This is a genomic window from Pseudomonas cichorii (genome assembly GCF_015471405.1).
Taxonomy (GTDB): Bacteria; Pseudomonadota; Gammaproteobacteria; order Pseudomonadales; family Pseudomonadaceae; genus Aquipseudomonas; species Aquipseudomonas serbiensis.
Genome location: NZ_BLVZ01000007.1, coordinates 1 through 55,514 on the forward strand (window position 1 = coordinate 1; position 55,514 = coordinate 55,514).

The window sequence follows — 55,514 nt, forward strand, 5'->3', positions numbered from 1 at the left end:
AACGCAGGTGGGGGTTTTGTCTTTTATGGATCGAAAAACGCCTTTTCGTTTCTATGCATCCCAGGCTTGCGTGGCTATTATGCGTGCCTCATTGCTAGGCGATATTTACATGATGACCTTGTTAAGGCTTCTTGCTGATGGCGAGTTTCACTCGGGGCAGGTTTTGGGTGATGTGCTCGGAGTCAGCAGAAGCGCCGTCTGGAAGCGGCTTCAACAGCTTGAGGCTGAGTTAGGTGTTGAGGTGCATAAAGTGCGTGGCCGTGGTTACCGGCTCGCCAACCCTATCTCTCTTCTGGACTCGTCTTCCATATCGCAAATGGGGCTTCCTGCTGGCTGGTCTGTTCATGTTGCCGGCTCAATCGACTCTACAAATGCCGAGGCGGTCCGCCTGATTGGTCAGGGAGCGGCTATGCCTATGCTTGTCCTGGCAGAGAGGCAGATAGCTGGAAGAGGGCGGCGTGGTCGTAAATGGGTTAGCCCTTTTGGTGAAAACCTGTATTACAGCCTGGCGTTACGTATTGACGGCGGGATGCGCCAGCTTGAAGGTCTTAGCTTGCTTGTCGGGCTTGCTGTCATGCAGGTCTTGCGTGAGTCAGGGGTCAAGGGGGCGGGGCTTAAATGGCCAAATGATGTTCTTGTAGGTAAGCACAAGATCGCCGGTATTCTTCTTGAACTGATCGGAGATCCCGCGGATGTATGCCATGTGGTAATCGGGATCGGGGTCAATGTGAACATGCAGTCCTCTCCTGATGTGGATCAATCCTGGACATCTTTACGTCTGGAGACTGGTGCGCTTTCCGATCGCAACGGCCTGGCTGTCCGTTTAAGCCAGAAGCTTGATGCTTTGCTCGCATTGCACCGCGAGCAGGGATTTTCAGCGTTTCAGGCTGAGTGGGAGCAGGGGCATTTATGGCAGGGGTGCTCTGTTACGCTGCTCTCTGGTGTCGAGGTGGTCGAGGGTGTTGTCTTGGGTGTCGATGTGCTTGGTGCGTTGCGTCTCGATGTAGGAGGCGTGGAGAAAAGCTTTAGTGGTGGTGAGCTCAGCCTGAGGTTGCGTGATGATACTTGAACTCGACTGTGGGAATAGCTTCATCAAATGGCGTGTAATTGATGTGGGAGGTGTTGCGCGATTTGCTGGTGGTGTCGTGGATTCTGATAGCGCGCTGCTGGAGCACTTGCTTCACCTCCCTGGATTGAAATTGAGTGCCTGTCGCCTTGTCAGCGTTCGTAGTGCTGAAGAGACTGAGAAGCTGGTTTCTGCCCTTGTTCAGGGCTTTTCGATTCAGCCTGTCTGTGCTGCTCCCGCGAAGGAGCTGGCAGGTGTTGTGAATGGCTATGACGATTACGAGCGTTTGGGGCTCGATCGCTGGCTTGCCTTCGTCGGGGCTTATCATATTGTCCGAAAGGCGTGCCTGGTCATTGATCTTGGCACTGCTGTTACCTCCGACTTCGTGGATTCAGGCGGCCAGCACCTGGGCGGCTTCATATGTCCGGGTATGCCGTTGATGCGCAACCAGTTGCGCACTCACACGCGACGTATTCGATACGATGATGCGGCGGCGGAGCGTGCGTTGGTCAGCTTTGTTCCAGGGCGAGCAACCTCTGAGGCGGTGGAGCGGGGCTGCTCCTTGATGTTGCGAGGCTTTGCCCTGACGCAGCTCGATCTGGCGCGGAGCTATTGGGGGGGGGATTTTTGTGTCTTCGTAACTGGCGGCGATTCCGGGCTGGTTGAGGATGTGCTTGCTGATGTTCGAGTGGTGCCAGACCTGGTTTTCGTTGGCCTGGCTCTGGCCTGTCCGTTGCGCTGAGGTTTTTATGCGTTGGCTATTCCTTTTGCTGTTGATGCTGAATGCCTTTTACTACATCTGGCATCAGCAGGAGGCTCCCTTGCGTGCCAAGGAGGTTCTTCCTCTGTCGTTGTACCGTGCTCCCCAGCAGGATATTCGATTGCTCAGTGAGTCTGATCTGGGGCATGCCTCTCGTGAGGCAGAAACCAGCTGTCTTTATCTAGGGGGCTTCCCGCGTCAGGAGGAGGCGCGTGCTGTCGAGCAGCGTCTCAATAGCCTGGATATACAGTCGCAGTTTCAGGTCTTGCCGTCGGCTGGTGTAGCTGGCTATTGGCTCAGGATTTCACCGGAGAGCCGACGTCTGGTCGGTGATGCTGTCGTCAATCAGTTGCTCCAGGATTTCCCGCAATTAAAAAACAAAATAATGTCTTGTGAAGGCATTGCAACTGCAGATTAGTTTGCATAGAATGGCGCCCGCTTCGCAGTGAGGTGCAAACCTCGAAAGTGAAGCAGCAGTAGTCAACGCATGTAACCTCAGGTTTTTAATGAGAAAAAGGTTGACAGAAGGGCAGTAAGCATTGAGAATGCTGCCTCGCTTAGGAGGGGTTCCCGAGCGGCCAAAGGGATCAGACTGTAAATCTGACGTCTACGACTTCGAAGGTTCGAATCCTTCCCCCTCCACCATATTTAGCGCGAGCTGCAAGTTGTGCGGGTATAGTTTAGTGGTAGAACCTCAGCCTTCCAAGCTGATGATGCGGGTTCGATTCCCGCTACCCGCTCCATGTTTGCGGTTCTTGCAAAGTGTTTTGCTCTTGTAGCTCAGTTGGTAGAGCACACCCTTGGTAAGGGTGAGGTCAGCGGTTCAAATCCGCTCAAGAGCTCCATTGCTAAAGGCAGATATGAAAATATCTGCCTTTGTTTTAAGTGGCTTCACTCTTGATGTGTTGCGCTTGAAGCTTTCGGTGTTATCGGCAGTATCTGCTGGTGAGGCTGAATGAAGTGTTGAAAAACTCTTGTCGGGTCCGCATAATGGTCGGCCTGATTTTGCTTTTAGGTCAGTAGCTCAATTGGCAGAGCGACGGTCTCCAAAACCGTAGGTTGGGGGTTCGATTCCCTCCTGACCTGCCAGATTCCCTAGATGTAATCTGGCTTTCTTTTCACAGGATCTCCGTAGATGAATCCCAAGGCTGAAGCATCAGACTCTCGCTTTGACTCGCTGAAATGGCTCTTGGTAGTCGCTTTGGTTGTCGTTGGTGTTGTCGGTAATCAGTATTACTCGTCCGCCCCGATTCTGTATCGTGTTCTTGTGCTTCTGGCAATTGCTGCTGTTGCTGCGTTTGTTGCTCTTCAAACCGGCAAAGGCAAGGCCTTCTTTGTTCTTGCAAAGGAAGCGCGCGCAGAGATCCGTAAAGTCGTATGGCCTACTCGCCAAGAGACCACGCAGACCACTTTGATTGTGGTGGCTGTTGTGTTGGTCATGGCGTTGCTGTTGTGGGGGCTTGACTCCCTGCTCGGCTGGCTTGTTTCCTTGATAGTTGGCTAAGGGTGTCCCGTGGCTAAGCGTTGGTACGTAGTGCATGCTTACTCGGGTTACGAGAAGCATGTAATGCGCTCGTTGATCGAGCGTGTGAAGCTGGCAGGCATGGAAGATGGCTTCGGCGAAATTCTGGTTCCCACTGAAGAAGTGGTTGAGATGCGTAATGGCCAGAAACGCAAAAGCGAGCGTAAATTCTTCCCTGGTTATGTGCTTGTCCAGATGGAAATGAATGAGGGTACTTGGCACTTGGTCAAGGACACTCCTCGCGTCATGGGTTTCATCGGCGGTACTGCTGATAAGCCAGCTCCAATCACCGACAAAGAGGCAGAAGCAATTCTGCGTCGCGTTGCTGATGGCAGCGATAAGCCGAAGCCAAAAACACTGTTCGAGCCAGGTGAAGTTGTTCGCGTCACCGACGGCCCGTTTGCTGATTTTAATGGCACGGTCGAAGAAGTTAACTACGAAAAGAGCCGTATACAAGTGGCGGTGCTCATTTTCGGACGTTCTACTCCGGTAGAACTAGAGTTCAGTCAGGTCGAAAAGGCATAACTGAGCTGGAATCCCATACCCCGCAGCCTAAGGCTGTGGGGTTTTTTCGTCGCTGGGATATACGTGTAAGTAGCCGGGGAGCCTTTATTGGCGTTTGAACCCGTAATTGGAGTGCCTCATGGCCAAGAAGATAACCGCATACATCAAGCTGCAAGTGAAAGCCGCTCAGGCTAACCCTAGCCCGCCAGTTGGTCCTGCTCTGGGTCAGCACGGTGTGAACATCATGGAATTCTGTAAAGCATTCAACGCCCGTACTCAGGGTCTTGAGCCAGGCTTGCCGACTCCAGTGATCATCACTGTATACAGCGACCGTAGCTTCACTTTTGAAACAAAAAGTACCCCTGCCTCTGTTCTGCTGAAGAAAGCTGCAGGCTTGACCAGCGGCTCGGCTCGCCCGAACACCGTTAAAGTTGGCACCGTGACTCGCGCTCAACTGGAAGACATCGCTAAAGCAAAAAGCGCTGATCTGACAGCTGCAGACCTGGAAGCGGCCGTGCGTACCATCGCCGGTTCCGCTCGTAGCATGGGCCTTAACGTGGAGGGTGTGTAATGGCTAAGTTGACCAAACGTCAAAAGGCAATCGCTAGCAAGCTGGAAGCTGGCAAGGTCTACAACTTCGTAGACGCTGCTGCTCTGCTGACCGAGCTGTCTACCGTCAAGTTCAGCGAGTCTGTAGACGTTGCTGTTAACCTGGGCGTTGACCCTCGTAAGTCTGACCAGGTTGTTCGTAGCGCAACCGTTCTGCCGCACGGTACCGGTAAAACCGTACGTGTTGCTGTCTTCACCCAAGGCCCGGCTGCTGAAGCTGCTCTGGCTGCTGGTGCTGACCGCGTTGGTATGGACGATCTGGCTGCCGAAATGAAAGCTGGCGACCTGAACTACGACGTAGTTATTGCTTCTCCTGATGCAATGCGCGTTGTTGGTCAATTGGGTCAGGTTCTGGGTCCACGTGGCCTGATGCCTAACCCGAAAGTCGGTACCGTTACTCCTGACGTCGCTAACGCTGTCAAGAACGCCAAGGCTGGTCAGGTTCGTTATCGCACTGACAAAAACGGCATCATCCACACTTCCGTTGGCAAGGTCGGTTTCGACGCAGTCAAGCTGAAGGAAAACGTTGAAGCCCTGATCGCTGATCTCAAGCGCATCAAGCCAGCTTCCTCGAAAGGCATTTATGTCAAGCGCGTTACCCTGAGCACCACCATGGGCCCAGGTCTAGTCATCGACCAGGGTTCTCTGGACGCGTAAGACAGACGTAACACATTTTTGTGTTACTAAAAATTGGGGTCCCTGCCTGGCGGGGGCTATCCAAGACCGTAGGCGACGCAAGTCTTAAACCACAAGCCTACGCAGATGGTGCTCCCGGTTCCTTACCGAATCAGACACCAAAACGACATCCGGCTCCGGCCAGATGAAACGGTAACAAGCAGGAGTTAAACCCGTGGCAATTAAACTCGAAGACAAGAAGGCCATCGTCGCTGAAGTCAACGAGGCTGCCAAAGTCGCTCTGTCTGCTGTCGTGGCTGATGCCCGTGGCGTGACAGTAGGCGCAATGACCGGACTCCGTAAAGAGGCTCGTGAAGCTGGCGTATACGTACGTGTCGTACGTAACACCCTGCTCAAGCGCGCTGTTGAAGGTACTGATTACAGTGTCCTCAATGACGCGTTCACAGGCCCGACCTTGATCGCATTCTCCAACGAGCATCCAGGCGCTGCTGCGCGTTTGTTCAAAGAGTTTGCGAAAGGTCAGGACAAGTTCGAGATCAAGGCAGCTGCGTTCGAGGGCAAGTTCCTCGCAGCTAATCAGATCGACGTACTGGCAACCTTGCCGACCCGTGACGAAGCAATTTCCCAGCTGATGAGCGTGATTCAGGGCGCTACCAGCAAATTGGCTCGTACTCTGGCGGCTGTTCGCGACCAGAAAGAAGCTGCCGCAGCCTAAGGCTGAGCATTTTCTCTCGCGTATTTTTGTTTATTTCGATGGTCGCGTAGGCCGTCCCCCAATTCAGGAATTAGATTCATGTCTATCTCTCAAGACGATATCCTCAACGCAGTAGCCGAGATGTCCGTTCTGCAGGTTGTTGAGCTGATCAAAGCTTTTGAAGAAAAATTCGGCGTAACTGCTGCCGCTGCTTCGGCTGGTCCAGCTGTTGCTGCTGCTGTTGTTGAAGAGCAAACCGAATTCAACGTCATGCTGGTTGAAGCTGGCGAGAAGAAAGTTAACGTAATTAAAGCTGTTCGTGAACTGACCGGTCTGGGCCTGAAAGAAGCCAAGGCAGTCGTTGACGGCGCTCCAGCCCTGGTTCTGGAAGCAGTAGCAAAAGACGCTGCTGACAAAGCCAAAGCTGCTCTGGAAGAAGCAGGCGCCAAAGTCGAGCTGAAATAAGCATCGATTTTGAACGTCCAGCCCACGCGTTAAGCGAAAGGCTGATGGCTGGTGGCTTTTGCCACCGGCCTTTTTCCGTTACAGACGATTGGCTTTGCCAGCGTCCATAACGTGCAAGTACCACCAAGATGGTGGCGCAAACCAAGGGGTTTGCACGATTTTCTGGCTGCTTCCGTCGGGAGGGAGCCAAACAAGCAGGTGACCAAGCTGGGGAACGCTGATGGCTTACTCATATACTGAGAAAAAACGTATCCGCAAGGACTTTAGCAAGTTGCCGGACGTAATGGATGTGCCGTATCTACTGGCCATCCAGCTGGATTCGTATCGCGAATTCCTGCAGGCGGGAGCGACCAAAGATCAGTTCCGCGACGTCGGTCTGCATGCAGCCTTCAAATCCGTTTTCCCGATCATCAGCTACTCCGGCAATGCTGCGCTGGAGTATGTAGGTTATCGCTTGGGCGAACCGGCATTTGATGTCAAAGAGTGCGTGCTGCGCGGTGTGACTTACGCTGTACCTCTGCGAGTCAAGGTCCGTCTGATCATTTTCGACAAAGAGTCGTCGAACAAAGCGATCAAGGACATCAAAGAGCAAGAAGTCTACATGGGTGAAATCCCCCTGATGACTGAGAACGGTACCTTCGTAATCAACGGTACCGAGCGTGTAATCGTGTCCCAGCTTCACCGTTCGCCAGGCGTATTCTTCGACCACGATCGTGGCAAGACGCATAGCTCCGGCAAGCTGCTGTACTCCGCTCGCATCATTCCTTACCGTGGTTCGTGGCTGGACTTCGAGTTCGATCCGAAAGACTGCGTATTCGTCCGTATCGACCGTCGTCGCAAGCTGCCTGCTTCCGTATTGCTGCGCGCCCTTGGTTATACAACCGAGCAAGTGCTTGATGCGTTCTATACCACCAACGTTTTCCATGTTCGCGGTGAAAGCCTGAGCCTGGAGCTGGTGCCTCAGCGCCTGCGTGGTGAAATTGCTGTCCTCGATATCCAGGATGGCAACGGCAAGGTTATTGTCGAGCAAGGTCGCCGTATTACCGCTCGTCACATCAATCAGCTGGAAAAAGCCGGGATCAAAGAGCTGGAAGTGCCACTGGACTACGTCCTGGGCCGCACTACCGCCAAGGTCATCGTGCATCCTGCGACTGGTGAAATCATCGCTGAATGCAACACCGAACTGAACACCGAAATCCTGGCAAAAATCGCCAAGGCCCAGGTTGTCCGGATCGAGACTCTGTACACGAACGACATCGATTGCGGTCCGTTCATCTCCGACACATTGAAGATCGACTCCACCGGCAACCAACTGGAAGCCCTGGTCGAAATCTATCGCATGATGCGTCCTGGTGAGCCACCAACCAAAGATGCCGCTGAAACACTGTTCAACAACCTGTTCTTCAGCCCAGAACGCTACGATCTGTCTGCTGTAGGTCGCATGAAGTTTAACCGTCGTATCGGTCGCACCGAGATCGAAGGTTCGGGCGTACTGTGCAAAGAAGACATCGTTGCCGTTCTGAAGACTCTCGTCGACATCCGTAACGGTAAAGGCATTGTCGATGACATCGACCACCTCGGTAACCGTCGTGTTCGTTGCGTTGGCGAAATGGCCGAGAACCAGTTCCGTGTCGGTCTGGTCCGCGTAGAGCGTGCTGTCAAAGAACGTCTGTCCATGGCAGAAAGCGAAGGCCTGATGCCTCAGGACCTGATCAACGCCAAGCCTGTCGCAGCGGCAGTCAAGGAGTTCTTCGGTTCCAGCCAGCTTTCCCAGTTCATGGACCAGAACAACCCGCTTTCCGAGATTACCCACAAGCGTCGTGTTTCTGCACTCGGCCCTGGTGGTCTGACTCGTGAGCGCGCCGGCTTTGAAGTTCGTGACGTACACCCGACTCACTATGGTCGCGTATGTCCGATTGAAACACCGGAAGGTCCGAACATCGGCCTGATCAACTCCCTGGCAGCCTATGCCCGTACCAACCAGTATGGTTTCCTTGAGAGCCCGTACCGTGTTGTGAAGGAAGGTCTGGTAACCGACGAAATCGTTTTCCTTTCGGCAATCGAAGAAGCGGACCACGTCATTGCACAGGCTTCGGCCGCAATGAACGACAAGCAGGAACTGATCGACGAGCTGGTAGCCGTTCGTCACCTGAATGAATTCACCGTCAAGGCGCCTGCCGACGTAACCCTGATGGACGTTTCGCCCAAGCAGGTAGTTTCGGTCGCAGCTTCCCTGATTCCGTTCCTCGAGCACGACGACGCCAACCGTGCGTTGATGGGTTCGAACATGCAGCGTCAGGCTGTACCAACCCTGCGTGCCGACAAGCCGCTGGTCGGTACCGGCATGGAGCGCAACGTTGCCCGTGACTCCGGCGTTTGTGTCGTGGCTCGTCGTGGCGGTGTGATCGACTCGGTTGATGCAAGCCGCATCGTTGTGCGTGTTGCCGATGACGAAGTTGAAACGGGCGAGGCGGGTGTAGATATCTACAACCTGACCAAGTACACCCGCTCCAACCAGAACACCTGCATCAACCAGCGTCCGCTGGTGAGCAAGGGTGATCGCGTTCAGCGCAGCGACATCATGGCTGACGGTCCGTCCACCGATATGGGTGAACTGGCTCTGGGTCAGAACATGCGCATCGCGTTCATGGCCTGGAACGGTTTCAACTTCGAGGACTCCATCTGTCTGTCCGAGCGTGTAGTTCAGGAAGATCGTTTCACCACGATCCATATCCAGGAACTGACTTGCGTTGCTCGTGACACCAAGCTTGGCCCAGAGGAAATCACGGCTGACATCCCGAACGTGGGTGAAGCTGCTCTGAACAAGCTGGACGAAGCCGGTATCGTTTATGTCGGTGCTGAAGTAGGCGCTGGCGATATTCTGGTAGGCAAGGTCACCCCTAAAGGTGAAACCCAGCTGACTCCAGAAGAAAAACTGCTGCGCGCCATCTTCGGTGAGAAAGCCAGCGACGTTAAAGACACTTCCCTGCGCGTACCTACCGGTACCAAGGGTACTGTCATCGACGTACAGGTCTTCACCCGTGATGGTGTTGAGCGTGACGCTCGCGCACTGTCCATCGAGAAGTCGCAACTCGACGAGATCCGCAAGGATCTGAACGAAGAGTTCCGTATCGTCGAAGGCGCTACTTTCGAGCGTCTGCGTGCTGCTCTGGTTGGTCGCGTAGTTGAAGGCGGTGCTGGCCTGAAGAAAGGTCAGGAAATCACCGATGAAGTTCTCGACGGTCTTGAGCATGGTCAGTGGTTCAAGCTGCGCATGGCTGAAGATGCTCTGAACGAGCAGCTTGAGAAAGCCCAGGCTTACATCGTTGATCGTCGTCGCCTGCTCGATGACAAGTTTGAAGACAAGAAACGCAAGCTGCAGCAGGGTGATGACCTTGCTCCAGGCGTTCTGAAAATCGTCAAGGTCTACTTGGCAATCCGTCGTCGCATCCAGCCGGGCGACAAGATGGCCGGTCGCCACGGTAACAAGGGTGTGGTCTCCGTGATCATGCCGGTTGAAGATATGCCGCACGATGCCAACGGCACACCTGTGGATATCGTCCTCAACCCGCTGGGCGTACCTTCGCGTATGAACGTTGGTCAGATTCTCGAAACCCACCTGGGCCTTGCGGCCAAAGGTCTGGGCGAGAAGATCAATCGCATGCTCGAAGAACAGCGTAAAGTTGCTGAGTTGCGCAAGTTCCTCAACGAGATCTACAACGAAATCGGCGGTCGCCAGGAAAGTCTGGATGACCTCTCCGACAAGGAAATCCAGGATCTCGCGAAGAACCTTCGCAATGGCGTACCTATGGCTACTCCGGTTTTCGACGGTGCCAAAGAGCGTGAAATCAAGGCAATGCTCAAACTGGCAGACATGCCGGAAAGCGGCCAGATGCAACTGTTTGACGGTCGTACCGGCAACAAGTTTGAGCGCGCTGTAACAGTTGGCTACATGTACATGCTGAAGCTGAACCACTTGGTGGACGACAAGATGCACGCGCGTTCCACTGGTTCTTACAGCCTGGTTACCCAGCAGCCGCTGGGTGGTAAGGCGCAGTTCGGTGGTCAGCGTTTCGGGGAGATGGAAGTGTGGGCGCTGGAAGCATACGGCGCAGCGTACACTCTGCAAGAAATGCTCACAGTGAAGTCGGACGATGTGAACGGTCGTACCAAGATGTACAAAAACATCGTGGACGGCGATCACCGTATGGAGCCGGGCATGCCCGAGTCCTTCAACGTGTTGATCAAAGAAATCCGTTCGCTCGGTATCGATATCGATCTGGAAACCGAATAACACGTGACGCGAATCGGGAGTGGTGCCGTATGGCCCGCTCCCTGCTCCGCCAGGAGGGAAAGCCTTGAAAGACCTACTGAATTTGCTGAAAAACCAGGGTCAAGTCGAAGAGTTTGACGCGATCCGTATCGGGTTGGCGTCGCCTGAGATGATCCGCTCGTGGTCGTTCGGTGAAGTTAAAAAGCCGGAAACCATCAACTACCGTACGTTCAAGCCTGAGCGTGACGGTCTGTTCTGCGCCAAGATCTTTGGCCCGGTCAAGGATTACGAGTGCTTGTGCGGAAAGTACAAGCGCCTGAAGCACCGTGGCGTCATCTGCGAGAAGTGCGGCGTTGAAGTTGCACTGGCAAAAGTTCGTCGTGAGCGTATGGCTCACATCGAGCTGGCTTCGCCGGTTGCCCACATCTGGTTCCTGAAGTCCCTGCCGTCCCGTATCGGCCTGCTGATGGACATGACCCTGCGTGATATCGAGCGCGTTCTCTATTTCGAGAGCTATGTCGTTATCGATCCGGGCATGACTACCCTTGAAAAAGGTCAGTTGCTGAACGACGAGCAGTACTTCGAAGCGCTGGAAGAGTTCGGTGATGATTTCGATGCCCGCATGGGTGCTGAAGCTGTCCGTGAACTGCTGCACGCTATCGATCTGGAGCACGAGATTGGCCGTCTGCGTGAAGAAATTCCGCAAACCAACTCCGAAACCAAAATCAAGAAGCTTTCCAAGCGTCTGAAGCTGATGGAAGCCTTCCAGGGCTCGGGCAACCTGCCTGAGTGGATGGTTCTGACCGTTCTGCCGGTTCTGCCGCCAGATCTGCGTCCATTGGTTCCGCTGGATGGCGGTCGTTTCGCGACTTCCGACCTCAACGATCTGTATCGTCGAGTGATCAACCGTAACAACCGTTTGAAGCGCCTGCTGGATCTGTCTGCTCCGGACATCATCGTGCGCAACGAAAAGCGTATGTTGCAGGAAGCTGTCGATGCGCTGCTCGACAACGGCCGTCGCGGTCGTGCAATCACCGGTTCCAACAAGCGTCCTCTGAAATCCCTGGCTGACATGATCAAGGGTAAGCAGGGTCGTTTCCGTCAGAACTTGCTCGGTAAGCGTGTTGACTACTCTGGTCGTTCGGTAATTACCGTTGGTCCGACCCTGCGTCTGCACCAGTGCGGTCTGCCGAAGAAAATGGCTCTCGAGCTGTTCAAGCCGTTCATTTTCGGCAAGCTGGAAATGCGTGGCCTGGCTACGACCATCAAAGCTGCCAAGAAAATGGTCGAGCGCGAGCTGCCAGAGGTTTGGGACGTTCTCGCTGAAGTGATCCGCGAACACCCGGTCCTGCTCAACCGTGCGCCAACTCTTCACCGTCTGGGTATCCAGGCGTTTGAACCGGTTCTGATCGAAGGTAAGGCTATCCAGCTGCACCCGCTGGTCTGTGCTGCGTACAACGCCGACTTCGACGGCGACCAGATGGCTGTTCACGTACCGCTGACGCTGGAAGCCCAGCTTGAAGCGCGTGCGCTGATGATGTCGACCAACAACATCCTTTCGCCAGCGAACGGTGAGCCAATCATCGTTCCTTCGCAGGACGTTGTATTGGGTCTGTACTACATGACTCGTGAAGCGATCAACGCCAAGGGCGAAGGTCGTGTGTTTGCGGATCTGCAGGAAGTCGACCGCGTATTCCGCGCCGGCGAAGCTGCTCTGCACGCCAAGGTTAAAGTCCGTATCCATGAAACGGTCAATGATCGTGATGGCGGCAGCGTCAAGAACACCCGTATCGTCGACACTACTGTCGGCCGTGCGCTGCTGTTCCAGGTGGTTCCGGCCGGCCTGTCCTATGACGTCGTCAACCAGCCGATGAAGAAAAAGGCGATCTCCAAGCTGATCAACCAGTGCTACCGCGTGGTTGGTCTGAAAGAGACCGTTATTTTCGCTGACCAGCTGATGTATACCGGTTTTGCCTATTCGACCATTTCGGGTGTTTCGATCGGTGTTAACGACTTCGTTATCCCGGATGAAAAAGCTCGCATCATCGATGCTGCTACCGAAGAAGTTAAAGAGATCGAAAGTCAGTACGCCTCGGGCCTGGTAACTCAGGGCGAGAAGTACAACAAGGTGATCGACCTCTGGTCCAAGGCCAACGATGAAGTCTCCAAGGCGATGATGTCGAACCTCTCGAAAGAGAAGGTTGTCGACCGTCACGGTGAGACTGTTGACCAGGAATCGTTCAACTCGATGTACATGATGGCTGACTCCGGTGCCCGGGGTTCCGCTGCTCAGATTCGTCAGCTGGCCGGTATGCGTGGTCTGATGGCCAAGCCTGACGGCTCCATCATCGAGACGCCGATCACTGCGAACTTCCGTGAAGGCTTGAGCGTACTTCAGTACTTCATCTCGACTCACGGTGCTCGTAAAGGTCTTGCGGATACCGCGTTGAAAACCGCGAACTCCGGTTACCTGACTCGTCGTCTGGTGGACGTTGCCCAGGATCTGGTCGTTACCGAAGTTGATTGCGGTACCGAGCACGGCCTGCTGATGACTCCGCACATTGAAGGCGGTGACGTTGTCGAGCCTCTGGGTGAGCGCGTTCTGGGTCGAGTTATCGCCCGTGACGTATTCAAGCCGGGTACCGAAGACGTCATCGTGCCTGCCGGTACGCTGGTAGATGAGAAGTGGGTAGAGTTCATCGAGCTGAACAGCATCGACGAAGTTATCGTTCGTTCGCCAATCAGCTGTGAAACCCGCTACGGCATCTGTGCCAAGTGCTACGGTCGTGACCTGGCTCGTGGTCATCAGGTCAACATCGGTGAAGCTGTCGGCGTAATCGCTGCTCAGTCGATCGGTGAGCCTGGTACCCAGCTGACAATGCGTACGTTCCACATCGGTGGTGCTGCAAGCCGGACCTCCGCTGCTGACAGCGTTCAGGTCAAGAACGGCGGTACTGTTCGCCTGCACAACCTGAAACACGTTGAGCGAGTGGATGGTCACCTGGTTGCCGTGTCGCGTTCCGGTGAGCTGGCCATCGCTGATGACTTCGGTCGTGAGCGTGAGCGTTACAAGCTGCCTTACGGTGCTGTGATTTCGGTGAAGGAAGGCGACAAGGTCGACGCTGGTTCGATCGTGGCCAAGTGGGATCCGCACACCCACCCAATCGTTACCGAAATGAAAGGTACCGTGACCTACGTGGGCATGGAAGAAGGCATCACGATCAAGCGTCAGACAGACGAATTGACCGGTATGACCAACATTGAAGTTCTTGATGCCAAGGACCGTCCAGCTGCCGGTAAAGACATTCGTCCTGCCGTGAAGATGGTTGGTCTGGATGGCAAGGATCTGCTGCTGCCAGGTACGGACGTACCGGCTCAGTACTTCCTGCCAGCCAACGCCCTGGTCGGCGTGGCGGACGGTGCGCAGATCGCGATCGGTGATGTTATCGCTCGTATCCCGCAAGAAACTTCCAAGACCCGTGACATCACCGGTGGTCTGCCGCGTGTTGCCGACTTGTTCGAAGCTCGTCGTCCGAAAGAGGCGTCGATCCTTGCTGAAGTCAGCGGTACCATCGCGTTCGGTAAAGAGACCAAGGGCAAGCGTCGCCTGGTCATCACCCCGAACGACGGTAGCGATCCGTACGAAGAGCTGATCCCGAAATGGCGTCACCTGAACGTCTTCGAGGGTGAGCAGGTCAACCGTGGTGAAGTTATTTCCGACGGTCCTAGCGATCCGCACGACATCCTGCGTCTGTTGGGTGTCAGCGCTCTCGCCAAGTACATCGTCAATGAGATCCAGGACGTTTATCGTCTGCAAGGCGTGAAGATCAACGACAAGCACATCGAGACCATTCTGCGTCAGATGCTGCGTAAAGTTGAGATCGCCGAGTCTGGCGATTCCAGTTTCATCAAGGGCGACCAGATGGAGCTGACTCACGTTCTGGTAGAGAACGAGCGTCTGAGCACGGAAGACAAGTTTGTCTCCAAGTTCACTCGTGTATTGCTGGGTATCACCAAAGCTTCCCTGTCCACCGAGTCGTTCATCTCCGCGGCCTCCTTCCAGGAGACAACCCGCGTACTGACCGAAGCGGCAGTGACCGGCAAGCGTGACTACCTGCGCGGCCTGAAGGAAAACGTAGTCGTGGGTCGTCTGATCCCGGCTGGTACCGGTCTGGCGTACCACAGCGAGCGTAAGCGTCGCCGTGATATCGACAAACCGTTGCGTGTCAGTGCTAGCGAAGTAGAAGCCGCTCTGACTGAAGCGTTGAATTCCAGCGGTAATTAAGAGTAAAGCCTCGGCATTTTTCTCCGGTAACCACAGTATTCAGCTGTGGTCGCTGGAGGAAGAGGTCGGGGCTTTGTCTTGACTGGGGGCAGGATCCTCTTTAGACTCTTGTACCCCTAAATTTGGCGGGGCTTACGCCCTGTCATTTGCTTTTCTTGTAAGACAATAGCGTCGCAAGACAACAGTGGAGCTAGTAGATGGCAACTATCAACCAGCTGGTACGTCAGCCGCGTAAGCGTATCGTCGAGAAATCCGACGTGCCTGCGCTGCAGAACTGCCCGCAACGTCGCGGTGTGTGCACTCGTGTGTATACCACCACGCCGAAAAAACCTAACTCGGCATTGCGTAAAGTCTGCCGTGTGCGCCTGACCAACGGTTTCGAGGTTTCCTCGTACATCGGTGGTGAAGGTCACAACCTGCAAGAGCACAGCGTGGTACTGATCCGTGGCGGTCGTGTAAAAGACTTGCCAGGTGTTCGTTATCACACCGTTCGTGGTTCTTTGGATACTTCCGGCGTTAAAGGTCGTAACCAGGGTCGCTCGAAATACGGTACCAAGAAGCCTAAGTAGTATTTGGCTTCTGTTTGAATTTGCAGATTTCTATTTTTCTGAGTCGATAAGAGTAAGGTCGGACGCATTCCTCTGGGGATGGTGGTTCCGAGCTAACCTGAAGACCGTTTGAGGGCTTATCCATGCCAAGAAGACGCGTAGCAGCCAAGCGCGAAGTGCTTGACGATCCAAAATACGGAAGCCAAATCCTGGCCAAGTTCATGAACCACGTGATGGAAAGCGGCAAGAAAGCCGTTGCCGAGCGTATCGTTTATGGCGCGCTGGACAAGGTTAAAGAACGCAAGAACAGCGACCCCCTGGAAATCTTCGAGAAAGCTCTCGACGCCATCGCTCCGCTGGTCGAAGTGAAGTCGCGCCGTGTAGGCGGTGCTACTTACCAGGTTCCGGTTGAAGTTCGTCCGTCCCGTCGTAATGCATTGGCAATGCGCTGGCTGGTAGACTTCGCGCGCAAGCGTGGCGAAAAGTCTATGGCTCTGCGTTTGGCTGGCGAACTGTTGGACGCCGCCGAGGGTAAAGGTGCTGCAGTTAAGAAGCGTGAAGACGTGCACCGTATGGCTGAAGCTAACAAAGCTTTCTCGCACTACCGCTTCTAATTCCGGCGTCACTAATTTTGCGAGGGCTTTATGGCTCGTACTACTCCGATTAACCGCTACCGTAACATCGGTATCGTTGCTCACGTGGATGCTGGTAAAACCACGACCACCGAGCGCGTCCTTTTTTACACTGGCGTAAACCACAAAATGGGCGAGGTGCATGATGGCGCCGCGACCATGGACTGGATGGTTCAAGAGCAGGAGCGGGGTATTACCATTACTTCCGCTGCAACCACAGCCTTCTGGGCTGGTTCTGCCAAGCAATTCGACAAGTATCGCTTCAACATCATCGATACCCCCGGCCACGTTGACTTCACTATTGAAGTAGAGCGTTCGCTGCGTGTTCTCGACGGTGCTGTCGTGGTTTTCTGCGGTACTTCGGGCGTTGAGCCTCAGTCGGAAACCGTATGGCGTCAAGCCAACAAATACGGCGTTCCGCGTCTTGTTTATGTAAACAAGATGGACCGTGCTGGTGCGAACTTCCTGCGCGTGATCGGTCAGATCAAGCAGCGTCTGGGTCACACTCCAGTGCCAATCCAGTTGGCTATCGGTGCAGAAGACAATTTCCAGGGTCAGATCGATCTGATGACCATGGAAGCTGTTTACTGGGATGATGCTGACAAGGGTATGGCTGCTCGTCGCGAAGCGATCCCTGCTGAACTGCAGGAATTGGCTGAAGAGTGGCGCAGCAACATGGTTGAAGCTGCTGCTGAAGCCAGCGAAGAGCTGATGAACAAGTACCTCGAGGGCGAAGAGCTTTCCATCGAGGAAATCAAGGGCGCACTGCGTCAGCGTACAATCGCTGGTGAAATCGTTCTTGCTGTTTGTGGTTCTTCCTTCAAGAACAAGGGTGTTCCCCTGGTTCTCGACGCCGTTATCGACTACCTGCCAGCACCAGTCGACATTCCTGCCATCAAGGGTTCCGACCCGGATGACGAGACTGTTGAAATGGAGCGTCATGCAGACGACAACGAGCCGTTCTCGGCTCTGGCGTTCAAGATCGCTACCGACCCATTCGTGGGTACCTTGACCTTTGCTCGCGTTTACTCGGGCGTGTTGAGCTCCGGCGACGGCGTTATCAACTCGGTAAAAGGCAAGAAAGAGCGCGTGGGTCGTATGGTGCAAATGCACGCAAACACCCGTGAAGAGATCAAGGAAGTACGCGCTGGCGACATCGCGGCCCTGATCGGCATGAAGGACGTCACCACTGGTGATACCCTCTGCTCCGCTGAAAAGCCAATCATCCTGGTTCGCATGGACTTCCCGGAGCCGGTTATTTCGGTTGCCGTTGAGCCAAAAACCAAGGATGACCAGGAAAAAATGGGTATCGCTCTGGGCAAACTCGCTCAGGAAGACCCGTCTTTCCGCGTCAAGACTGATGAAGAGACTGGTCAAACGATCATCTCTGGCATGGGCGAATTGCACCTGGACATCCTGGTTGACCGGATGCGCCGTGAGTTCAACGTCGAAGCCAACATCGGTAAACCACAGGTTTCCTATCGTGAGAAGATCACGAAGGCTTGTGAGATCGAAGGCAAGTTCGTTCGTCAGTCCGGCGGTCGTGGTCAGTTTGGCCATTGCTGGATCCGTTTTGCCCCTGCTGATGAAGGTCAGGAAGGTCTGCAATTCGTGAACGAAGTGGTTGGTGGTGTTGTTCCTAAGGAATACATCCCTGCTATCCAGAAGGGTATCGAAGAGCAGATGAAGAACGGTGTTGTTGCCGGCTATCCGCTGATCGGCCTGAAGGCTACCGTTTTCGATGGTTCTTACCACGACGTCGACTCCAACGAGATGGCGTTCAAGGTGGCGGCCTCCATGGCGACCAAGCAACTGGCTACCAAAGGTGGCGGTGTTGTTCTTGAGCCGATCATGAAGGTTGAAGTTGTAACACCTGAGGACTACATGGGTGACGTGATGGGTGACCTGAACCGTCGTCGTGGTCTGATCCAGGGTATGGAAGATACGGTTTCCGGCAAGGTTATCCGCGCCGAAGTTCCGTTGGGTGAGATGTTCGGTTATGCAACCGACGTCCGCTCCATGTCTCAGGGTCGCGCGAGCTACTCTATGGAATTCTCCAAATACTCCGAAGCTCCGTCGAATGTCGTCGAAGCTATCGTTAAAAAACAAGGCTGATTCAGCCCCTTTAGGCTAGGAGTTCACTGTCGTGGCTAAAGAAAAATTTGAACGTAACAAACCGCACGTCAACGTTGGCACCATCGGTCACGTTGACCACGGTAAAACCACTCTGACCGCTGCTCTGACTCGCGTTTGCTCCGAAGTTTTCGGTTCCGCAAAGGTTGACTTCGACAAGATCGACAGCGCCCCGGAAGAGAAGGCTCGTGGTATCACCATCAACACCGCTCACGTTGAATACGATTCGTCCGTGCGTCACTACGCACACGTTGACTGCCCAGGTCACGCCGACTACGTAAAAAACATGATCACCGGTGCTGCTCAGATGGACGGCGCTATCCTGGTTTGTTCGGCTGCTGATGGTCCGATGCCACAAACTCGTGAGCACATCCTGCTGTCCCGTCAGGTTGGCGTTCCGTACATCGTTGTCTTCCTGAACAAGGCTGACATGGTTGACGACGCTGAGCTGCTGGAACTGGTTGAGATGGAAGTGCGCGATCTGCTGAGCACTTACGACTTCCCGGGCGACGACACTCCGATCATCATCGGTTCGGCTCTGATGGCTCTGAACGGCCAAGACGACAACGAAATGGGTACTTCGGCTGTCAAGAAGCTGGTTGAGACTCTGGACAGCTACATCCCAGAGCCTGAGCGCGCTATCGACAAGCCGTTCCTGATGCCAATCGAAGACGTATTCTCGATCTCCGGTCGCGGTACTGTTGTAACTGGTCGTGTTGAGCGTGGCATCATCAAGATCCAGGAAGAAGTAGAAATCGTAGGTCTGCGCGACACTACCAAAACTACTTGCACTGGCGTTGAGATGTTCCGCAAGCTGCTGGACGAAGGCCGTGCTGGTGAGAACTGCGGCGTTCTGCTGCGTGGCACCAAGCGTGACGACGTTGAGCGTGGCCAGGTTCTGGTCAAGCCAGGCACCGTCAAGCCGCACACTCAGTTCGAAGCTGAAATCTACGTTCTGAGCAAAGAAGAAGGCGGTCGTCACACTCCGTTCTTCAAAGGCTACCGTCCACAGTTCTACTTCCGTACTACCGACGTAACTGGTAGCTGCGAACTGCCGGAAGGCGTTGAGATGGTAATGCCAGGTGATAACGTGAAAGTTTCCGTTACCCTGATCAAGCCAATCGCAATGGAAGACGGTCTGCGTTTCGCTATCCGTGAAGGCGGTCGTACCGTCGGCGCTGGCGTCGTAGCCAAAATCATCGCTTAAGCGTTGATTCAAGAAAAAGCCTCCGCTTGCGGGGGCTTTTTTATTGGGTTGACACTCTGTTAGCTCGTCTATAGAATTGCGCCTCCTTTTAACGGGCGTATTGCGCTCGGTGGGAACAGCAATCTGGAGTCTGAAATCCAATGCAAAATCAGCAAATCCGTATCAGGTTGAAGGCTTTTGACCATCGCCTGATCGACCAATCAACCCAGGAAATCGTGGAAACCGCGAAACGTACTGGTGCTCAGGTGCGTGGTCCAATTCCACTGCCGACCCGTAAAGAGCGGTTCACCGTTCTGGTTTCCCCGCACGTCAACAAAGACGCGCGCGACCAGTACGAGATCCGCACTCATAAGCGCGTTCTGGACATCGTCCAGCCAACGGATAAAACCGTTGATGCTCTTATGAAGCTTGATCTTGCGGCCGGTGTGGAAGTGCAGATCAGCCTCGGCTAAGACTCGGGTCTTAGTCGTGTAACGCTCTGAAATGGGCGGCCATAGCGGGTGAAAGCCCCGTACACTCATGAGGTTTACAACATGACTATTGGTGTAGTCGGTCGTAAATGCGGTATGACCCGTATTTTCACCGAAGAAGGTGTCTCCATTCCGGTCACGGTCATTGAGATCGAGCCGAATCGCGTCACTCAGTTCAAAACCGAAGAAACCGATGGCTATCGTGCAGTGCAAGTCACTGTCGGCGAGCGTCGCGCTTCGCGTGTTACAGCTGCTCAAGCTGGCCACTTCGCCAAGGCGAATGTAGCTGCTGGTCGCACTGTTCTTGAGTTCCGTCTTGAAGAAGGCGAATACAAGGCTGGCGATCTGATCAACGCTGAAATCTTCGCTGCTGGTCAACTGGTTGATGTAACCGGTCAGTCCAAAGGTAAGGGTTTCCAGGGTACGATCAAGCGCTGGAATTTCCGTGGCCAGGATAACACCCACGGTAACTCCGTATCCCACCGCGTCCCAGGCTCTATCGGCCAGTGCCAGACTCCTGGTCGTGTATTCAAGGGCAAAAAAATGTCCGGTCATATGGGCGCTGAGCGCGTGACCGTGCAGTCCCTCGAAGTAGTGCGCGTGGACGCTGAACGCAATCTGTTGTTGGTCAAGGGCGCTGTTCCTGGCGCTACTGGCGGCAATCTGGTTGTACGTCCAGCAGCCAAGGCTCGCGGTTAAGGGGAAGCTGACATGCAATTAAATGTAAATGACGCTCAAGCAATCGAAGTTTCCGAACTGACATTTGGCGGCGAATTCAACGAGACACTGGTGCACCAGGCAGTCGTAGCCTACATGGCTGGCGGTCGTCAGGGCAGCAAGCAGCAAAAGACCCGTTCCGACGTTTCCGGTGGCGGCAAGCGCCCATGGCGTCAGAAGGGTACTGGTCGCGCTCGTGCCGGTACTATCCGTAGCCCAATCTGGCGTGGCGGCGGTACCACTTTCGCAGCACGTCCTCAGGACCACAGCCAGAAACTCAACAAGAAGATGTATCGCGCTGCTCTGCGTTCCATCCTTGGCGAGCTGGTTCGTACTGAACGTCTGGTCGTGGTTCAGGACTTCGCTGTTGAAGCACCGAAAACCAAAGATCTGCTGAACAAGCTGAATGGCATGGGTCTGACTGATGTTCTGATCGTGTCTGACGCTGTTGATCAGAATCTGTACCTGGCTGCTCGTAACCTGCCTCACGTCGACGTACGTGATGTTCAAGGTTCCGATCCAGTTAGTCTGATCGCATACGACAAAGTGTTGATCACTGTGTCGGCCGTGAAGAAATTCGAGGAGCTGCTGGGATGAACCAGGAACGCGTATTTAAAGTTCTACTTGGCCCGCACGTTTCCGAGAAGGCCACGGTTCTGGCTGACAAGAAAGGCCAGTTCGTTTTCAAGGTTGCTACTGATGCAACCAAGCTGGAAATCAAGAAGGCCGTCGAAAGCCTGTTCAGCGTGAAAGTAGAGCGTGTTACTACCCTGAATGTTCTGGGTAAGAGCAAGCGCACTGCTCGCGGTCTGGGCAAGCGTAATGACTGGAAGAAGGCAGTTATCTCCCTTCAGCCAGGCCAAGATCTCGATTTCAGCAGCAGTGCTGAGTAAGGAAGGGGTGCATCATGGCAATCGTTAAATGCAAACCGACTTCCCCTGGCCGCCGTTTTGTGGTCAAGGTGGTCAATCAGGAGCTGCATAAAGGCGCTCCTCACGCACCGCTGCTCGAGAAAAAATCGAAGTCTGGTGGTCGTAACAACAATGGCCGTATCACTACACGTCACGTGGGTGGTGGTCATAAGCAGCACTATCGTTTGGTTGACTTCCGTCGCAACGACAAAGATGGCATCGCTGCCACTGTCGAGCGTATCGAATACGATCCAAACCGTACTGCTCACATCGCTCTGCTGCTGTACGCAGATGGCGAGCGCCGCTACATCATCGCCCCTAAAGGCGTGAGTGCTGGCGACCAGCTGATTGCTGGTGCTTTGGCTCCAATCAAGCCGGGCAACGCTCTTCAACTGCGCAACATCCCAGTTGGTAGCACCGTACACGGCATCGAACTGAAGCCAGGTAAAGGCGCACAGATCGCTCGTTCCGCTGGTGCTTCTGCACAGCTGATCGCTCGTGAAGGCGTGTACGTTACCCTGCGTCTTCGCTCCGGTGAAATGCGCAAAGTACTGGCTGAATGCCGTGCAACGCTTGGCGAAGTCTCGAACTCCGAGCACAGCCTGCGTTCCCTGGGTAAAGCTGGTGCCAAACGCTGGCGTGGCGTTCGCCCAACCGTTCGTGGTGTTGCCATGAACCCGGTTGACCACCCACATGGTGGTGGTGAAGGTCGTACCTCTGGTGGTCGTCATCCGGTATCGCCGTGGGGCTTCCCGACTAAGGGCGCGAAGACTCGTGGTAATAAGCGTACCGACAAAATGATCGTCCGTCGTCGCAAGTAAATAGAGGGATACGACAGTGCCACGTTCTCTGAAAAAAGGTCCTTTTATTGATCTTCACCTACTGAAGAAGATCGAAGTGGCGGCGGAAAAGAACGATCGCAAACCAGTGAAAACCTGGTCGCGCCGTTCGATGATCCTGCCACAAATGGTCGGTCTGACCATTGCTGTGCATAACGGTCGTCAACATGTTCCAGTTCTCGTGAACGAAGACATGGTCGGCCATAAACTGGGCGAGTTTGCCGGTACCCGCACTTATCGTGGGCACGTGGCAGACAAGAAAGCCAAGCGTTAAGGGGTAAGGAACGATGGAAGTAGCCGCTAAGTTGTCGGGCGCTCGAATCTCCGCCCAGAAAGCCCGCTTGGTCGCCGACCAGATCCGCGGGAAGAAGGTGGGCGAAGCGCTCAACCTGTTGGCTTTCAGCAGTAAGAAAGCCGCCGAGATCCTGAAGAAAGTGCTGGAGTCGGCTGTAGCCAACGCCGAGCATAACGAAGGCGCAGACGTTGATGACCTGAAGGTCTCCACCGTTTTCGTCAACGAAGGGCGTTCGCTGAAGCGCATCATGCCACGTGCCAAAGGCCGTGCTGATCGCATCGTCAAGCGGTCTTGCCATATCACTGTCAAGGTCGCTGACAAGTAACGGAGTCGAAGAGATGGGTCAGAAAGTACATCCCATTGGCATTCGCCTGGGAATCGTCAAGGAGCACACCTCCGTCTGGTACGCAGACGGTCGCACTTACGCAGACTACCTGCTGGCAGATCTGCAGGTGCGTGAGTACCTCCAAGACAAACTAAAAAGCGCGTCCGTAAGCCGTATCGATATCCATCGTCCGGCTCAGACAGCACGCATCACCATCCACACCGCTCGTCCAGGTATCGTTATCGGGAAGAAAGGTGAAGATGTTGAGAAGCTGCGTCAGGACCTGACCAAGCAAATGGGTGTGCCTGTGCACATTAATATCGAAGAGATCCGCAAGCCGGAGCTCGACGGTATGCTGGTTGCGCAGAGCGTAGCTCAGCAGCTGGAGCGCCGCGTAATGTTCCGTCGCGCTATGAAGCGCGCTGTACAGAACGCCATGCGCATTGGTGCCAAAGGCATCAAAATCCAAGTGAGCGGTCGTCTCGGCGGTGCTGAAATCGCACGTACTGAATGGTATCGCGAAGGTCGTGTGCCACTGCACACCCTGCGTGCCGACATCGACTATGCCAACTACGAAGCTCACACCACTTATGGTGTGATCGGTGTAAAGGTTTGGATCTTCAAAGGCGAAGTAATTGGTGGTCGCCAAGAAGAACTGAAACCACAAGCACCAGCGCCTCGTAAAAAAGCTGCTAAGTAAGGGGTACGCCAAATGTTGCAACCAAAGCGTACGAAGTTCCGCAAGCAAATGACTGGCCACAACCGTGGTCTGGCATTGCGCGGTAGCAAAGTCAGCTTCGGCGAGTTCGCGCTGAAGTCTGTTGCTCGTGGTCGTCTCACCGCTCGTCAGATCGAGTCAGCGCGTCGTGCACTGACACGTCACGTTAAACGTGGCGGCAAGATCTGGATCCGTGTATTCCCGGACAAGCCTATTTCCAAAAAGCCCCTCGAAGTTCGTATGGGTAAAGGTAAGGGTAACGTCGAGTACTGGGTTGCCCAGATTCAGCCAGGCAAAGTCCTGTATGAAATCGAGGGTGTTACTGAAGAGCTGGCGCGTGAGGCTTTCGCCCTGGCTGCTGCAAAGCTGCCGCTCGCCACCTCCTTTGTTAAGCGGACGGTGATGTGATGAAAGCGAATGAACTTCGTGAAAAATCAGCACAGCAGCTGAACGAGCAACTGCTCGGCCTGCTGCGCGACCAGTTCAATCTGCGTATGCAGAAAGCAACTGGCCAGTTGGGGCAGTCTCACCTGCTCTCGCAAGTTAAGCGTGACATCGCTCGCGTGAAGACTGTGCTCAACCAGCAGGCAGGTAAGTAATCATGGCTGAAGCCGAAAAAACCGTCCGTACGCTGACTGGCCGTGTTGTCAGCGACAAGATGGACAAGACCATCACCGTTCTGATTGAGCGTCGCGTCAAGCACCCAATCTACGGTAAATACGTTAAGCGTTCGACTAAGCTGCACGCGCACGACGAAACCAATCAGTGCCATATCGGCGACAAGGTCACTATTCGTGAAACTCGTCCGGTAGCCAAGACCAAGTCTTGGGCGTTGGTTGATATCCTCGAACGCGCTGTGGAAGTCTAAGGACTAGGGGTCGGAGAAATTATATGATTCAGACTCAATCCATGCTCGATGTGGCCGATAACAGCGGCGCTCGCCGCGTTATGTGCATCAAGGTGCTGGGTGGCTCCCATCGTCGTTACGCTGGTATCGGTGACATCATCAAAGTGACCGTCAAGGAAGCAATTCCACGCGGTAAGGTGAAAAAAGGCCAAGTGATGACTGCTGTTGTAGTCCGCACTCGCCACGGTGTTCGTCGTGCAGACGGCTCCATCATCCGCTTCGATGGCAACGCTGCTGTTCTGTTGAACAACAAGCAAGAGCCGATCGGTACCCGTATCTTTGGGCCAGTGACCCGTGAACTTCGTACTGAGAAGTTCATGAAGATCGTCTCGCTCGCCCCAGAAGTACTGTAAGGAGATCCGACATGCAAAAGATTCGTCGTGACGACGAGATCATCGTGATCGCCGGCAAAGACAAAGGTAAGCGCGGTAAGGTGCTCAAGGTTCTCGCTGATGACCGTCTGGTCGTTGGTGGGATCAACCTGGTGAAGCGTCATACCAAGCCAAACCCGATGTCGGGCGTACAGGGCGGTATCGTCGAGAAAGAAGCGCCACTGCACGCTTCCAACGTCGCCATTTTCAACGGCGCAACCAACAAGGCTGACCGCGTTGGTTTCAAAGTTGAAGACGGCAAGAAAATTCGTGTCTTCAAGTCGACCCAAAAAGCGGTTGATGCTTGAACACTGCTAGGTAGAAGACCATGGCACGACTAAAAGAGATTTACCGGAAGGAAATCGCTCCGAAGCTTAAGGAAGAACTTAAGCTGGCGAACGTGATGGAAGTTCCGCGCGTTACCAAAATCACCCTGAACATGGGTCTGGGCGAAGCGATCGGCGACAAGAAAGTCATCGAGCACGCTGTTGCTGACCTGGAAAAGATCACCGGTCAAAAAGTTGTTGTGACTTACGCTCGGAAATCCATCGCTGGCTTTAAAGTCCGTGAAGGTTGGCCGATCGGCGTCAAAGTAACTCTGCGCCGCGATCGTATGTACGAATTCCTGGATCGTCTGCTGTCGATCTCCCTGCCTCGGGTTCGCGACTTCCGCGGCCTGAATGCCAAGTCCTTCGATGGTCGTGGTAACTACAGCATGGGCGTTAAAGAGCAGATCATCTTCCCGGAAATCGACTACGACAAGATCGATGCTCTCCGCGGTCTGGACATTACCCTGACCACCACTGCCAAGAACGATGACGAAGGCCGCGCACTGCTGCGTGCTTTCAAATTCCCGTTCCGCAACTGATTGGAGTAGGAAAATGGCCAAGAAGAGCATGAAAAACCGTGAGCTGAAGCGTCAGCTCACTGTTGCCAAGTTCGCCGTAAAGCGTGCAGCGCTCAAAGCAATCATCGTTGATCTGAACGCAAGTCCAGAAGCGCGTTGGGAAGCTACCGTAGCTCTGCAGAAGCAACCACGTGACGCAAGCGCTTCGCGCATGCGTAACCGTTGCCGCATCACCGGTCGTCCACACGGCGTCTATCGCAAGTTCGGCCTTGGCCGTAACAAGCTGCGTGAAGCAGCAATGCGTGGTGACGTTCCAGGTCTGGTTAAAGCCAGCTGGTAAGACGTACCTCTCGCTACCTGTCGTCGGTTTCGCAAGAAATCGACGCCAGGTAAGCCGGGAAATCAAATCAAGCCCCTTTTGGGGCTTGATTCGTTTCTAGTGTAGGTCTAGAATTGCCGGCTCGCCTGAGCCCGTGTTTTTACTTGCCCGGAAAATCTCGGCGACAAGCTGTAGCCGCAAGGCTAATTATTTTGTATTAGGAGCGTCTAGCCCATGAGTATGCAGGACCCGTTAGCGGACATGCTAACTCGTATCCGTAATGCCCAGATGGCTGAAAAGCCCGTCGTGAGCATGCCATCTTCCACGTTGAAGGTTGCTGTAGCCAAAGTCCTGAAAGACGAAGGTTACATTGCGGGTTATCAGATCAGCAGCGAAATCAAACCGTTGCTGTCCATCGAGCTGAAGTACTTCGAAGGCCGTCCAGTCATCGAAGAAGTGAAGCGCGTCAGCCGCCCAGGCTTGCGTCAGTACAAGTCCTCCGATGATCTGCCAAAAGTTCGTGGCGGTCTCGGTGTGTCTATCGTCTCCACCAACAAAGGTGTGATGACGGATCGTGCTGCGCGCGCTGCCGGTGTCGGTGGCGAAGTGCTTTGCACTGTGTTCTAAGGGGGGATAAGCATGTCACGCGTAGCTAAGAACCCCGTTAAGTTGCCATCCGGCGTCGAGATCAAACTCGTCGGCCAGCAGCTTTCGGTGAAGGGTGCCAAGGGTACTCTGGAACTGAACGTCCATTCGTCCGTTGAAATTGTTGAAGAAGCTGGTGAGCTGCGTTTTTCTGCTCGCAATGGCGATCAACAGACTCGCGCAATGGCAGGCACAACTCGTGCACTGGTTAACAACATGGTCCAGGGCGTAAGCCAAGGCTTCGAGCGTAAGCTCCAGCTGGTCGGTGTTGGTTACAAAGCGCAAGCAAAAGGCTCGGTCCTGAACCTGGCACTTGGCTTCTCGCACCCGGTGGATTACGAATTGCCAAATGGCATTACCGCTGAGACCCCCAACCAGACCGATATCCTGATTCGTGGTATCGACAAGCAGTTGGTTGGTCAAGTGGCCGCTGAGATCCGCGACTTCCGCCGTCCTGAGCCGTACAAAGGCAAAGGTGTGCGTTACGCAGACGAAGTCGTCCGCCGTAAAGAAGCCAAGAAGAAGTAGGGCATAGCAAATGACCGTCAAAAAAGTTACCCGACTGCGTCGCGCTCGCAAAGCACGCCTGAAAATGCACGAACTAGAAGTCGTGCGTCTCTGCGTGCACCGCTCTTCGCAGCACATTTATGCCCAGGTCATTTCGGCCGACGGCAGCAAAGTCCTGGCAAGCGCCTCGACTTTGGACAAAGAACTGCGTGATGGCGCCACTGGCAACATCGACGCGGCCACTAAGGTTGGCAAGCTGGTCGCCGAGCGTGCAAAAGCCGCTGGCGTATCGCAAGTGGCTTTCGACCGTTCTGGCTTCAAGTACCACGGCCGTGTCAAAGCGCTGGCTGATGCTGCTCGTGAAGGCGGGCTGGAGTTCTAAGTTATGGCAAATAACGACCAAAAACGCGACGAAGGCTACATCGAGAAGCTGGTTCAAGTTAACCGCGTGGCCAAAACCGTAAAAGGCGGCCGTATCTTCACTTTCACTGCGTTGACCGTAGTGGGTGATGGTAAAGGGCGTGTTGGCTTCGGCCGTGGCAAGTCACGTGAAGTGCCTGCTGCAATCCAGAAAGCGATGGAAGCTGCTCGCCGCAACATGATCCAAGTCGATCTGAACGGCACCACTCTGCAGTACGCAATGAAGTCTGCTCATGGCGCTTCCAAGGTGTACATGCAGCCTGCTTCTGAAGGTACCGGTATCATCGCTGGCGGCGCTATGCGCGCAGTGCTGGAAGTTGCTGGTGTCCAGAACGTATTGGCCAAGTGCTACGGCTCTACTAACCCTGTAAACGTGGTTCACGCCACTTTCAAGGGTCTGAAGGGCATGCAGTCTCCTGAGTCCATTGCTGCCAAGCGTGGCAAGCGTGTTGAGGAGATCATCTGATCATGGCTACCGTTAAAGTAACGCTGATCAAAAGCACCGCCGGCCGTCTCCCTAACCACAAACTGTGCGTTAAGGGTCTGGGTCTGCGTCGCATCGGTCACACTGTAGAAGTCCAGGATACTCCCGAAAATCGCGGGATGATCAACAAGGCTTACTACATGCTGCGAGTCGAGGGTTAATCGATGAAACTCAATGATCTGAGTCCAGCGCCGGGTTCCCGTCGCGAAAAGCATCGTCCGGGCCGTGGTATCGGTAGCGGTTTGGGTAAGACTGGTGGCCGTGGTCACAAAGGTCAGACCTCCCGCTCCGGTGGCACTATTGCTCCGGGCTTTGAAGGCGGCCAACAGCCGCTGCATCGTCGTCTGCCAAAATTCGGTTTCGTTTCCCTGAAAGCCATGGACCGCGCAGAAGTGCGTCTGTCCGAGCTGGCCAAAGTGGAAGGCGACATCGTAACTGTGCAGTCCCTGAAGGATGCCAACGTGATTAACCAGAACGTACAGCGCGTGAAAATCATGCTGTCCGGCGAAGTTACTCGCGCTGTCACCATCAAAGGTATCGCAGCCACCAAAGGTGCGCGTGCGGCTATCGAAGCAGCTGGCGGCAAGTTCGAGGAATAAATGGCTAAGCAAGGTGCTCTCTCTGCGCTCGGCAAAGGCGGTATGTCTGAACTCTGGGCTCGTCTGCGTTTTCTGTTCCTGGCGATTATCGTCTACCGAATAGGCGCACACATCCCGGTTCCAGGTATCAACCCGGAGCGACTCGCGGACCTGTTTCGACAGAATGAGGGGACCATTCTTAGCTTGTTCAACATGTTTTCCGGCGGTGCGCTGGAGCGGATGAGCATCTTTGCACTGGGGATCATGCCGTACATTTCGGCATCGATCATCATGCAGCTGATGACCGCCGTCAGCCCACAGCTGGAGCAGTTGAAGAAGGAAGGTGAAGCTGGCCGTCGCAAGATCAGCCAGTACACCCGCTACGGCACCGTCGTCCTGGCCCTGGTTCAAGCTACCGGCATGTCCGTTGGCCTGGCTGGTCAGGGCGTTGCTTTCTCTGCAGACATCGGCTTCCACTTCGTAGCTGTCACCACCTTTGTGGCTGGTGCAATGTTCATGATGTGGCTGGGCGAGCAGATTACCGAGCGCGGTGTTGGTAACGGTATCTCGATGTTGATTTTCGCAGGTATCGTCGCCGGTCTTCCGAGAGCGATTGGGCAGTCTTTCGAGTCTGCACGTCAGGGTGATATCAATATCTTCGCCTTGGTCGCCATCGGTTTGCTGGCAGTAGCGATCATCGGTTTCGTGGTGTTCATTGAGCGTGGTCAGCGTCGTATTGCTGTTCACTACGCCAAGCGTCAGCAAGGCCGCAAGGTCTTCGCAGCGCAGACCAGCCACTTGCCGCTGAAAGTGAACATGGCTGGTGTTATTCCTGCCATTTTCGCGAGCAGCATCTTGCTGTTCCCGGCTTCGTTGGGGTCCTGGTTCGGTCAGTCTGAAGGTATGGGCTGGTTGCAGGACATCTCGCAGTCGATCGCTCCTGGTCAGCCGTTGAATATTCTGCTGTTTAGTGCAGGGATTATTTTCTTCTGCTTCTTCTATACGGCGTTGATGTTCAATCCGAAAGACGTAGCGGAAAACCTGAAGAAGTCCGGTGCCTTTATTCCGGGCATCCGTCCAGGTGAGCAGTCTGCGCGCTACATTGATGGCGTACTGACTCGCTTGACCATGTTCGGTGCTCTTTATATGACGGCCGTGTGTCTGCTTCCCCAGTTTCTGGTGGTTGCGGCAAACGTACCGTTCTACCTTGGCGGGACCTCGTTGCTGATCGTGGTCGTGGTTGTGATGGACTTTATGTCGCAAGTACAATCTCACCTCGTTTCGCACCAGTATGAATCCCTGATGAAGAAAGCCAACCTGAAGGGTTACGGCAGCGGCGGCGGAATGCTGCGCTGAGGTACCCATAAGGTTCGAGGAGTTGGTGATGAAAGTTCGTGCATCGGTGAAAAAGCTGTGCCGTAACTGCAAGATTATTCGCCGCGAAGGTGTTGTTCGAGTAATTTGCAGCGCGGAACCACGTCATAAACAGCGCCAAGGCTGATTGTGATTTGTGCTTAAGCCCAGCAGCTAGTGCGCTGCTGGGTTGATTATTTGTTACTACAGCGATATTATCTCGCGCCCTATTTCTTGGCTTCCGGGGCGTAGGTAGCTGTCAATTGGAGTCCCACTGAATGGCCCGTATTGCAGGCGTTAACATTCCAGATAACAAGCATACTGTTATCTCGCTGACCTACATCTATGGTGTTGGTCGCACTACTGCACAGAAAATTTGTGCAACCACTGGGGTTAACCCAGCGGCAAAGATCAAAGATCTGAGCGACGAGCAGATTGAACAGCTGCGTGGCGAAGTGGCGAAGTTCACCACTGAAGGTGACCTGCGTCGCGAAATCAACATGAAAATCAAGCGCTTGATGGACTTGGGCTGCTACCGCGGTCTGCGTCATCGTCGTGGTCTTCCAGTACGCGGTCAGCGTACCAAGACCAACGCGCGTACTCGCAAAGGTCCGCGTAAGCCGATCCGCAAGTAATCGCTCCAGCGTATCGACAGGAATTTAGTCATGGCAAAACCTGCTGCTCGTCCTCGTAAAAAAGTTAAAAAGACAGTGGTTGATGGCATCGCCCACATCCACGCGTCGTTTAACAACACAATCGTCACCATTACCGATCGTCAAGGTAACGCTCTTTCCTGGGCTACCTCCGGCGGTTCGGGTTTCCGTGGTTCCCGCAAGTCCACCCCGTTCGCTGCTCAAGTAGCTGCCGAGCGTGCTGGTCAAGCTGCGCTGGAGTACGGTCTGAAGAACCTCGACGTCAATGTCAAGGGTCCAGGCCCAGGTCGTGAATCCGCTGTCCGTGCATTGAACGGCTGTGGCTATAAGATCGCCAGCATCACCGACGTGACGCCAATCCCGCACAACGGGTGCCGTCCGCCGAAGAAGCGCCGCGTGTAATCCAGGAGACTGTAAGAAATGGCTCGTTACATTGGTCCAAAATGCAAACTTGCTCGTCGTGAAGGCACCGATCTCTTTCTGAAGAGCGGCGTTCGCGCTATCGAATCCAAGTGCAACATCGAAGCAGCTCCAGGCATCCACGGTCAACGCCGCGGTCGTCAGTCCGATTACGGTACCCAGCTGCGTGAAAAGCAAAAAGTCCGTCGTATCTACGGCGTTCTCGAGCGTCAGTTCAGCGGCTACTACAAAGAAGCTGCCGGCAAGAAAGGCGCAACAGGCGAAAACCTGCTGCAATTGCTCGAATGCCGTCTGGACAACGTTGTATATCGTATGGGCTTCGGCTCGACTCGTGCCGAATCCCGTCAACTGGTTTCGCACAAGTCGATCAGCGTCAACGGCAAAACCGTTAACGTTCCTTCTTACCAGGTTCGTGCTGGTGACGTAGTCGCTATTCGCGAGAAGGCCAAGAACCAACTGCGTATTGTCCAGGCTCTCGATCTGTGTGCCCAACGTGGCCGCGTAGAATGGGTAGAAGTAGACACTGAAAAGAAATCGGGCGTTTTCAAAAGCGTTCCAGCTCGCAGTGATCTATCCGCCGACATCAACGAAAGCCTGATTGTCGAGCTCTACTCCAAGTAAGGGCTAGAAAATAGGTGCATCCATGCAGATTTCGGTAAATGAGTTCCTGACACCCCGCCATATTGATGTGCAGGTTGTCAGTCCAACCCGCGCCAAGATTACTCTCGAGCCTCTCGAGCGTGGTTTTGGCCATACCCTGGGCAACGCGCTTCGCCGCATTCTGTTGTCCTCCATGCCCGGCTGTGCAGTAGTCGAGGCCGAGATTGACGGTGTACTCCATGAGTACAGCGCTATCGAAGGTGTACAGGAAGACGTAATTGAAATCCTGTTGAACCTTAAAGGTCTGGCTATCAAGCTGCACGGTCGAGACGAAGTTACGCTGACCTTGTCGAAGAAGGGTTCGGGGGTGGTTACCGCTGCCGATATTCAGCTGGATCATGATGTCGAGATCGTTAATCCCGATCACGTAATCGCTAACCTGGCGTCTAACGGCGCCTTGAACATGAAGCTCGTAGTAGCTCGTGGTCGTGGTTATGAACCGGCAGACTCGCGTCAGAGCGATGAAGATGAAAGCCGCAGCATTGGTCGTCTGCAGCTTGACTCTTCGTTCAGCCCAGTACGTCGCATCGCCTACGAGGTGCAAAACGCCCGTGTCGAGCAGCGTACCAACCTGGACAAGCTGGTTATTGATATGGAAACCAACGGTACTCTGGATCCTGAAGAGGCTATCCGTCGTGCTGCAACCATTCTGCAACAGCAGTTGGCTGCGTTCGTCGACCTCAAAGGTGACAGCGAACCAGTGGTAATCGAACAGGAAGATGAGATCGATCCGATCCTCCTCCGTCCGGTTGACGATTTGGAACTGACCGTGCGTTCGGCCAACTGCCTTAAGGCGGAGAACATTTACTACATCGGCGACCTGATTCAGCGTACCGAAGTAGAACTGTTGAAGACTCCGAACCTGGGCAAGAAGTCCCTGACTGAGATCAAGGATGTCCTGGCTTCTCGTGGTCTTTCCCTCGGCATGCGCCTCGACAACTGGCCGCCTGCAAGTCTTAAGAAGGACGACAAGGCGACTGCCTGATCGTCGTAATCACCGAACGTTGTGTTTGGTAAGGAATGAACCATGCGTCATCGTAAAAGTGGACGTCACCTGAGCCGTACCAGCTCTCACCGCAAGGCCATGTTCCAGAACATGGCGGTGTCGCTGTTCGAGCACGAGCTGATCAAAACTACACTGCCAAAAGCCAAGGAACTGCGCCGCGTTGCCGAGCCGCTGATCACCCTGGCCAAGGTAGACAGCGTTGCTAACCGTCGTTTGGCTTTCGACCGTACTCGTTCGAAAGAAATCGTTGGTAAGCTGTTCAACGATCTGGGCAAGCGCTATGCAACCCGTCAGGGCGGCTATCTGCGTATCCTCAAGTGCGGTTTCCGCGCTGGCGACAACGCGCCAATGGCGTACGTCGAGCTGGTTGATCGTCCTGTCGGTGGTGTTGTAGAAGCTGCTGAATAAGACGTCAGTCTGAACAAAGAACCGGGCCTTGTGCCCGGTTTTTTGTTTTTTGAAATTCGTAAAAACTATCAGCTCGTATAATTTAATAAATTTGAGAGTGTTTCAGTTCTGACCAATAATCCTCCTCAGACCATTAGCCAGCCCTATAAGACTGAGGAAGAATCGAATGAGCCAGACTAAAACGCTTACGACTGCGAGCGGTGCGCCCGTAGCGGATAACCAGAACTCCCGTTCGGCCGGCCCACGCGGTCCATTGCTGCTCGACGATTTCCATCTGATCGAGAAACTTGCCCATTTCAACCGTGAGAACATCCCGGAGCGTCGCGTACACGCCAAGGGTTCGGGTGCTCACGGCACTTTCACGGTCACCCGCGATATCACCCAATACTCCAGCGCCAAGCTCTTTGAGTCGGTCGGCAAGCAGACGCCTATATTCCTGCGCTTCTCCACCGTAGGCGGCGAGCGTGGTTCGGCTGATACCGAACGTGACCCACGTGGTTTCGCCGTGAAGTTCTACACCGAAGAAGGTAACTGGGACATCGTGGGTAACAACACACCAGTGTTCTTCATCCGCGACCCGCTGAAATTCCCGGATTTCATCCACACCCAAAAACGTCTGCCGCAGAGCAACCTGAAAAGCGCGCAAGCGATGTGGGACTTCTGGTCGTACTCCCCCGAGGCTCTGCACCAGATCACCATCCTGTTTTCGGACCGGGGTATTCCTGATGGCTACCGCCACATGCACGGCTTCGGCAGTCACACCTACAGCCTGATCAGCGCTGCGGGTGAACGTCACTGGGTCAAATGGCACTACAAGTCCAAACAGGGCATCAAAAACCTGACACCTGCGGATGCGGCTCGTCTGGCAGGTACTGACCCGGACTACGCACAGCGCGACCTGTTTAGCGCCATCGAGCGTGGTGAGTTCCCGAAATGGCAGGTGTGCATCCAGTTGATGACCGAAGCCCAGGCCGCCAATCATCACGAGAACCCGTTCGATGTGACCAAGACCTGGTCGCAGAAAGAGTTTCCTCTGATCGAAGTGGGTGAGCTGGAACTCAACCGTAACCCGCTCAACTACTTCGCCGAAGTCGAGCAGGCCGCTTTTGGTCCGAGCAATATGGTGCCAGGCGTTGGTCTTTCGCCTGACCGTATGCTCCAGGGGCGAGTGTTCGCCTACGCCGATGCTCACCGCTACCGTGTAGGAACCAATCACCAGCACTTGCCGATCAATGCTGCGAAAAGCCCGGTAAACAGCTATCAGCGTGACGGAGCAATGGCATTTGGCAGCAATGGTGGTGCAGCTCCGAACTATGAGCCAAACAGCTATGCGGACGCGCCAAAACAGGCTCCTCGTTATGCCGAACCGGCTCTGGCCTTGAGTGGCGCTGCCGATCGTCACGATCATCGTGAAGACACCGACTATTACAGCCAGGCCGGCAAGTTGTTCAACCTGATGGATGCCGATCAGAAGGCGCTGTTGATCAACAATATTGCCGGTGCGATGCAAGGGGTTTCCAGCGATGTGGTGCAGCGTCAGTTGCAGTACTTCTTCAAAGCTGACCCTGCCTATGGCGAAGGTATTGCCAAAGCTTTGGGCGTCCAGCTGGGCTAAGTCGAAGTGAGAAACAGAACCGCCCTCATTTGGGCGGTTTTTCGCTTCTGATAACCCTTTTTTCGCCGCTTTTTATCGGATTATTGCGTTTTTGGAAGTGACCTGACAGTCAGCTTGGTTCAAACTATGGCCTTTCAGCAGGGAGATCTGGTGCGATGCAAGGCCATCCAGAAGTAATCGATTATCTGAACACGTTGCTCACTGGCGAACTGGCTGCTCGTGACCAATATTTCATCCATTCGCGTATGTACGAAGATTGGGGTTTCGCCAAGCTCTACGAACGCATCAATCATGAAATGGAAGAAGAAGCGCAACACGCCGATGCGCTGATCCGCCGTATCCTGATGCTTGAAGGCACGCCGCGCATGCGCCCGGATGATCTGGATATCGGTACCACGGTGCCTGAAATGCTCGCCAGCGACCTGCGTCTTGAATACAAGGTGCGCGCTGCGCTGTGTAAAGGCATCGAGTTGTGCGAACTGCACAAGGATTACATCAGTCGCGACATCCTGCGCCTGCAACTGGCTGACACTGAAGAAGATCACACCTACTGGCTGGAGCAGCAGACTGGTCTGATCAAAGCTATCGGCCTGGAAAACTACCTGCAATCGCAGTTCTGATTTCCCCCGTATAGCAAAAAGCCCCTGCACACTGACGTGGCAGGGGCTTTTTCATTTTGCGTTTCTAGAAAATCGACTGACTCAAGCACGGTCCCTGATCAGCAGAGGCTTGAGATAGTGTCCGGTATAGGACTGCTCCATCTCTGCCACTTCTTCCGGCGTGCCGGTGGCGATAATCTGTCCGCCTCTTGAACCACCTTCCGGCCCGAGATCCACCAGCCAGTCGGCGGTCTTGATGACGTCCAGGTTGTGCTCAATCACTACCACTGTGTTGCCGTGATCGCGCAGGCGATGCAAGACATCAAGCAATTGCTGAATATCGGCAAAGTGCAGACCGGTGGTAGGTTCGTCGAGGATATATAGCGTCTTGCCGGTATCACGCTTGGAGAGCTCGCGAGACAGCTTTACCCGTTGTGCCTCACCGCCTGACAAGGTTGTCGCCGACTGCCCCAGCTTGATGTAGGAAAGCCCCACATCCATCAGCGTTTGCAGCTTGCGCGCCAGGGCCGGAACGGCATCGAAGAAGACACGGGCCTCTTCAATGGTCATTTCCAGCACCTCATGGATGCTCTTGCCCTTGTACTTGATCTCCAGCGTTTCGCGGTTGTAGCGCTTGCTCTTGCACACGTCGCAAGGGACATAAATGTCCGGCAGGAAGTGCATCTCGACCTTGATCAGGCCGTCACCCTGGCAAGCCTCGCAGCGCCCGCCCTTGACGTTGAACGAGAAGCGCCCAGGACCATAACCGCGAGACCGCGATTCCGGCACACCAGCAAACAGCTCACGAATAGGCGTGAACAGTCCGGTGTAGGTCGCCGGGTTCGAGCGAGGTGTACGGCCGATCGGGCTCTGGTCGATGTCCACGACCTTGTCCAGATGCTGCAAGCCATTGATGCTGTCGTGGGTTGCGGCTTCCAGAGTTGTTGCGCCGTTGAGCGCTGTGGCGCTGAGCGGGAACAGAGTGTTGTTGATCAGTGTCGACTTGCCTGAGCCGGAAACACCGGTCACGCAGGTCAGCAAACCAATCGGGATATCCAGGTTCACATTGCGCAGGTTGTTGCCGCGCGCGCCCTTGAGCGTAAGCGACAGCTTCTTGTTACGTGGCGTGCGCTTGGCCGGTACTTCAATCTTGACCCGGCCTGACAGGTACTTGCCTGTCAACGAGTCAGGATGGCTCATCACCTCGTCAGGTGTACCTTCAGCGACAATATTGCCGCCGTGTACGCCAGCGCCCGGGCCGATGTCCACGACATAGTCAGCAAGGCGAATAGCATCTTCATCATGCTCGACCACGATCACGGTATTGCCGATATCGCGCAGGTGCTTGAGTGTGCCCAGCAAGCGGTCGTTATCGCGTTGATGCAGACCAATCGACGGCTCGTCGAGGATGTACATCACCCCTACCAGGCCAGCACCGATCTGGCTCGCCAGGCGAATACGCTGCGCTTCACCACCCGACAGGGTATCGGCGCTGCGATCCAGCGTCAGGTAATCCAGGCCGACGTTGACCAGGAACTGCAAGCGCTCGCGGATCTCCTTGAGAATCTTGTCGGCGATTTCGCCACGGCGTCCGGTCAGCTTCAGGCCACTGAAATAGTCGGTGGCATCGCCAATCGGCAGGTTGGTGACCGCTGGCAGGGTTTTCTCGCCGACCCAGACGTGACGAGCCTCGCGACGCAAACGAGTGCCACGGCAATCCGGGCAAGGCTGAGTACCGAGGAACTTGGCCAGCTCTTCACGGACGGTTGCCGACTCGGTTTCCCGGTAGCGTCGCTCAAGGTTCGGCACGATGCCTTCAAATGGATGCGCACGTTTGACGATATCGCCGCGATCATTCAGATAACGGAAGTCGACATTCTGTGTGCCGCTACCGTTAAGCAGGATTTTCTGCGTTTCGGGAGCCAGCTCCTTGAACGGCACTTCCAGGCTGAAGTCGTAGTGCTTGGACAGCGAGCCCAGCATCTGGAAGTAATAGACGTTACGCCTGTCCCATCCGCGTATCGCTCCCTCTGCCAGCGTCAGCTCGGCATTGACCAGTCGCTTCACATCGAAGTACTGCTTCACGCCCAGCCCGTCACAGGTCGGGCACGCACCGGCCGGGTTGTTGAAGGAGAACAACTTGGGTTCCAGCTCGCTGATGGCATGGCCGCAGATCGGGCAGGCAAAGCGCGCAGAGAAGATGATTTCTTCGCCTGGCTCATCATCCATCGGCGCGACCAGCGCGATGCCGTCGGCCAGCTTCAATGCGGTCTCGAACGACTCGGCCAGGCGCTGCTGCAAGTCCGGGCGAACCTTGAAACGGTCTACCACCACGTCGATGGAGTGCTTCTTTTGTTTGTCCAGCTTGGGCAGTTCGTCGAGTTCAAACAGCTTGCCGTTGACGCGAGCCCGGACGAAGCCCTGAGCGCGCAGTTCCTCGAATACCGAAAGATGCTCGCCCTTGCGCTCGCGAATGACCGGTGCCAGCAGCATCAATTTGCTGCCTTCGGGCTGCGCCAGAACCAGATCGACCATCTGGCTGACGGTCTGGGCTTCCAGCGGAATATCGTGATCCGGGCAGCGTGGTTGACCGACCCGCGCGTACAGCAGACGCAGGTAATCGTAAATCTCGGTAATGGTGCCGACGGTCGAACGCGGGTTATGGGAGGTGGATTTCTGCTCGATGGAAATCGCAGGCGACAGGCCTTCGATAGTATCGACGTCCGGTTTTTCCATCATCGAAAGAAATTGACGGGCGTAGGCAGAAAGAGACTCGACATAACGTCGCTGGCCTTCGGCATACAACGTATCGAACGCCAGCGATGACTTGCCGGAACCGGACAACCCGGTAATAACGATCAGTTTGTCGCGTGGAAGGGTCAGGTCAATGTTTTTCAGGTTGTGGGTTCGTGCCCCACGTATCAGGATCTTGTCCACTGCGGCCTCGCTTGGCGGGCATAAACATCGGAGTATACGGCTGCATGCCATTACGCGGCAAAGCGTCGCGTATCTCTCGTGTATGTGCTGTACCCCGATGGGACTGGTAGAATCGCCGCCGGTTCACACGAGGTTTTTCCATGCACGATCCCTATAGCGAACGGATGAGTAGCGGTGAGACACGCGCAGCAGGCGGTCTGGCCCTGGTGTTCGCTTTCCGAATGCTTGGCATGTTCATGGTTCTGCCGGTCCTGGCAACATACGGTATGGACCTGGCTGGCGCGAGTCCGGCCCTGATTGGTCTGGCCATCGGGGCCTATGGACTGACGCAGGCTGTGTTGCAGATCCCGTTCGGCGTCATCTCCGACCGGATCGGGCGACGTCCCGTGATTTATCTGGGGCTGATCGTCTTTGCACTTGGCAGCCTGGTGGCCGCCAATGCCGACACGATCTGGGGCGTTATTCTCGGGCGCGTCCTGCAAGGTGCCGGCGCGATATCCGCGGCCGTCATGGCCTTGCTATCAGACCTGACCCGTGAACAGCATCGCACCAAGGCCATGGCCATGATCGGCATGACCATTGGTCTGTCGTTTGCCATCGCCATGGTGGTGGGGCCTTTGCTGACGGGGGCTTTTGGCCTGTCAGGACTGTTTCTGGCTACGGGTGGCATGGCGCTGCTGGGAATACTGATCGTGGCGTTCGTCGTCCCGAAAGCCAATGGTCCGTTATTGCACCGTGAGTCGGGCGTCGCTAAACAGGCATTGGGAGCGACCCTGCGTCATCCGGATCTGCTGCGTCTGGATTTGGGTATCTTCGTGTTGCACGCGATGCTGATGTCCAGTTTCGTCGCATTACCGCTGGCGCTGGTGGAAAAGGCCGGTTTGCCCAAGGAGCAGCACTGGTGGGTCTACCTCACGGCACTGTTGATCTCCTTCTTTGCGATGATCCCGTTCATCATCTACGGAGAAAAAAAGCGTCAGATGAAGCGCGTGTTGCTCGGCGCCGTCACAGTTCTGATGCTCTCTGAGCTATCCTTCTGGGCATTCGGCGACACGCTGCGGGCGCTGGTGATCGGGACAGTGGTATTCTTTACCGCGTTCAACCTGCTGGAAGCGTCCTTGCCGTCCCTGATCAGCAAAGTATCGCCGGCGGGCGGAAAAGGCACGGCGATGGGAGTTTATTCAACCAGCCAGTTCCTTGGTTCGGCTGCAGGTGGGATACTCGGCGGCTGGTTGTTCCAGCATGGTGGCCTCGACGTGGTTTTCCTGGGAGGCGCTGGCATGGCCGCCATCTGGCTTGCCTTTGCAGTAACCATGCGTGAACCGCCGTACGTGACGAGCCTGCGCCTGCCGTTGTCGGCCGAGGCCCAGCGTGAAGCAGGCCTGGTAGAGCGTTTAATGTCCGTAGCAGGCGTGACGGATGCAGTGGTGGTGGCTGAAGAGGCCGCCATCTATATCAAACTCGATACAAAATTATTGGATCGTGCGTCTCTGGAAAAGCTGGTCAACCCGGCCCCTGAAGCGTGCGAAGCCTAGGAGAACGTTATGGCCCGTGGGGTTAACAAAGTCATATTGGTCGGTACATGCGGCCAGGATCCCGAAGTTCGCTACTTGCCTAACGGTAACGCCGTGACCAACCTGAGTCTGGCAACCAGCGAACAATGGACTGACAAGCAGACCGGTCAGAAAGTCGAAAAGACCGAATGGCATCGTGTTTCGATGTTCGGCAAGGTCGCCGAAATCGCTGGCGAATACCTGCGCAAGGGTTCCCAGGTCTACATCGAAGGCAAGCTGCAGACCCGTGAGTGGGAAAAAGACGGCATCAAGCGCTACACCACCGAAATCGTCGTCGACATGCAAGGCACCATGCAACTGCTGGGCGGCCGTCCACAAGGCGATGCCCAACAAGGTCAAGGCGGTGGCAACTACGGCAACTCCGCGCCACGCCCACAGCAGTCGCGCCCGCAATCGGCTCCGCCACAGCAGTCGTATTCGCAACAGCCACAACGCGAATCCCGCCCGGCTCCGCAACAGCAAGCACCACAGCCGGCTGCTGATTTCGACAGCTTTGATGATGATATTCCGTTCTAACCTACATAAGACTTTCGTAAAGTTTAAGCTTGAGACCCCCGCACTGCGGGGGTTTCGCGTTATAGGTCTATCAAAAATATCTTGGAGGTTTTAGATAGCCTCAAGTTGTTTCGTATAGATAAAAAAGCATGAGGGTAGTGAGTACAGCTTGAGGCGAGAATGTTACGAGTTGATACATTTTTAGCCATGCGCGCCGCACGGCTTCATGCATGAGATGCGTAAGATCGAGATCGTAATTATTTGACTCAGGAAGGACGTTTGCATGGGACGCAAAATGATTGGAGTTGGAGCTCCTACATCTACGGGTGGCGCTGTACTGGAAGGCAACGTGGGTATTAATATCGATAGTGCAGTCAATACATCATCGGTCGGGCATATGGCTAGCTGTCCCGTATGCAGTGTAGGCAAGGGGCCTATAGTTGCCGTAGGGCCAAGAACCGTTATTTTGCCGGCAGGTCCGGTTGCGTTGGAGGGTGATTACGTCGCTTGTGGTTGTCCACCTGAATCCAATACTGTGATTTTTGGCCAGTCTACTGTCTTTGGTGGCGCTGAGCACACTAATGCCAGTTTTGTGCCTATTGCTGCTGTGGGGAAAGTAAAATCAATAAAAGAAATTTATTTTTCATATGGCAGTAGTCACGAGCCTCTTGCCGATGTTTCTCGATTCTATGTGGATTTGAATGTACATGTGAAAACATCGGGTTATGAGGTTGGCGAGGTTATTGATATTAAAGTTGGAGGTGGTGTAGAGCGTGCTTTTTCGGCCACTGTAGGTGCCGGTGGGGTTGCTGTAGTTTCTGGTGTGCTTATGGATGATCGTATCGACATGGAAGGTGAAGTGTAATGACTAATCTGACGGTAAGTGCTGGTGGGGTTTCTACGGCAGTCAAGGTCAACAGACCTCGTTATAGTGATTTGTGGGAGGCCTATGCCGAAGTAGGCTCCATGGAATCTGCAGCCGTTTATGATTTGGTGGGTGGAGAGGCGGCCGAGTTACGGAGGAAAATTCCCGATAATTATGCGAACTCTTGTGCGCTAAGAATGAGCAGAGCTTTCAACTATGGCGGCTACAAGGTTCCACGGGGCACAATTATCAAGAATAAAAGTATTTACAGGGTGCGTGGCAGTGATGGACTCGCCTATATTTTGAGGGTCAATGATATGATTGACTTTCTGAAGTATAACTGGGGAAAACCTGATTTGGTTATGGCCCCAGGGGACGATGCCTTGATGGCTGGAAAGAAAGGTGTGATCGTCATTGAAGCTGACGGTTGGGAGGATGCAAGAGGGCATGTGGTTCTTTGGAATGGAGAAGTAACCAGCGACGGTTCTGACTATCATCGCCAGGACGGCGAAGATTGGATAGGCTCTACAGGGGTACTTGTGAAGATTAGCTACTGGGAGTTGAAAGGATGAAACAGTTTTTACTGGCTTTTCTTTTTCTTGCTACGTGCTTTGGAAGCGCTGCCTATGGCAGTGTTGATGTCGTAGCAGCCAGGCAGTCTTTAAAAGATTACGGCCTTTCTTATTGTATTGTTAATCAGTTTTCCGATGAGTCTGATATAAAAACGGATATCAAACTTGCCATAGGTGCTTATGGCTTTATGGGGAAAGGTATGCATGCTGTACTCCAAAATGAAGACACCTTGGAAACCTTGCATAACCCTTACAAAGCAACGATGGACTATGTTTTTTCGGCCTATGACAAGGTTTCCGCAGGAAGCAAGTATAGTAAGAAAAAAATGGTGTTCTATGCATGCCTTAAAGTTTATAACTCTAAAGAATTTGATGCGTTTATCAAGTCTCAGGATAAGTACATTCAAAAATAGTCGCTATTGGCTTGGGTACGAGGCTGAATGAATTCGATATTTTTGATGTTGAGCCTGTTAGCCTCCCATGGCGCCCCAGGCTCACACTTCACGCTGAATCATCGCCGCCGACCCCAGCACCTGCTGTTGTGCGGAATCGGATGAGACTGTCGCAGGAGTGAGCAGAACAGTTGACGTCATGATGAACTCTGGGCATAGAACATCTCCATGGAGCCTGACAATTGAGCCGAGCAAGAGTCCCTTCAGCGTAGGATTCTTTTTGAATTCTGCCGCTATAACCCCTCAGCTTTGATAAATTCCCACCCCACAAATCCCACCGCTCCAGACCCCGGAACCATCATGGCGAAAAAAGCAGGCAAGTCGTCCGAGGCAGCGGATTCATCGCTGTCCAAAAAGGCATCGAGCCTCACTCTGATTGACGTGGCGAAGGTGGCGGGTGTTTCGCCCATCACGGTTTCCCGGGCCTTGCATCGTCCTGATGTGGTCAGCAAGGAGGCGCGGGAGAAGGTGCTTGAGGCGGTGCGCAAGACGGGTTATGTGCCGAATATGCTGGCCGGTGGGCTCGCCAGTAACAAGAGCCGGCTGGTGGCGATTTTCCTGCCGACCATCGCCAACTCCATTTTTGCCGATACCGTCCAGGCGCTGATGGACCGTTTGGCCGAAGCTGGTTATCAGACGCTTCTGGGGCTCACCGGTTATTCGGCCGAGCAGGAAGAGAAATTGCTTGAGGCCGTATTGGGGCGGCGTCCTGATGGCATCGTGTTGACGGGGACTTTGCACACCGAGTCCAGTCGCCTGCGGCTGGCGCAGGCGGGGATTCCTGTCGTCGAGGCCTGGGACTTGAGTGATGAGCCGCTCGATATGCTGGTGGGGTTTTCCCATGAGGGCGTCGGCCAGGCCACTGCCCGGCATCTGCTTGCCAAGGGTTACAAGCGTTTTGCTGTGGTGACCATCAGCGACCCTCGCGGCCTGCGTCGCAGCGACAGCCTGGTCGCCGAACTGAACCGGCACGGGATGAATAATGTGCCCATGCAAGTGCTGACGCCGCCCGCGACGCTGGAAACCGGGCGGGAAGGGCTGCGGCAGTTACTCGAAAGCTCTGAAACGCCGGATGTGGTGGTGTGCAGCTCCGATACCGTGGCTCAAGGTGTTCTGGCCGAAGCTGCCAGTCGAGGGCTGCGAGTGCCGGAGGACCTGGCGGTCATGGGCTTCGGGGATCTGACCAGTGCCGCTCAGGTTTATCCGGCGCTTTCGACGGTGCGGGTCGATGGCAAGCACATTGGCGATCAGGTCGCGCAGGCGTTGCTGGATCGTTTCAACTACCCGGCTTCAAGCGCTGATCCAGTGCGGATAGATACGGGATTCACCTTGGTCGATCGCCAAAGTACCTGAGTTCCTTTTCTCGTCAGTCACTGTACGAGTCGTTGAATGATTGCGCAATCAGTGTAGTATCGGCTTCACGGTCACCGGCGTAGTCCCGCGGTGGCTTTTTTTGAGTGCGAATGATTGCGCAATCATTTTGCCGTCTGGACAGCCAAGGAGAAGAGCCTGATGCATGCACAACAACAAAACCTCAAGTCTTCCGATGATGACCGGATTGCCTACGTCAAGGTGTCCTCGGTATTCCTGCCGCTGGCCAATCCGATCAGCGATGCCAAGGTGCTGACCGGTCGGCAAAAGCCGATGACCGAAATCGCCATTCTGTTCGCCGAAATCGAAACGGTAGACGGCCATCGTGGCCTGGGCTTCAGCTATTCCAAGCGCGCCGGTGGGCCGGGGCAGTTTGCCCATGCGAAGGAAATTGCCCCGGCTTTGATTGGCGAAAATCCCAGTGACATTGCCAGGCTGTGGACAAAACTCTGCTGGGCTGGTGCTTCGGTCGGGCGCAGCGGCATGTCGACCCAGGCCATCGGTGCTTTCGACGTCGCGCTCTGGGATCTCAAGGCCAAGCGCGCGAACTTGTCTCTGGCACGGCTGCTCGGCGCTCAGCGTGATTCGGTGCGTTGCTACAACACCTCGGGCGGCTTTCTGCATACCCCGCTGGAGCAGTTGATGAAGAACACCGACTTGTCCCGCGAGAAGGGCATCGGCGGTATCAAGTTGAAAGTCGGACAGCCGGATTGCGCCCTCGATATTCATCGTGTCAGCACCGTTCGCAAGCACCTTGGGGATAACTTCCCGTTGATGGTCGATGCCAACCAGCAATGGGACCGTCCGACCGCTCAACGCATGTGCCGTCGTTTCGAGGAGTTCAACCTGATCTGGATCGAAGAGCCGCTGGATTGCTACGACGCCGAAGGCCATGCCGCGCTGGCGCAGCAGTTCGACACGCCGATTGCGACCGGGGAGATGCTCACCAGCGTTGCCGAGCACGCCGAGTTCATCAAGTTGCGCGGTGCTGATTTCCTTATGCCGGATGCGCCGCGAGTGGGTGGTATTACGCCTTACCTGAAAGTTGCAGCCATGGCCGAGCAGGCAGGTGTGATGCTGGCACCGCACTTCGCCATGGAGCTTCACGTTCATCTGGCCGCGACTTATCCGACAGAACCTTGGGTCGAGCACTTCGAGTGGCTGGAGCCGCTGTTCAACGAGCGTCTGGAAACCCGCGATGGCCGTATGCTGGTGCCAACCCGCCCAGGCCTTGGCCTGTCGTTGAGCGAGCAGGTCAAACCGTGGACTGCGCAGGTCGCAGAAGTCGGCGCCCGCCCATAAACCTGTTTTGACTGCCCGGCATGCGGCGAATGCCGGGCAGTCTTTTTATCCTCAGTGTGAATGCCGCGGAGCGCCGCCGCTGCGTGCAATCACTTTCATATGCAGGGTGGCCGGTTCCAGACAGCCACCTGTGGATAACTGCCCGACCAGTTGCCGGTAAAGTTCCTGCCATGGCGTCTGTGACGGCGGGATGCTGGGTGTCCAGGCCTGTCGGCGCTGGGCGAGTTCTGTTTCATCCACCAGCAGATTGACCGAGCGAGCATTGAGGTCAACGCGCAGCAAGTCGTTGGTGCGCAGCAGCGCCAGGCCGCCACCTATAGCCGCTTCCGGCGACATATTGAGAATCGACGGGCTGGCCGAGGTCCCGCTCTGGCGACCGTCGCCCAGGCAGGGCAGTGACTCGATACCGCGTTTGATCAATTCGGCAGGCGGGTCCATGTTGACCACTTCGGCACTGCCGGGATAACCGACAGTGCCAGCGCCTCGAATTACCAGAATGCAGCGTTCATCGATGTCGAGCGCCGGGTCATTGATACGGGCGTGGTAATCCTCCGGTCCTTCAAAAACGATGGCGCGGGCTTCAAAGCTGTTTTCGGCACCGGGTTCGGACAGATAGCTTTTGCGGAAGGCCTCGCCTACGACAGACATCTTCATGATGGCGCTGTCGAAGAAGTTGCCGCTGAGCACAATGAAGCCTGCCTTGTGTTTGAGGGGCGCGTCGTAGGGCAGGATCACATCGGTATTACTGGTGAGCGAGTGGCGGACAATGTCGCCCACCGTCTTGCCGCTGACGGTGGCGCAGTCTTCATGCAGGCGTCCGGCTTTTTGTAGCTCGTGCATTACGGCCGGAACGCCACCGGCGCGGTGGAAGCCTTCGCCCAGGTATTTCCCGGCGGGCATGCAGTTGACCAGTAATGGCACATCGACGCCGATGCGCTGCCAGTCGTCCAGGCTCAAGTCGACGCCGATATGGCGAGCGATGGCGATCAGATGGGGCGGGCAATTGCTGGAGGCCCCCAGCGCCGAAGCCACGGCAATCGCATTCTCGAAAGCTTCGCGGGTCATGATCTGCGAGGGGCGCACGTCTTGCAGTACCAGTTCGCAGATACGTTTGCCGGTGGCATAAGCCATTTGCCCGCGCTCGCGATAAGGGGCCGGGATGCTGGCGCAGCCGGGCAGCGACATGCCCAGCGCTTCGGCCAGTGCATTCATGGAAAGCGCAGTGCCCGACAGAAGGCGACGCTGCCGTGGTCATTTCCATGAAGCCTTCGTAGTCGATCTCTTCGGCGGCCAGCAGTTTGCGGGCGTGCCAGAGCACGGTACCGGAACCGATCAACTCGCCTTTGTGGTGACCATCGAGCATGGGCCCGCCGGACAGGACGATGGCGGGCAAGTCGGTGGTGGCGGCAGCCATCAGACAGGCCGGGGTGGTCTTGTCACAGCCAGTGGTCAGCACCACGCCATCAAGGGGATAACCGTGCAGAATTTCCACCAGCCCCAGATAGGCCAGGTTGCGGTCCAGGGCCGCAGTTGGTCGACGACTCTGCTCGGCAATCGGGTGGACGGGAAACTCCATGGGAATGCCACCTGCATCCCGAATACCAGCCTTGACCCGCTGGGCGAGTTCGATGTGATGGCGGTTACAGGGTGTCAGGTCGCTGCCGGTCTGGGCGATGCCGATGATCGGGCGGCCGGATTGCAGTTCATCCCGTGTCAGGCCGTAGTTCATGTAGCGTTCGACATAGAGGGCGGTCATATCGGCGTGATCGGGGTCGTCGAACCATTGCTGGCTGCGTAGAGGGCGTTTCGGGGGCAGGCTCATATTCATTTGTTCTCTTGTTGTCGATTGAGTCTTGAGGGGCTGTCTGTTTCAGCGGGCCAGTAATCCTCGTGCCGAAAGGTTGCGTAGCAGGGCGCCGATACCGAAGGTCCAGGGCGAGGCGATGTCGCTATGGGTAACTTGATTGTGCAGGGCTCCGAGCAACGGGCTGCTGATGCGCACCAGGTCGCCCGTTTTGTGGGTGAACCCCGCACCGGGGTGATCGCGGTCCTCTGTCGGCGCGAACAACGTCCCGAGAAACAGCATGAAACCATCCGGGTATTGATGGTGAGCGTTGAGTGTTTGCCCGACCAGCTCCAGCGGGTCACGGCTGATCTGATTCATGGAACTGGAGCCGTGCAGTAAATAACCTTCCTCACCGCGTACTTGCAGGTCGATGACACAGTTGCGGATATCGTCGAGGCTGAATTGCTCATCGAAGAGCCGGATGAACGGGCCGATGGCGCAGGACGCATTGTTGTCCTTGGCCTTGCCCAGCAACAGCGCGCTGCGACCTTCCACATCCCGCAGGTTGACGTCGTTGCCCAGTGTCGCGCCGTGAACCTGACCATGGCTGTTCACCGCCAGCACCACCTCAGGTTCCGGGTTGTTCCATTGCGAACCGGGATGGATGCCGATCTGGCTGGCGCTACCCACGGCAGCCAGCACCGGGGCCTTGGTGAAAATCTCGGCATCCGGGCCGATACCGACTTCCAGATATTGCGACCACATGCCTTTTTCAATCAGCAGCGCTTTCAGGCGCATGGCCTGCTCGGAGCCGGGTTTGACCGCGCGCAGGTTGTCACCGATCACCTCCCGTACGGTGGCGCGAACCCCTTCGGCCAGGGCCGCGTCACCGCCTGCTTTTTCCTCGATGACCCGTTCGATCATGCTGGCAGCAAAGGTGACGCCCGCCGCCTTGATGACTTGCAGGTCTACCGGTGCCAGCAGGAAAGGCTTTGAGGTGTCGGCGTGAGCGCCTGTGTTTGCCAGCAGTTCTTCAACGCTGGCGATGAAGTCGCCTGGGGCGTGGGCAAGCGCTTGCAGGGGCGCGTCCTGCTCAAGCAGGTCACTGAGCGTCGCGAAATGACGGGACAGGTCAAAGACACCGTCAGCCCGCAGAACGATGGGTGAAGGCCCGGCCAAGGCGCCGGGAATCCAGGCGCGACCGATCAGGGTCGCGGACGGGCTGTCCAGTGGCAGGGTGTTTTCAGGCGTGAGGTTGATCGACATGGCGCAAGCTTCCTGGTCCATAAAAACTGCACGCTAGGTTGGCCTGTGGATAAACTCCAATGGCAAATTCTCACTTATCGATAACCTGGCGTTATTGCCTTGCAGAGGGAAACCCATGTCGGACCTGTCATTCTCCAACTTCTGCAGTTGGCTCAAATTCAGGCACCTTACGCTTATCGATACCTTGGGGCGCACGCAGAACATGCACCTGGCGGCCCAGCAGATGAATCTCAGCCAACCGGCCCTGAGCAAGATGCTCAAGGAACTCGAAAGCCTGTTCGGCTTTGCGATTTTCGAGCGCTTGCCACGCAGCATGGTGCCCACCGCCCTTGGCGTGCAGGTGGTTCGTTATGCTCAACTCGCACTGAACGACGCCAGAACCTTTGTCGAGCAGATCAACAACCTGAGCGCCGGTGGCCATGGTCATCTCAAGGTGGGCGGTATCTTTGCCGCAACGGCAGTGGTGTTGCCCGAAGCCATTGTGCAGATCAAGGAGCGCTGGCCGTTGCTGGCCATTGAGGTGGTCGAGCAGACCAGCGATCACTTGATGGAGATGCTGGAGGAGCGAACGCTGGATCTGGCCATCGGACGCTTTACCGATCAAGGGCAGCAACAGCGCTACGACTTTCAGGCGCTGGCGCCCGAGCCGTTCAGCATTGTGGTCAACAGCAGGCACCCGTTGTGCGATGCCGGTCCCATGACCTTGCAGCAACTGGTGGATTGGCCGTGGATGCTTTATCCCAAGGGCACGCCGATTCGCGGTCGCATGGAAGAGGCGTTCGCCACTGCCGGGGTGCAGGTGCCGCGCAACACCATCGAAACCATCTCCATGCAGACCTTTCTGAAGGTGCTGCAGAGCGGCCCGATGATCGGCATGCTGCCTGATGCCATGGTTGCGCCGCATCTGGAAAGCGGGTTGCTCAAGACCCTTGAAACGCAAATGCACCTGACGCCGCAGTACTACGGCATCCTGACCCGCAAGGGCGATCAATTGACGGGGCCGGCTCTGGAGTTCGCCGGCATTCTGCTGGAAAACGCTCGTCTGGCTCAGGAAAAACAGACCTGAATCCTCTGCCATTCCGATAACCAACTGTTATCGCTTAATCCAAAAATGCCATTGGGACTGAATCGATCCCTGGCATAGATTACCCATCAGCTTCTGCACGTGATCGGGTAATCGCCTTCTCCTCCCGACAACGATCCCTTCAATAAAAACAATCAGGCATGTAAACGTGCCAAGGGTGACTCCCATGCAAACCCACGCTGATAGTCAGAGTGCCAGTGCGCACGTTCATGACTCCGCTTTCGAGGACCGGACCTATCGCAAGGTCATCCTGAGGATTCTGCCGGTCCTGCTGCTGTGTTACATGGCGGCCTATCTGGACCGGGTCAATATCGGCTTTGCCAAGCTGGATATGCTCAACGATCTACAGTTCAGCAACACTGTCTATGCCTTGGGCGCCAGCGTGTTCTTCTGGGGCTATTTCCTTTTTGAAGTCCCCAGCAACCTGTTGCTGCACCGGTTTGGCGCCCGTTTCTGGATCGCCCGGATCATGTTCAGTTGGGCCGTGGTTTCCATTGCCGTTGCCTTTACGGTGCCTTTGGCGCGGGTGTTCAGTATCGAGCCGAGCACCATGTTCTACGTGCTGCGCTTTCTGCTGGGTGTCTGCGAGGCCGGTTTCTTTCCCGGCGTCATCCTGTACCTCAATTACTGGTTCCCGACCCATCGGCAAAGCCGGGTCATGTCGGGGTTTCTGATGGCCTTGCCAGTCAGCCTGACATTGGGTGGCATGTTGTCGGGCTGGTTGATGAGCAGCATGAACGGCGTGCAGGGCATGGCCGGCTGGCAGTGGATGCTGATCATCGAAGGCATTCCCTCGATCGTCATGGCTTGTGTGGTGATTGCCTGTCTGTGCGACAACATCGATTCGGCCAAATGGCTCTCGGCGGCAGAAAAAACCTTGCTCAAGGCCAATCTGCAAAAGGACAGCCATGGCAAGGCCACGCGCATGAGTGAAGTCTTCTTCAACCCGCGAGTGTGGCTGCTGGTGCTGATCTTGCTGACCTTCAATACCGGCTTTTACGGCCTGGCGTTCTGGATGCCTTCGATCATCAAGAGCGCCGGTATCTCCAACACGCTGCATATCGGCTTGCTGACTGCCATTCCCTATGGTGTGGCGACCGTCGCAATGCTGCTCAATGCCCGGCACTCCAATCGCACGGGCGAACGCCGGATGCATGCGGCGATTCCGGCCTTCATTGGGGGTGTTGGCTTGATCCTCAGTGCCTACTTTTCTCAGGACCTGGTGCTTTCCGTGCTGTTTCTCACGGTGGCCGCTTCGGGGATTCTGAGCCTGATGCCGATCTTCTGGACCTTGCCGGGCACACTGCTGTCCGGTGTCGCCGCCGCAGCCGGGATTGGCATGATCAACGCCATCGGCAATCTGTCCGGTTTCACCGGTTCAATGATCACGGCAGTCGCCGAAACACTCACCGGCAACATCAATAACGGGACCTACGTACTGGCGCTCTGCTTGCTGGTCAGTGGCGGGCTGATTCTGGCGATTCCCGGCAGCATGCTTGGCAAGGCGACGGTCGCCAGGTCTGCGCTTCCCAATCATCTGGGCATGGAGAAAGCATGATGAAGAACAAGCGCGTTCTGATTACGGCAGGTGGCCAGGGGATTGGCCTGGCCAGCGCCATGGCTTTTGCCGAGGCAGGAGCTGAAGTGATTGCGACCGATATCGACATTCGCGGGTTGCAGGCGATTGAAGGCCTGCAAGCACTGACACTGGATGTCACTTCGGCCCGGGACATTCTGGCCATCCGCGAACAGGTCGGCCCGGTGGACGTATTGTTCAACTGCGCGGGCTACGTGCATGCGGGCAATATTTTCGAGTGCGATGAGGCCGCCTGGAGCCGCTCCATGGACCTTAATGTCACGGCCATGTACCGCATGATCCGGGCTTTCCTGCCCGGCATGCTTGAGCGCGGAGCAGGCTCGATCATCAACATGGCGTCGGTGGCTTCCAGCGTCAAAGGCGTGCCCAATCGTTTTGCCTACACCGCTAGCAAGGCAGCCGTGGTGGGGCTGACCAAGTCGGTCGCGGCAGACTTCATTGGGCAGGGCATTCGCTGCAATGCCATTTGTCCAGGCACCGTGGACTCGCCTTCGCTACGCGCACGCATTGCTGAACAGGCGTTGCAGCAAGGCCTTTCCGAAGAGCAGGTGTACCGGCAGTTTGTCGAGCGCCAGCCCATGGGGCGGCTCGGCACTGCGCAGGAAATCGCTCGACTGGCTCTTTATCTGGGCTCTGATGCCTCGTCCTACACTACAGGCACTTTGCATGTGATCGATGGCGGCATGAGTATCTGAATCCCGGTTTGTATCTTCGACAGAAACAGGAGAACCCAATGAAATTGCTACGTTACGGCGAAAAAGGTTCGGAAAGACCCGGCCTGCTGGATGCCGACAACCAGATCCGCGATCTTGGCGCTCATGTGGCGGATATTGCCGGTGATGCCTTGAGCCCGGCCGGCCTGGCGGCGTTGGCCGCAATTGATCCCGCCAGCCTGCCATTGGTGCCGGGCAAGCCGCGTATCGGTGCCTGTGTCGGGCGAGTAGGGAAGTTCATCTGCATCGGGCTGAACTACGCCGACCATGCTGCCGAATCCAATATGGAAGTGCCCAAGGAACCCATCATCTTCAACAAGTGGACCAGCGCCATCTGCGGGCCGAACGATGCGGTGGAAATTCCTCGCGGCTCGGTCAAGACCGACTGGGAAGTAGAGCTGGGAGTGGTGATCGGCAAAGGCGGGCGCTACATCGACGAAGCCAACGCCATGGAGCATGTGGCCGGGTACTGCGTGATCAACGATGTGTCCGAGCGTGAATGGCAACTGGAGCGCGGAGGCACCTGGGACAAGGGCAAGGGCTTCGATACCTTTGGCCCTATCGGGCCCTGGCTGGTGACCCGTGACGAAATTGCCGATCCGCATTCACTCGACCTGTGGCTGGAGGTCGATGGGCACCGCTACCAGCAGGGCAATACACGCACGTTGATATTCAATATCCCGCAACTGATTGCCTATCTGAGCCGCTGCATGAGCCTTCAGCCGGGGGATGTCATCTCCACCGGCACGCCGCCGGGTGTCGGCCTGGGCGTCAAGCCCGCGCCGGTCTTCCTGCGTCCGGGTCAGACCATGCGCCTTGGCATTGTGGGGCTTGGAGAACAGCAGCAGGTGACGGTTCAGGCTGATTGATGGCTTCGCGAATGAATTCGCCCCTACATCAACCCCGTAGGAGCGAATTCATTCGCGAACAACGGTATTACAACCCCAATTCCGAAAGCCCCGGATGGTCATCCGGTCTGCGCCCCAGCGGCCAGTGGAACTTGCGCTCCGACTCCTTGATAGGCAGGTCGTTGATGCAGGCAAAACGTCTGGCCATCAGCCCGTTTTCTTCAAACTCCCAGTTTTCGTTGCCATAGGAACGAAACCAATTGCCCGAATCGTCATGCCATTCGTAGGCATAGCGCACGGCGATGCGATTGTCGGTGAAGGCCCACAGTTCCTTGATCAGGCGATAGTCCAGCTCCTTGGCCCATTTGCGGGCAAGGAAATCCCTGGCTTGTTCACGATTGGTGACAAATTCGGCACGGTTCCGCCACTGGGTATCTTCGGTGTAGGCCAGAGAGACTTTTTCCGGGGCCCGACTGTTCCAGCCATCTTCAGCCAGGCGGACCTTTTGAATGGCGGTTTCGCGGTTGAAAGGCGGTAACGGCGGGCGTGGCTGAGCGGTTGTAGACATGGCGGAACCTCGGGGCGGTGAGTGTCAGGGCGTTGAACGGCTGGCGGCCTTGAGCAGAAGTCGGGCCACCTCGCGGGCATCGTTGGCAGCAGCGTGATCGCCCATCACCAGAGCCTGGGTAATGGCCCCATCGATCAGGATCAGCAGTTGCCTGGCCAGCGCTTCAGGCGCTGACGCGGGAAGTTGTTCACACAGTTCGAGCACGTAATCGAGCAGCTTCTGTTTATGGTCCTTGGCGATCAGGCGCACAGGATCTTCAGGGTCGCCGATTTCGCCTGCGGTATTGATAAAGGCGCAGCCCCGAAAGCCTTCGGACTCGAACCAGCCGGTGAGCACTGTAAACATGCCGAGGATGCGTTCCTCGGGTGTTTCGGCCTTGTCGGCTTCGGTCCTGAACCACTGCATCCAGCGGATATCACGGGCACTCAATGCCTGTGCGGCAATCTCGTCCTTGGTCGCGAAGTAGCGATAGATACTCTTGCGGGCCACGCCTGAGGTCCGCACCAGCAAGTCCATGCCCATGGCGTGAATGCCGACGCGATAGATCAGCGTTTCGGCGGTTTGCAGAATCTTGTCTTGCACGTTGGGTGGTGTTTGGGTCGTCATGGGTAAAAGGGTAGAACGATCGTTCTCCATCGGTCAAGCACCCGTGCAGGCTGATTTTAAAATGCCATGCATTTGCGGGCATGATCGAACTTGCGAGCCGAACCGGAATCAGTTGCATGGAGTTTTGGCTCTGTCGGTCATTTCAAAGAGGAGAAACTGTCCGGTGTCTCAGTTAAGAACCTTGATCCTGTTGGGGCTCCTGTTTTGTGCAGGCAGTTTTCATGTTCAGGCCGCTGACGTGCCTGCTCTTCCTATGGCGGCAGCGGCTCCGGTCGACGACAAGGCCACTGAGAAAAAGGCAGACAAACCCGACGAGAAAGCTGCCGAAAAGCCCGCCGAAAAAACCGATGAAAAACCAGCAGAGGCCGAACCCGCTGCTGCGGAGATTCTGGTGCAAGGTGGTCTGCTCGGTGCGATCAGCACCAGCATCGATGACATCCAAAGGACACTCAACCTGGACGAAAGCCTGTGGGATGCCTGGCGCTTGCGGGCCGACCGTGCCGCTGACGAGATCGGTGATCTGGTCAATAAACGCACGGCACGCTCTCCGTGGAGCGTAGTGGGCGATTTCCTGATTCTGTCGGTGGTGTGGATCGGTGCGTTTGCGGTGCTGACGACATTGGGGCGTTTTCTGGCAATTCGACTGAATCGACGGCCGTTTCTCCAGGTGCGCGAGCGCAGTCAGGCCCTGCTGAAATATGTGCTGCCTTTTACATTGCCCGCCGTGATCTGCCTGCCGTTGACCCTGTATGTCAGCCATTTCATGCCGACTTCCGTCGGGCGTGCGCTGGCGCTGTGTTTTGCCTACGCGACCAGCAGCGGCATTGTTTCCACGTCGGTGCTGCTATGCGTCATCGTCATGTTCAACTCGGGGCACAAGCGCGCGGCCGTGCGCATGATTCGTCGCTACAGCCCGAGGCCGTTGTTCATCATCGGCTTCCTGGCGGCGCTGAGCGATGCGCTGACCAGCCCACAGATTGCCCGGCAACTGGGCAGCAACTTCACCACCAGCGTGTCGGTGTTCACCGGGCTTTTCGCTTCGGTCGTGTTCTGCATGCTGGTGATCAAGGTGCGTCGCCCGATCGCCCACCTGATCCGTAACCGCTCGCTGAACAGCCGCCTGCAGAGGCCCGCATTGCAGCGTTCCCTGAAAATCTTCTCCAACCTGTGGCACTTGCCGATTCTGCTGATGATCCTGGTTTCAGCCATCAACCTGATCGGGGCCGGCGAGGACAGTCAGGAAGCATTGCGGTGTGCGCTGTTCACCACCTTGTTGCTGATTAGCACGGTATTCCTGAGCACGGTATTCGAGCATCTGTTCAAGCCCGCTGAAGAAGTCGGACGTGGTGGGCATGTGTACAAGGCGCGCCTGCTCCGTCTGGTATATGCGCTGTTGCGGATTCTGCTGGCGGTAGCGTTCATCGAAATCCTGGGACGGATCTGGGGGTTCTCGATGTTCGAGTTCGCCCAGCGCAATACACTCGGACGAGTCATCAGCGACTCGCTGAGCAGCATCGGCCTGATCTTTCTGGTCACCTGGCTGTTGTGGGTGGTGCTCGACACGGCCATTCAGGAAGCCCTCAAGCCTCCCGTCAACCATCGCAATGCACGTCAGCCCAGCACGCGGATCAAGACCATCCTGCCGTTGCTGCGTAATGCGGTGAAAATCATTCTGGTGGTGATTTGCGCAATCACCACCATGGCCAATCTGGGGATCAATGTCGCCCCCTTGCTGGCTGGTGCCGGGGTCGTTGGTCTGGCCATTGGTTTCGGTTCGCAACAACTGGTACAGGATGTGATCACCGGCCTGTTCATCATCATCGAAGACACCTTTTCCGTCGGCGATTGGGTGGTGCTCAGTACCGGCCATTCCGGCTCGGTCGAAAGCCTGACGATTCGTACCGTGCGCCTGCGTGACGGCAAGGGGTTCGTACATTCGGTGCCGTTCGGGCAGATCAAGGCGGTGACCAACCAGTCCCGGCAGTTTGCCTATGCATTCTTCTCGGTGCAGTTCACTTATGACTCCGATATCGACGAAGCCATGGCGCTGATCCGCGAAACAGGGCAATCGATCACC

Annotated in this window: 60 protein-coding genes, 4 tRNA genes and 2 pseudogenes (1 of these 66 running past the window's edge); 61 read left to right on the forward strand and 5 right to left on the reverse strand. The window is 55.6% G+C overall.

The genetic code is table 11. The features are described from left to right. The first annotated feature begins 109 nt into the window (after positions 1–109). The 49 genes from birA (at position 110) to bfr (ending at position 35,422) form a co-directional block, all read left to right on the forward strand. The gene (gene birA, locus JL015_RS11735) at positions 110–1,069 is read left to right on the forward strand and encodes a bifunctional biotin--[acetyl-CoA-carboxylase] ligase/biotin operon repressor BirA (RefSeq protein ID WP_201018800.1); all 960 of its coding nucleotides are present in this window, start codon (positions 110–112) and stop codon (positions 1,067–1,069) included. Continuing rightward, on the forward strand, positions 1,059–1,808 hold the full coding sequence (locus JL015_RS11740; RefSeq protein WP_201018608.1) for a pantothenate kinase: 750 nt from the start codon (positions 1,059–1,061) through the stop codon (positions 1,806–1,808). The genes birA and JL015_RS11740 overlap by 11 nt, the downstream gene beginning before the upstream one ends. 7 nt (positions 1,809–1,815) lie before the next feature. Further along, on the forward strand, positions 1,816–2,244 hold the full coding sequence (locus JL015_RS11745) for a hypothetical protein (protein WP_201018609.1): 429 nt from the start codon (positions 1,816–1,818) through the stop codon (positions 2,242–2,244). A 142-nt stretch (positions 2,245–2,386) separates the two neighbouring features. Continuing rightward, positions 2,387–2,471: transfer RNA gene (locus JL015_RS11750), tRNA-Tyr, on the forward strand. A 24-nt stretch (positions 2,472–2,495) separates the two neighbouring features. Then, positions 2,496–2,569 (forward strand) — tRNA-Gly (locus JL015_RS11755). A gap of 26 nt (positions 2,570–2,595) precedes the next feature. Further along, a tRNA-Thr gene (locus JL015_RS11760) sits at positions 2,596–2,671 on the forward strand. A 168-nt stretch (positions 2,672–2,839) separates the two neighbouring features. Further along, positions 2,840–2,915 (forward strand) — tRNA-Trp (locus JL015_RS11765). A 46-nt stretch (positions 2,916–2,961) separates the two neighbouring features. Next, positions 2,962–3,330 carry a preprotein translocase subunit SecE gene (gene secE / locus JL015_RS11770; protein WP_201007052.1) on the forward strand — a complete coding sequence of 123 codons (369 nt, stop codon included), beginning with the start codon at positions 2,962–2,964 and terminating at the stop codon, positions 3,328–3,330. A 9-nt stretch (positions 3,331–3,339) separates the two neighbouring features. Next, positions 3,340–3,873 (forward strand): transcription termination/antitermination protein NusG, encoded by a 534-nt coding sequence (nusG, locus tag JL015_RS11775; RefSeq protein ID WP_025262062.1) that lies wholly within the window; start codon positions 3,340–3,342, stop codon positions 3,871–3,873. A 118-nt stretch (positions 3,874–3,991) separates the two neighbouring features. Next, positions 3,992–4,423 (forward strand): 50S ribosomal protein L11, encoded by a 432-nt coding sequence (gene rplK / locus JL015_RS11780; protein WP_025262061.1) that lies wholly within the window; start codon positions 3,992–3,994, stop codon positions 4,421–4,423. Then, positions 4,423–5,118 (forward strand): 50S ribosomal protein L1, encoded by a 696-nt coding sequence (rplA, locus tag JL015_RS11785; RefSeq protein WP_122318492.1) that lies wholly within the window; start codon positions 4,423–4,425, stop codon positions 5,116–5,118. Before rplK ends, rplA begins: the two co-directional genes overlap by 1 nt. A 193-nt stretch (positions 5,119–5,311) precedes the next feature. Continuing rightward, positions 5,312–5,812 carry a 50S ribosomal protein L10 gene (gene rplJ, locus JL015_RS11790; RefSeq protein WP_122318493.1) on the forward strand — a complete coding sequence of 167 codons (501 nt, stop codon included), beginning with the start codon at positions 5,312–5,314 and terminating at the stop codon, positions 5,810–5,812. A gap of 78 nt (positions 5,813–5,890) precedes the next feature. Further along, positions 5,891–6,256, forward strand: a complete 366-nt coding sequence (gene rplL / locus JL015_RS11795; protein ID WP_201007050.1) for a 50S ribosomal protein L7/L12 — start codon at positions 5,891–5,893, stop codon at positions 6,254–6,256. A 220-nt stretch (positions 6,257–6,476) separates the two neighbouring features. Continuing rightward, positions 6,477–10,550 carry a DNA-directed RNA polymerase subunit beta gene (gene rpoB / locus JL015_RS11800; protein ID WP_201007048.1) on the forward strand — a complete coding sequence of 1,358 codons (4,074 nt, stop codon included), beginning with the start codon at positions 6,477–6,479 and terminating at the stop codon, positions 10,548–10,550. Positions 10,551–10,614: 64 nt separating this feature from the next. Then, on the forward strand, positions 10,615–14,814 hold the full coding sequence (rpoC, locus tag JL015_RS11805; RefSeq protein ID WP_122318495.1) for a DNA-directed RNA polymerase subunit beta': 4,200 nt from the start codon (positions 10,615–10,617) through the stop codon (positions 14,812–14,814). Positions 14,815–15,011: 197 nt separating this feature from the next. Then, positions 15,012–15,383 (forward strand): 30S ribosomal protein S12, encoded by a 372-nt coding sequence (gene rpsL / locus JL015_RS11810; RefSeq protein WP_002555494.1) that lies wholly within the window; start codon positions 15,012–15,014, stop codon positions 15,381–15,383. A 122-nt stretch (positions 15,384–15,505) separates the two neighbouring features. After that, entirely contained in the window at positions 15,506–15,976 is a 471-nt protein-coding gene (gene rpsG, locus JL015_RS11815) for a 30S ribosomal protein S7 (RefSeq protein ID WP_010490886.1), read from the forward strand. 30 nt (positions 15,977–16,006) lie between these two features. Then, positions 16,007–18,109 carry an elongation factor G gene (gene fusA, locus JL015_RS11820; RefSeq protein WP_201007046.1) on the forward strand — a complete coding sequence of 701 codons (2,103 nt, stop codon included), beginning with the start codon at positions 16,007–16,009 and terminating at the stop codon, positions 18,107–18,109. Between the two features lie 31 nt (positions 18,110–18,140). Then, positions 18,141–19,334, forward strand: coding sequence for an elongation factor Tu (gene tuf / locus JL015_RS11825; protein ID WP_025262054.1), 1,194 nt, complete (start codon positions 18,141–18,143; stop codon positions 19,332–19,334). A gap of 140 nt (positions 19,335–19,474) precedes the next feature. Further along, a complete protein-coding gene (rpsJ, locus tag JL015_RS11830; RefSeq protein ID WP_003186070.1) occupies positions 19,475–19,786 on the forward strand; it encodes a 30S ribosomal protein S10 in 312 nt (103 codons plus the stop codon). Between the two features lie 81 nt (positions 19,787–19,867). After that, positions 19,868–20,503 (forward strand): 50S ribosomal protein L3, encoded by a 636-nt coding sequence (gene rplC, locus JL015_RS11835; RefSeq protein WP_025262053.1) that lies wholly within the window; start codon positions 19,868–19,870, stop codon positions 20,501–20,503. A 12-nt stretch (positions 20,504–20,515) separates the two neighbouring features. Then, complete coding sequence (gene rplD / locus JL015_RS11840; protein WP_201018610.1) at positions 20,516–21,118, forward strand: 50S ribosomal protein L4; 603 nt, start codon at positions 20,516–20,518, stop codon at positions 21,116–21,118. Then, positions 21,115–21,414: a 50S ribosomal protein L23 gene (gene rplW / locus JL015_RS11845; protein ID WP_002555488.1), complete on the forward strand. Its 300-nt coding sequence runs from the start codon at positions 21,115–21,117 to the stop codon at positions 21,412–21,414. The genes rplD and rplW overlap by 4 nt, the downstream gene beginning before the upstream one ends. A 14-nt stretch (positions 21,415–21,428) precedes the next feature. Further along, positions 21,429–22,253, forward strand: a complete 825-nt coding sequence (gene rplB / locus JL015_RS11850) for a 50S ribosomal protein L2 (RefSeq protein ID WP_007924198.1) — start codon at positions 21,429–21,431, stop codon at positions 22,251–22,253. Positions 22,254–22,269: 16 nt separating this feature from the next. Next, positions 22,270–22,545: a 30S ribosomal protein S19 gene (rpsS, locus tag JL015_RS11855; protein WP_002555486.1), complete on the forward strand. Its 276-nt coding sequence runs from the start codon at positions 22,270–22,272 to the stop codon at positions 22,543–22,545. A gap of 13 nt (positions 22,546–22,558) precedes the next feature. Then, positions 22,559–22,891 (forward strand): 50S ribosomal protein L22, encoded by a 333-nt coding sequence (gene rplV, locus JL015_RS11860; RefSeq protein WP_002555485.1) that lies wholly within the window; start codon positions 22,559–22,561, stop codon positions 22,889–22,891. 13 nt (positions 22,892–22,904) lie between these two features. Continuing rightward, the gene (gene rpsC / locus JL015_RS11865; RefSeq protein ID WP_025262051.1) at positions 22,905–23,591 is read left to right on the forward strand and encodes a 30S ribosomal protein S3; all 687 of its coding nucleotides are present in this window, start codon (positions 22,905–22,907) and stop codon (positions 23,589–23,591) included. Positions 23,592–23,603: 12 nt separating this feature from the next. Next, positions 23,604–24,017 (forward strand): 50S ribosomal protein L16, encoded by a 414-nt coding sequence (gene rplP, locus JL015_RS11870; protein WP_025262050.1) that lies wholly within the window; start codon positions 23,604–23,606, stop codon positions 24,015–24,017. Beyond that, positions 24,017–24,208, forward strand: a complete 192-nt coding sequence (gene rpmC, locus JL015_RS11875; RefSeq protein ID WP_002555481.1) for a 50S ribosomal protein L29 — start codon at positions 24,017–24,019, stop codon at positions 24,206–24,208. The genes rplP and rpmC overlap by 1 nt, the downstream gene beginning before the upstream one ends. A 2-nt stretch (positions 24,209–24,210) precedes the next feature. Next, positions 24,211–24,477 (forward strand): 30S ribosomal protein S17, encoded by a 267-nt coding sequence (rpsQ, locus tag JL015_RS11880; protein WP_002555480.1) that lies wholly within the window; start codon positions 24,211–24,213, stop codon positions 24,475–24,477. 23 nt (positions 24,478–24,500) lie between these two features. Beyond that, the gene (gene rplN, locus JL015_RS11885; protein WP_002555479.1) at positions 24,501–24,869 is read left to right on the forward strand and encodes a 50S ribosomal protein L14; all 369 of its coding nucleotides are present in this window, start codon (positions 24,501–24,503) and stop codon (positions 24,867–24,869) included. 11 nt (positions 24,870–24,880) lie between these two features. Then, on the forward strand, positions 24,881–25,195 hold the full coding sequence (gene rplX, locus JL015_RS11890) for a 50S ribosomal protein L24 (RefSeq protein ID WP_002555478.1): 315 nt from the start codon (positions 24,881–24,883) through the stop codon (positions 25,193–25,195). 20 nt (positions 25,196–25,215) lie between these two features. Further along, the gene (rplE, locus tag JL015_RS11895; RefSeq protein WP_004883677.1) at positions 25,216–25,755 is read left to right on the forward strand and encodes a 50S ribosomal protein L5; all 540 of its coding nucleotides are present in this window, start codon (positions 25,216–25,218) and stop codon (positions 25,753–25,755) included. Positions 25,756–25,768: 13 nt separating this feature from the next. Continuing rightward, positions 25,769–26,074, forward strand: coding sequence for a 30S ribosomal protein S14 (rpsN, locus tag JL015_RS11900; RefSeq protein WP_025262049.1), 306 nt, complete (start codon positions 25,769–25,771; stop codon positions 26,072–26,074). A gap of 213 nt (positions 26,075–26,287) precedes the next feature. Next, positions 26,288–26,680 carry a 30S ribosomal protein S8 gene (gene rpsH, locus JL015_RS11905; RefSeq protein ID WP_025262048.1) on the forward strand — a complete coding sequence of 131 codons (393 nt, stop codon included), beginning with the start codon at positions 26,288–26,290 and terminating at the stop codon, positions 26,678–26,680. Positions 26,681–26,692: 12 nt separating this feature from the next. Then, on the forward strand, positions 26,693–27,226 hold the full coding sequence (rplF, locus tag JL015_RS11910) for a 50S ribosomal protein L6 (RefSeq protein ID WP_201007041.1): 534 nt from the start codon (positions 26,693–26,695) through the stop codon (positions 27,224–27,226). 10 nt (positions 27,227–27,236) lie between these two features. Next, positions 27,237–27,587, forward strand: coding sequence for a 50S ribosomal protein L18 (rplR, locus tag JL015_RS11915; protein ID WP_002555473.1), 351 nt, complete (start codon positions 27,237–27,239; stop codon positions 27,585–27,587). A gap of 3 nt (positions 27,588–27,590) precedes the next feature. After that, positions 27,591–28,091: a 30S ribosomal protein S5 gene (gene rpsE, locus JL015_RS11920; protein WP_024687031.1), complete on the forward strand. Its 501-nt coding sequence runs from the start codon at positions 27,591–27,593 to the stop codon at positions 28,089–28,091. A gap of 2 nt (positions 28,092–28,093) precedes the next feature. After that, positions 28,094–28,270 carry a 50S ribosomal protein L30 gene (rpmD, locus tag JL015_RS11925; protein ID WP_009397493.1) on the forward strand — a complete coding sequence of 59 codons (177 nt, stop codon included), beginning with the start codon at positions 28,094–28,096 and terminating at the stop codon, positions 28,268–28,270. Positions 28,271–28,273: 3 nt separating this feature from the next. Further along, positions 28,274–28,708, forward strand: a complete 435-nt coding sequence (gene rplO, locus JL015_RS11930; RefSeq protein WP_007924183.1) for a 50S ribosomal protein L15 — start codon at positions 28,274–28,276, stop codon at positions 28,706–28,708. Further along, on the forward strand, positions 28,709–30,043 hold the full coding sequence (secY, locus tag JL015_RS11935; RefSeq protein ID WP_201007039.1) for a preprotein translocase subunit SecY: 1,335 nt from the start codon (positions 28,709–28,711) through the stop codon (positions 30,041–30,043). Between the two features lie 28 nt (positions 30,044–30,071). Further along, positions 30,072–30,188, forward strand: a complete 117-nt coding sequence (gene rpmJ, locus JL015_RS11940; RefSeq protein WP_002555468.1) for a 50S ribosomal protein L36 — start codon at positions 30,072–30,074, stop codon at positions 30,186–30,188. 130 nt (positions 30,189–30,318) lie between these two features. Further along, entirely contained in the window at positions 30,319–30,675 is a 357-nt protein-coding gene (rpsM, locus tag JL015_RS11945) for a 30S ribosomal protein S13 (protein ID WP_004883692.1), read from the forward strand. Positions 30,676–30,705: 30 nt separating this feature from the next. Next, positions 30,706–31,095 (forward strand): 30S ribosomal protein S11, encoded by a 390-nt coding sequence (rpsK, locus tag JL015_RS11950; protein ID WP_002555466.1) that lies wholly within the window; start codon positions 30,706–30,708, stop codon positions 31,093–31,095. Positions 31,096–31,113: 18 nt separating this feature from the next. Continuing rightward, positions 31,114–31,734 carry a 30S ribosomal protein S4 gene (rpsD, locus tag JL015_RS11955; protein WP_122318502.1) on the forward strand — a complete coding sequence of 207 codons (621 nt, stop codon included), beginning with the start codon at positions 31,114–31,116 and terminating at the stop codon, positions 31,732–31,734. 22 nt (positions 31,735–31,756) lie between these two features. After that, positions 31,757–32,758 carry a DNA-directed RNA polymerase subunit alpha gene (locus tag JL015_RS11960; protein ID WP_025262044.1) on the forward strand — a complete coding sequence of 334 codons (1,002 nt, stop codon included), beginning with the start codon at positions 31,757–31,759 and terminating at the stop codon, positions 32,756–32,758. A gap of 42 nt (positions 32,759–32,800) precedes the next feature. Next, positions 32,801–33,187 carry a 50S ribosomal protein L17 gene (rplQ, locus tag JL015_RS11965; protein WP_025262043.1) on the forward strand — a complete coding sequence of 129 codons (387 nt, stop codon included), beginning with the start codon at positions 32,801–32,803 and terminating at the stop codon, positions 33,185–33,187. Positions 33,188–33,353: 166 nt separating this feature from the next. Further along, a complete protein-coding gene (locus JL015_RS11970) occupies positions 33,354–34,802 on the forward strand; it encodes a catalase (protein ID WP_201018611.1) in 1,449 nt (482 codons plus the stop codon). A gap of 155 nt (positions 34,803–34,957) precedes the next feature. Continuing rightward, the gene (bfr, locus tag JL015_RS11975; RefSeq protein WP_201007036.1) at positions 34,958–35,422 is read left to right on the forward strand and encodes a bacterioferritin; all 465 of its coding nucleotides are present in this window, start codon (positions 34,958–34,960) and stop codon (positions 35,420–35,422) included. Positions 35,423–35,503: 81 nt separating this feature from the next. Here bfr and uvrA read toward each other — a convergent pair whose 3' ends face one another. After that, positions 35,504–38,338, reverse strand: a complete 2,835-nt coding sequence (gene uvrA / locus JL015_RS11980) for an excinuclease ABC subunit UvrA (RefSeq protein WP_201018612.1) — start codon at positions 38,336–38,338, stop codon at positions 35,504–35,506. A gap of 140 nt (positions 38,339–38,478) precedes the next feature. On the opposite strand from uvrA, the gene JL015_RS11985 reads away from it, so the two are divergent. From JL015_RS11985 to JL015_RS12015, 7 genes are all read left to right on the forward strand, one after another. Then, a complete protein-coding gene (locus JL015_RS11985) occupies positions 38,479–39,873 on the forward strand; it encodes an MFS transporter (RefSeq protein WP_201018613.1) in 1,395 nt (464 codons plus the stop codon). A gap of 9 nt (positions 39,874–39,882) precedes the next feature. Continuing rightward, entirely contained in the window at positions 39,883–40,428 is a 546-nt protein-coding gene (locus JL015_RS11990) for a single-stranded DNA-binding protein (RefSeq protein WP_201007019.1), read from the forward strand. A 262-nt stretch (positions 40,429–40,690) separates the two neighbouring features. After that, complete coding sequence (locus tag JL015_RS11995; RefSeq protein ID WP_201018614.1) at positions 40,691–41,272, forward strand: PAAR domain-containing protein; 582 nt, start codon at positions 40,691–40,693, stop codon at positions 41,270–41,272. Beyond that, on the forward strand, positions 41,272–41,844 hold the full coding sequence (locus JL015_RS12000) for a type VI secretion system amidase effector protein Tae4 (RefSeq protein ID WP_201018615.1): 573 nt from the start codon (positions 41,272–41,274) through the stop codon (positions 41,842–41,844). The genes JL015_RS11995 and JL015_RS12000 overlap by 1 nt, the downstream gene beginning before the upstream one ends. Then, entirely contained in the window at positions 41,841–42,257 is a 417-nt protein-coding gene (locus JL015_RS12005) for a hypothetical protein (RefSeq protein WP_201018616.1), read from the forward strand. Before JL015_RS12000 ends, JL015_RS12005 begins: the two co-directional genes overlap by 4 nt. A gap of 339 nt (positions 42,258–42,596) precedes the next feature. Next, positions 42,597–43,649, forward strand: coding sequence for a LacI family DNA-binding transcriptional regulator (locus JL015_RS12010; protein WP_201018617.1), 1,053 nt, complete (start codon positions 42,597–42,599; stop codon positions 43,647–43,649). A 159-nt stretch (positions 43,650–43,808) separates the two neighbouring features. Next, a complete protein-coding gene (locus tag JL015_RS12015; protein ID WP_201018618.1) occupies positions 43,809–44,969 on the forward strand; it encodes an L-talarate/galactarate dehydratase in 1,161 nt (386 codons plus the stop codon). 51 nt (positions 44,970–45,020) lie between these two features. On the opposite strand, the pseudogene JL015_RS12020 reads toward JL015_RS12015, so the two are convergent. Next, positions 45,021–46,791: pseudogene (locus tag JL015_RS12020) on the reverse strand (IlvD/Edd family dehydratase). A 48-nt stretch (positions 46,792–46,839) separates the two neighbouring features. Further along, positions 46,840–48,021: a fumarylacetoacetate hydrolase family protein gene (locus JL015_RS12025; RefSeq protein ID WP_201018619.1), complete on the reverse strand. Its 1,182-nt coding sequence runs from the start codon at positions 48,019–48,021 to the stop codon at positions 46,840–46,842. A gap of 115 nt (positions 48,022–48,136) precedes the next feature. Here JL015_RS12025 and JL015_RS12030 point away from each other — a divergent pair, with 115 nt between their 5' ends. From JL015_RS12030 to JL015_RS12045, 4 genes are all read left to right on the forward strand, one after another. After that, positions 48,137–49,087: a LysR family transcriptional regulator gene (locus JL015_RS12030; RefSeq protein ID WP_201007014.1), complete on the forward strand. Its 951-nt coding sequence runs from the start codon at positions 48,137–48,139 to the stop codon at positions 49,085–49,087. Positions 49,088–49,271: 184 nt separating this feature from the next. Next, the gene (locus tag JL015_RS12035; RefSeq protein WP_201007013.1) at positions 49,272–50,663 is read left to right on the forward strand and encodes an MFS transporter; all 1,392 of its coding nucleotides are present in this window, start codon (positions 49,272–49,274) and stop codon (positions 50,661–50,663) included. Continuing rightward, positions 50,663–51,397 (forward strand): SDR family oxidoreductase, encoded by a 735-nt coding sequence (locus JL015_RS12040; RefSeq protein ID WP_201018801.1) that lies wholly within the window; start codon positions 50,663–50,665, stop codon positions 51,395–51,397. Before JL015_RS12035 ends, JL015_RS12040 begins: the two co-directional genes overlap by 1 nt. A 38-nt stretch (positions 51,398–51,435) precedes the next feature. Further along, positions 51,436–52,284, forward strand: coding sequence for an ureidoglycolate lyase (locus JL015_RS12045; protein ID WP_201018620.1), 849 nt, complete (start codon positions 51,436–51,438; stop codon positions 52,282–52,284). A gap of 67 nt (positions 52,285–52,351) precedes the next feature. Here JL015_RS12045 and JL015_RS12050 read toward each other — a convergent pair whose 3' ends face one another. Together JL015_RS12050 and JL015_RS12055 are read right to left on the reverse strand one after the other, a co-directional pair. Further along, a complete protein-coding gene (locus tag JL015_RS12050; RefSeq protein WP_201018621.1) occupies positions 52,352–52,831 on the reverse strand; it encodes a nuclear transport factor 2 family protein in 480 nt (159 codons plus the stop codon). Between the two features lie 24 nt (positions 52,832–52,855). Further along, positions 52,856–53,437, reverse strand: a complete 582-nt coding sequence (locus tag JL015_RS12055; protein WP_201018802.1) for a TetR/AcrR family transcriptional regulator — start codon at positions 53,435–53,437, stop codon at positions 52,856–52,858. 253 nt (positions 53,438–53,690) lie between these two features. On the opposite strand from JL015_RS12055, the pseudogene JL015_RS12060 reads away from it, so the two are divergent. Beyond that, positions 53,691–55,514: pseudogene (locus JL015_RS12060) on the forward strand (mechanosensitive ion channel domain-containing protein); its annotated part runs 219 nt beyond the window's last position; the annotation flags it as partial.

Bases quoted from the DNA above. Each gene is read 5' to 3' on its own strand.
- rpsH (WP_025262048.1), top strand. From the start codon at position 26,288: ATGAGTATGCAGGACCCGTTAGCGGACATGCTAACTCGTATCCGTAAT.
- rpmD (WP_009397493.1), top strand. From the start codon at position 28,094: ATGGCTACCGTTAAAGTAACGCTGATCAAAAGCACCGCCGGCCGTCTC.
- rplF (WP_201007041.1), top strand. From the start codon at position 26,693: ATGTCACGCGTAGCTAAGAACCCCGTTAAGTTGCCATCCGGCGTCGAG.
- rplL (WP_201007050.1), top strand. From the start codon at position 5,891: ATGTCTATCTCTCAAGACGATATCCTCAACGCAGTAGCCGAGATGTCC.
- JL015_RS11995 (WP_201018614.1), top strand. From the start codon at position 40,691: ATGGGACGCAAAATGATTGGAGTTGGAGCTCCTACATCTACGGGTGGC.
- rplE (WP_004883677.1), top strand. From the start codon at position 25,216: ATGGCACGACTAAAAGAGATTTACCGGAAGGAAATCGCTCCGAAGCTT.
- fusA (WP_201007046.1), top strand. From the start codon at position 16,007: ATGGCTCGTACTACTCCGATTAACCGCTACCGTAACATCGGTATCGTT.
- rplR (WP_002555473.1), top strand. From the start codon at position 27,237: ATGACCGTCAAAAAAGTTACCCGACTGCGTCGCGCTCGCAAAGCACGC.
- rpsM (WP_004883692.1), top strand. From the start codon at position 30,319: ATGGCCCGTATTGCAGGCGTTAACATTCCAGATAACAAGCATACTGTT.
- birA (WP_201018800.1), top strand. From the start codon at position 110: ATGATGACCTTGTTAAGGCTTCTTGCTGATGGCGAGTTTCACTCGGGG.
- rpsE (WP_024687031.1), top strand. From the start codon at position 27,591: ATGGCAAATAACGACCAAAAACGCGACGAAGGCTACATCGAGAAGCTG.
- rpmC (WP_002555481.1), top strand. From the start codon at position 24,017: ATGAAAGCGAATGAACTTCGTGAAAAATCAGCACAGCAGCTGAACGAG.
- rplO (WP_007924183.1), top strand. From the start codon at position 28,274: ATGAAACTCAATGATCTGAGTCCAGCGCCGGGTTCCCGTCGCGAAAAG.
- JL015_RS11740 (WP_201018608.1), top strand. From the start codon at position 1,059: ATGATACTTGAACTCGACTGTGGGAATAGCTTCATCAAATGGCGTGTA.
- JL015_RS11970 (WP_201018611.1), top strand. From the start codon at position 33,354: ATGAGCCAGACTAAAACGCTTACGACTGCGAGCGGTGCGCCCGTAGCG.
- JL015_RS11745 (WP_201018609.1), top strand. From the start codon at position 1,816: ATGCGTTGGCTATTCCTTTTGCTGTTGATGCTGAATGCCTTTTACTAC.
- JL015_RS12025 (WP_201018619.1), bottom strand. From the start codon at position 48,021: ATGTCGATCAACCTCACGCCTGAAAACACCCTGCCACTGGACAGCCCG.
- rpsK (WP_002555466.1), top strand. From the start codon at position 30,706: ATGGCAAAACCTGCTGCTCGTCCTCGTAAAAAAGTTAAAAAGACAGTG.
- JL015_RS12030 (WP_201007014.1), top strand. From the start codon at position 48,137: ATGTCGGACCTGTCATTCTCCAACTTCTGCAGTTGGCTCAAATTCAGG.
- rpsN (WP_025262049.1), top strand. From the start codon at position 25,769: ATGGCCAAGAAGAGCATGAAAAACCGTGAGCTGAAGCGTCAGCTCACT.
- rpsC (WP_025262051.1), top strand. From the start codon at position 22,905: ATGGGTCAGAAAGTACATCCCATTGGCATTCGCCTGGGAATCGTCAAG.
- JL015_RS11960 (WP_025262044.1), top strand. From the start codon at position 31,757: ATGCAGATTTCGGTAAATGAGTTCCTGACACCCCGCCATATTGATGTG.
- rpsL (WP_002555494.1), top strand. From the start codon at position 15,012: ATGGCAACTATCAACCAGCTGGTACGTCAGCCGCGTAAGCGTATCGTC.
- rplA (WP_122318492.1), top strand. From the start codon at position 4,423: ATGGCTAAGTTGACCAAACGTCAAAAGGCAATCGCTAGCAAGCTGGAA.
- rplW (WP_002555488.1), top strand. From the start codon at position 21,115: ATGAACCAGGAACGCGTATTTAAAGTTCTACTTGGCCCGCACGTTTCC.
- JL015_RS12015 (WP_201018618.1), top strand. From the start codon at position 43,809: ATGCATGCACAACAACAAAACCTCAAGTCTTCCGATGATGACCGGATT.
- JL015_RS11985 (WP_201018613.1), top strand. From the start codon at position 38,479: ATGCACGATCCCTATAGCGAACGGATGAGTAGCGGTGAGACACGCGCA.
- rplQ (WP_025262043.1), top strand. From the start codon at position 32,801: ATGCGTCATCGTAAAAGTGGACGTCACCTGAGCCGTACCAGCTCTCAC.
- rplN (WP_002555479.1), top strand. From the start codon at position 24,501: ATGATTCAGACTCAATCCATGCTCGATGTGGCCGATAACAGCGGCGCT.
- rplB (WP_007924198.1), top strand. From the start codon at position 21,429: ATGGCAATCGTTAAATGCAAACCGACTTCCCCTGGCCGCCGTTTTGTG.
- JL015_RS12045 (WP_201018620.1), top strand. From the start codon at position 51,436: ATGAAATTGCTACGTTACGGCGAAAAAGGTTCGGAAAGACCCGGCCTG.
- JL015_RS12000 (WP_201018615.1), top strand. From the start codon at position 41,272: ATGACTAATCTGACGGTAAGTGCTGGTGGGGTTTCTACGGCAGTCAAG.
- JL015_RS12010 (WP_201018617.1), top strand. From the start codon at position 42,597: ATGGCGAAAAAAGCAGGCAAGTCGTCCGAGGCAGCGGATTCATCGCTG.
- rplD (WP_201018610.1), top strand. From the start codon at position 20,516: ATGCAATTAAATGTAAATGACGCTCAAGCAATCGAAGTTTCCGAACTG.
- bfr (WP_201007036.1), top strand. From the start codon at position 34,958: ATGCAAGGCCATCCAGAAGTAATCGATTATCTGAACACGTTGCTCACT.
- rpsJ (WP_003186070.1), top strand. From the start codon at position 19,475: ATGCAAAATCAGCAAATCCGTATCAGGTTGAAGGCTTTTGACCATCGC.
- JL015_RS11990 (WP_201007019.1), top strand. From the start codon at position 39,883: ATGGCCCGTGGGGTTAACAAAGTCATATTGGTCGGTACATGCGGCCAG.
- rplK (WP_025262061.1), top strand. From the start codon at position 3,992: ATGGCCAAGAAGATAACCGCATACATCAAGCTGCAAGTGAAAGCCGCT.
- rplV (WP_002555485.1), top strand. From the start codon at position 22,559: ATGGAAGTAGCCGCTAAGTTGTCGGGCGCTCGAATCTCCGCCCAGAAA.
- secE (WP_201007052.1), top strand. From the start codon at position 2,962: ATGAATCCCAAGGCTGAAGCATCAGACTCTCGCTTTGACTCGCTGAAA.
- JL015_RS12035 (WP_201007013.1), top strand. From the start codon at position 49,272: ATGCAAACCCACGCTGATAGTCAGAGTGCCAGTGCGCACGTTCATGAC.
- secY (WP_201007039.1), top strand. From the start codon at position 28,709: ATGGCTAAGCAAGGTGCTCTCTCTGCGCTCGGCAAAGGCGGTATGTCT.
- JL015_RS12005 (WP_201018616.1), top strand. From the start codon at position 41,841: ATGAAACAGTTTTTACTGGCTTTTCTTTTTCTTGCTACGTGCTTTGGA.
- rpsQ (WP_002555480.1), top strand. From the start codon at position 24,211: ATGGCTGAAGCCGAAAAAACCGTCCGTACGCTGACTGGCCGTGTTGTC.
- rpsG (WP_010490886.1), top strand. From the start codon at position 15,506: ATGCCAAGAAGACGCGTAGCAGCCAAGCGCGAAGTGCTTGACGATCCA.
- rpoB (WP_201007048.1), top strand. From the start codon at position 6,477: ATGGCTTACTCATATACTGAGAAAAAACGTATCCGCAAGGACTTTAGC.
- JL015_RS12050 (WP_201018621.1), bottom strand. From the start codon at position 52,831: ATGTCTACAACCGCTCAGCCACGCCCGCCGTTACCGCCTTTCAACCGC.
- rplP (WP_025262050.1), top strand. From the start codon at position 23,604: ATGTTGCAACCAAAGCGTACGAAGTTCCGCAAGCAAATGACTGGCCAC.
- rpsD (WP_122318502.1), top strand. From the start codon at position 31,114: ATGGCTCGTTACATTGGTCCAAAATGCAAACTTGCTCGTCGTGAAGGC.
- rplC (WP_025262053.1), top strand. From the start codon at position 19,868: ATGACTATTGGTGTAGTCGGTCGTAAATGCGGTATGACCCGTATTTTC.
- JL015_RS12055 (WP_201018802.1), bottom strand. From the start codon at position 53,437: ATGACGACCCAAACACCACCCAACGTGCAAGACAAGATTCTGCAAACC.
- rpmJ (WP_002555468.1), top strand. From the start codon at position 30,072: ATGAAAGTTCGTGCATCGGTGAAAAAGCTGTGCCGTAACTGCAAGATT.
- rplX (WP_002555478.1), top strand. From the start codon at position 24,881: ATGCAAAAGATTCGTCGTGACGACGAGATCATCGTGATCGCCGGCAAA.
- JL015_RS12040 (WP_201018801.1), top strand. From the start codon at position 50,663: ATGAAGAACAAGCGCGTTCTGATTACGGCAGGTGGCCAGGGGATTGGC.